The organism is Caenibacillus caldisaponilyticus (assembly GCF_002003465.1).
In the GTDB taxonomy this organism is placed as follows: Bacteria; Bacillota; Bacilli; order Bacillales; family Sporolactobacillaceae; genus Caenibacillus; species Caenibacillus caldisaponilyticus.
The window spans coordinates 57672-108274 of record NZ_BDDQ01000027.1 but is presented as its reverse complement, the minus strand read 5'-3'; the positions used below and the strand labels follow the sequence as shown (position 1 = coordinate 108274).

The following is a 50603-nucleotide window of genomic DNA, read 5'->3' as shown; positions in this document are numbered from 1 at the left end:
AATTGAGACCCCCTCTCCCTTGAAGCGCCTGGAAGAATGGATAAGAAGAAGGTTGAGACTGTGCCGTTGGCACCAATGGAAAAGGGTGAGAACTCGAATTCGTGAACTGAGAGCCCTTGGGCTCAAAGAACACGAAGTGTTCGAGATCGCTAACACTCGGAAAGGGGCTTGGCGTACGACAAGGACGCCTCAATTGCATAAAGCCCTTGGCAAAGCCTACTGGCTTAAGCAAGGGCTGAAGAGTTTAACGCAGAGATATTTTGAACTCCGTCAAGATTGGCGAACCGCCTAGTGCGGACCCGCATGCTAGGTGGTGTGAGGGGACGGGGGTTCGTCACCCCCTCCTACTCGATTGCGTTTCTGATTTCGCTTCATCGGTTTGGGTCTTCATGTCCGCTTTGGCGCCGTAGCTCGCCGCCGGCGACGGTTCGGATTCTTTTCCGGTGATGTCGATGGCCGTCACCCGATAAAAACCGTACAGATCGCCGAGCGTAAAGGAGGATTGATCCCCGCCGACGACGTCGGCGATTTTTTGAAACGGCGAAGATTCCATCGGCGCCCAATAAATGCGGTAGCCGATGACATCTTGAGACGGGCTTTTCGACCATTTCAGCGATTTTCCATTGACCATGAGGCGGCGGATGCCCGCGGGTGCCGCGTTGTCCGGTTTATAGGCGTCGACGGCGGCGAAGCCATCCAGGCCCGGCGTTTTTTGGACGGCGCTGAGATTAACATACGGAAAATGCGTTTGGATGAAATCCCGGTTCAACACCAACCCCGTCTGCGTAAATTCCGGGGGCGTCGACGGCAAGGCCCGCACTTTCCGCCCATTCAAGACCACGTAGCGGTCGCTGTTAAACGCGGCGGCTTCTCCGTGCGGCAAAAACTTTTCGTTAAAAAGATCGGTGACGACCAGCCCCGCCTTCTTGCACTCTTCCGTTGCCGGTCCGTTCGTTAATCCGCAGAACGTCCGCTTGACGATGCCCGCCGGCATGTTGAAGCGTTTGCCGGCCGCCGCGACCTTTGGATCGGCCGCGTAGGCCGCGTTGGCGAACGCCGCCCATAATCCGGCGGTTTGCTGATGGTATGTGGCGGGATTCAGTTTGAGCGAATACGTTTGCCCGTTGACCGTGATCGCTTGTTGGTCATACCCCGTCCAAATGCCGAGCGTGACGTTCGGATTGGCGGCAATGAACCAAGAATCGTGCCAGTCTTGCGACGTTCCCGTTTTGCCGAACCAATCGCTTTTAAAGGTCAACCGGCTCGGGATATCGGCGGCCGTCCCTCCGGCGTGATAGAGGACGTCCCGCAGCATGTCGATCACGAGATAAGAGGTTTGCGGCGAAAACACCTTCGTCTCGCTTTTCTTGTGCTGGTAGACGACTTTTCCGTCATTCGCGGTGATCTTCTCGATCATGTAGGCGTCGACAAACGTTCCGCCGTTGGCGAACGTCGCGTAAGCGTTGGTGTTTTCCTCGACGGTGACACCGATCGTCAAGCCGCCGATGCCGACGGGCAACGGCCCGTTGTCCGGGTAAACGAGCGAAGAGAATCCCATTTTTTCCAAATAGGACAACGGATTAAACTTTTGCCGATTCATCCAATAAACCTGAATCGCCGGCACGTTATGGGAGGCGTACAAAGCGGTCCGCGCCGTCTCGAGGCCGTGGAAACGGCCGTTGTTGTCCGTCGTTCCATAGTTGTGCGGCTCGTAGTTCCCTGGATATCGGCTCGGCAAATCGGCGAGGATCGTGCCGGGTTGAATGATGCCGTTTTCGATCGCCGGCCCGTAATCAAGAAGCGGCTTCATCGAAGAGCCGTTTTGCCGCCTCGTCTGGGTCGCGTGATTGACTTGGGATAACGCGTATTTGTCTTTGCGTCCGCCGACAAACGAAATGATTTTGCCCGTGTCGTTTTCGATCAGCATGGCGCCGACTTCCATCGGCAGCCGGATTTCTTCTTTTTTGCCGGTCTGGGGATTGATCCGCGTGTACACCCGATCCCGATCATACCCGGTGTAGCTGTCCGCAGCTTTCTGCATGCGGTCGTAGACGTTCTTGTCGATCGTCGTATAGATTTTGTAACCGTTCTGTTCCAGCTGTTTTTCGGCATTTTCCAAGAAGGCGTTAAAAAGGTCCCGGTGTTTTTTCAAAGTCTGGTAATCGTAGCCCGCTTTTTTGACCGTCGCTTCGATGCTGACCGGATGGCCCTGATTTTGCAGAAGCCGGTTGACGTACTCAAGGTTTGACAGCCTCGTGGCATCGGCGGCCAGCCGCTCGCCGTCATAGCCTTGTTTTTCGGCATCAAGCTTGGCTAGAATCTGTTTGGCGCGTTCGTGGACTTCGGTCATGAGATAAGGATAATCTTCCGCCGGGCGCTCCAATTTTTTGAGGAAATGCCGGCGGTAATCATAGGCCAGCGCCTTTTGGTATTCCGCTTTGTTGATGGCGCCGCATTCGAGCATGCGCCTTAAGACGAGATGGGCGCGGCGGATGCCGGCGCTGACGTCGTCCTTCAACCCGCCTTCGTTTTTATAGGGCGAGTAAACGAACGGATTTTGCGGCAACCCAGCGAGAAAGGCGGCTTGCGGCAAGTTCAGATCCTTCGCGTCGACGCCGAAAATGCCGCGCGCGGCGGCTTGGACGCCGGCGATGTTTTGTCCCGAGGCGTTTCGCCCAAAAGGCACGAGGTTGATGTATGCGTTCAAGATCGTTTTTTTGTCGAAAAAGTGCTCCAAACGAAGGGCGTACAAAATTTCTTGCGCTTTTCTTTTGAACGACACTTCATTCGTCAAGATCTGGTTTTTGACGAGTTGCTGCGTCAGCGTGCTGCCGCCCGTGACGACCGGCTGGTTCGTCAATTCTTGGTACATCGCGCGCATCACCGCTTTCGGGACGACGCCGTGATGCTCATAAAACCATTGGTCTTCCGTCGCCAGCAACGCGTCGATGAAGACGGGGGCGACGTCGTCGACATCGACTTCGGTCCGTATCAAATCGGTTTTCAAGCGCCCGAGCTCTTTTCCATCGGCAAAATAAATCGTGCTCGTCTCGGCGTAATTTTGAATGGACTTTTTCATTTGCTCGCGGCTTAAAATAGGTTGGTCTTTGACGAGGGATGCGAAGTAACCGGCGGCGACGCCGCCGACGAAAAAAAACGACGACGGTGGCGCCGGCGAGCAAAATGAGCAAAAGGCTCCAAAGCGTTTTATATCCGATGCGCAGCCCCTTTAAGATTTTTTTCTCGCGCAAACGGCCGATCGCTTTTGCAAGAAGCGCTCTCAGGCCGGAAGATGGCGAAGGCATGGCTTTTCCTCCCTATGCGAAAATGAATAAAAATAAACAATTATAAAAACCCAATCTATAATATATCATAAAGTTTGCGGTGGAAAGAGGCCGTCCCATTTATCGAGGGGAGGAAAGCGGCACCGGCGCGGGAAATCGGAAATAAAAAAAAGACCCGGAAAAATCCGGGTCTTTCGCATCAGCGCGAATAGAATTCGACGATGAGCGCTTCGGTGATTTCGGCCGGAAGTTCCGAGCGTTCGGGCAGACGCGTGAGGGTGCCTTCCAGTTTGTCGGCGTCGAAAGACAGATATTCCGGGATAAAGTTGGTCGCTTCGATCGCTTCTTTGATGATCGCGAGGTTGCGCGATTTTTCCCGTACGCCGATCACATCGCCGACGTTCACGCGGTAAGACGGAATGTCCACGCACTTGCCGTTCACCGTGATGTGGCCGTGGTTGACCAGCTGACGCGCTTGCCGGCGCGTACGGGCGAGTCCGAGGCGATAAACGATGTTGTCCAGGCGGGTTTCCAAGAGAATCATGAAGTTTTCGCCATGGACACCTTTCATTTTGGCGGCCGCTTCAAACGTGCGGCGGAATTGGCGTTCGTTCAATCCGTACATGAAACGAAGTTTTTGTTTTTCTTGCAGCTGCAGACCGTACTCGGAAAGCTTGCGGCGTTGGTTCGGGCCGTGTTGGCCGGGCGCGTACGGGCGTCTTTCGAGCTCTTTGCCCGTTCCGCTCAAAGAAATGCCGTAACGGCGGGATTTCTTCCAAGCCGGGCCAGTGTATCGAGCCATGCTGACTCCTCCTTTGGTTGTTTTGTTGTCAACCCGGCGACATGGCGCATATCGGCATGTCTTCCGCGTTGCGTGGATGCATAAAAGGACAGTCAACGGCGGCGCGCACGCGGGACCATTTTGTTTTCACGCACCCTCGCCCGACAGTGAGGTTACGCGATGCGCCTCTCCGCCCCGGATGAGAGGAACAAAATGGGAACTCCGCGCGGCTTTCCGCCACCCTGTCTGATTTTGCACAAAGTCCATTATATAAGCGCCCACTGATGGTGTCAAGGCTGCGCATCGCCTAAATTAATCTGGCCGCAAGGATTTTGGCGCGCTGACGTCAAAATATGAAAGGGCCGGTCGTTGTTCCTTAATAAAGTCTCGTTCCTATGGCACGGGGTTGAGATTTTCCACGTCTGACGTTTTCGTCAAGATTTTTTGAACAGAGTTGACACGGCTATGATAAAATGATTATTAAGAACTAGGACTTTAGGACGGTCTCTTGAAACCTGTGGCGTAAAAAGGGAGCCGGATGGCGGGGCACATCGGCCGATCGTTTGCGTGTACGCGGAGATGCGCAGGGGGGGTGCTCATGGGATTGAAAGATGCGTCCGAACATGAACTTGACGAATTGGATATTCGCGATGTTTTGGTTCACCTGTTTTACGAAACGCATTATGCCGGTCGGATCAACCGCGTCTGGAAGGCGTTTGCCGACTACTTTGCCGCACAGAGCGGCGGTTCCGCGACGGTTTTTCTTTATAATCCGTCGAGCGCATGCTACGGCTTTCATGTGTCGTCGAACCATGATTTGGCCCGTCGGCTTGAATCGGTGTCTTTTACAAAGGAGACGTTGCAAAACCTTTTGCAGGGTGAGGCGTTTGCCCGCCTGAAAAACGGTGACGGAGTCGTTCCCGATGGAGTGATCGGCGAAGCGCATGCCGGTTATCTATGGCCGCTTTCAGGAAGAGGCGGCAGCGCGCTCGGGGTTTTCATTCTCATCGCCCCCGCCGAGCGGTGGAGCAAAAAAGCGCTCGACCGGGTGACGCGCATCATCGATGAGTGCGGCAAAATGCTGTTCCAAGTTGAAAAACTCATCAATGCCGCCAACGCCGGCAAGCGCTATCGCCATCTGTTTGATGTGACGAGAAAAGTGCATTCCACCATGGATGAACAAGAAATATTGGACGAGGTGCTCCGTTCCCTCAACACCCTTTATCCCGACTTTCAAATCCGGCTTTTGTCCATGGAGGACGTCCTGGCTGCTTCCCTCGAAAGCCAGGCGGCGTCCGAAGCGTTTTTGAGCGGCAAAGTGCGCTTTGAGCGTTCCGAAACGCATGCGCGGATGTACGCGCCTCTTTCGGGCCGGCAAGGCGTCTATGGGGTCTTGGAAATGACTGCGCCGGACACCGGGCCGTTCCCGGACGATGAATCCGAGTTTATTGCCTTGCTTGCAAGCACCGCGGGCCATGCTTTTGAAAATGCCCGGCTTTATCAGCAGTCCCAGCAATCGATCTCCGATTTACGCTTGCTGAACCGGACGTCCCAACGCCTGAACGCGAACCTTCGCTTCGAAGATACGGTGGATTATTTAATCGGGCAGATGCTCAAGGATTTTAATGCGGACGAAGCCGGATTTTTATTGGTGAAAAACGACGGCGAGCCCGAGGTCTATCCGAAGAGCACGCCGTATTTCCACACGGAGGACGGCCGGACGTTGGTTCAATCCATCGCGCAACAGCTTAAAGCGAAGGATGAACCCGTGTTTTTGGGCGACATGCAGCGCGAAACGTGGGGGCGAAATTCGGCGTATCGTTCCTTTATCGCCATTCCGATGCATCTCGATGAAGCGTTGTTCGGAGCGGCCGTTGCTTTGGATAAGGAAGCGTACCATTTTTCCTATGATCAGTTCCGGCTGTTGCAATCGATCGTTCAGCATTCCGCGTTGGCGCTGGCCAACGCGCGCTTGCGCGAAGAATTGGAGCAGAAGGTGATCACCGATTATTTGACGGGGCTTTATACGCGCAGTTATTTCAACCGGGCGGTGGCCGCATCGCTGTCCCGAGATCGCTGCGGCGTGCTGCTTTTGATCGACATCGATGATTTTAAGCTGATCAACGACACATACGGCCATTCGACGGGCGACCGCACGCTCGTTGCGATCAGCGATATCATCAAAAGAAATATCCGCAAAGATGATGTCGCCTGCCGCTGGGGCGGAGAGGAGCTCGCCGTCTACATGCCCTCCTGCGAACTCCCGTCGGCGAAAGCGGTCGCGGATCGATTGGTGTCCGCCGTCAAAACGCTCACCTCGCCGTCCGTGACGATTTCCTGCGGGCTGGCGGGATGGAGGCGGGATGCGCCCTGCGGTGGGCTCAATGATCTTTTCGATCGCGCCGACAAAGCGCTGTATATGGCAAAAAAACGCGGCAAAAACCGCGTTTTCCTCAGTGAATGAACGGGCCGTCCCGTGTTACCGGGTACGGCGCTTTTTGTTGTTTACAAAAATTCGACAAGGGTTTTCACAAACATTTCCAGACCGCGGCGATCGACATCGTCAAATCGGCCTTTCACAGGGCTGTCGATGTCGAGGACGCCGAAAAGTTCGCCGTCGATTTCGATCGGCACGACGATTTCGGATTGCGACGCCGCGTCACAGGCGATGTGGCCTTCAAATTGATGAACGTCTTCTACGACGATTGTTCGCCGCTCTTTGGCCGCGGTGCCGCACACGCCTTTGCCGATCGGAATGCGGACGCATGCCGGAAGGCCTTGAAACGGCCCGAGGACGAGTTCCTTTCCGTCGAATACGTAAAAACCGACCCAATTGATGTTCTTTAAAAATTGGGCGAGAAGAGCCGAAGCGTTCGCCAAATTGGCGATCCGATCCGATTCGTCGGCGATCAACGCTTTCAACTGCTTGGCGACGAGCGCATATTGTTCTTCACGCGTCCCTTTATATTCCGTAACGGTAAACATTCGCACACCCTCCTATCCGTCGCTGATCACTTCATTCTAGCAGAATTCCGCCGTTTTTTCAGCTGTTTTGTCGAGAAATTTAGGAAGGAAACCACCTTCCCAAAAGAGAAGCAAACATTGTAAATCCGTTCGTTCCCGGGAGGTGGAACCATGCGGCCAGCGGCAAAAAAGCGGGAGACCAAACAGGCGGTCATGGACGCGGCCGCCCGCCTGTTTCATATGTACGGTTACCATGGCACTTCCGTGCGCGCGATCGCGGAAGAAGCCGGCGTCAACGTCGCCCTTATCTCTTATTATTTTGGCGGGAAAAAAGCGCTCTTGGAACATCTTATGGAAAATTTTTATGAAGGGTATTTGCGCGTTTTGGAAACCGCCATTCGTGACGGCGCATGTCTGGGCACGAGCGATTTGCTCTATCTTATGGCCGAGCGGCTCATTCAATACCAACACGACCGTTTTTATGTCGCGCTGTTCGTCCACCGCGAAGTGACCGTCGATTCCACGCTGGTCCGCGAACTGATGACCACTTATCTCATGAAAGAAAAATATTTGTTCGAAAATGTGTTTGCGGAAGGATTGCGCAAAAAGGACATCCGTCCGCTTCCCGTCGATTTTTTGATTCTGCAATTCCGCGAGATGATCATCATGCCGTTTTTGCAACCTCTTTATTTAAGGCGGGTCCATGCGTTGGAGCCGACCCGTCCGCCGTTTCTCGCCCGCTATTTGCGGTTTGTAAAAAGTTGGACCGCTTCGCTTTCCCCATCTCCTTCGCCGTCCGCCGACGGCTTCACGCCGTTGACCGCCATCGACAGCGCCGATCGGTGATGGCGATGGCGGAGCCGGGCGTTACAAACGCGTGTGTTCGCCAAAAACCGGCTTGAATGGGTGCATCCGCAGACGCGCGTCCCCTTTCCTGTTGAATGCCTGAAATGCACCGCAAAATAAATGAAAATAGCTGTCATAAAAAGTCATTCCGTGTTATCATAAAATATACATATCCTATGTCGTTTGATGTCCGGGAGCTAGGCTCGGGTGATTGGGGGAAGCTTCGGTCATGGTATACGTCATTGTTGCCATCCTTCTTATCGTCGTGGCGGTCGCCATATACGGAGCGGTGATGCGGCGAAAAATTTATCAAGAGATCGATCGCTATGAATCGTGGAAGATTGATGTGATGAACCGACCGATCGCCGAGCAGATCGCCAAGGTCAAAGAGTTGAAAATGGTCGGAGAAACCGAGAAAAAATTTGAATCGTGGCGCCGCGATTGGGATGAAATCGTGACCACGGATCTGCCGGCGGTCGAAGAAAAGCTCTTTGATGCGGAGGATTATGCCGACAAATTTCGCTTCGGCAAAGCGCAAGAGGTGGTCATCGACATCCAACGCAGCCTGGAAGCGGTCGAGGCGAAGCTCAAGCGCATGTTGGACGATCTCAACGAAGTGATCGAAAGCGAAGAGGAAAACCGCAAGGATATCGTGACCGTAAAGGAAAAATATCACGGCCTGAAAAAAGACTTGATCGCGAAACGACCTTTATATAAAAGGACGGCTCCATTCGTGGAAGCCGAGCTTTCCAACATTGAATCGGATCTCGCCCGTTTTGAAGAGGAGAGAGAGGCGGGCAACGTCCTCAAGGCCCGGGAAATCCTCGGCGGCGTCAAAGAACGGCTGGACGAACTGGCCGGCATCATGGGGAAAATACCGAAATTTTACCGCGATATCCACGACCGGCTGCCGAAGCAATTGGACGAACTGGAAAACGGCGTCGCCGAAATGGCGGCGGAAGGCTACGCGCTGAGCCATCTGAAGATCGATGAGCGGGTCAAAGACATGAGAAAACAACTGACCGCCTGCGAAGACGGTTTGGAAAAAGCGGCATTTGATGAAGTGGAACGGGTCATCGCCGATCTCAATGAACAGCTTGAATGGTTGTACAATCAATTGGAAAAAGAAGTGGAAAGCCGCAAACAATTGCGGGAAGAAGTTCCGATCGTCCGGCGCGATTTGGAAATCGTCGCTGAAAAAGTGAAGGAGATCGCCCGTGAAACCGAGCTTGTAAAAGAAAGCTATCGGATTGAGCCGGGCGATTTGCGGACCCAACAGGATATCGATGAGGCTTTTGAAAAGCTCCGGAAGGAATTTGACGAAGTCAGCGCCGTGCTCTCGGAAAATAAGCAGGCCTTCAGCATCATTTATGAAAAAATCGAAGACATGCGTCACCATATCGAACGGCTGCGCGATAATGCCGACGAATTTAAAGAGTTTTTGACGAATTTGCGGAAAGATGAACTGATCGCCAAGGAAACGCTGCAAAAATTAAAAGAACGCTTGTTTAAAGCCCGGCGAAAAGTTCAAAAGAGCAATTTGCCCGGCATACCTGCCTCCTACATAACCCTCGTGGATGACGCCGAAGAAGTGTTGAACGAAATCAGCATCAAGCTTGACGTGAAGCCCCTTGAAATGCACGCCATCCAGCAGCTGTTGGAAGACGCGCAACGAAAAGGTGCGGCTCGTCTACGAGAAAACCGATGAAATGGTCGAATCGGCGATTTTGACCGAACAGTTGATTCAGTACGGCAACCGTTACAGAAGCCGCGATCCCGAACTCCATCAAGCGCTCTTGCAAGCGGAAGATTATTTTAGAAGTTATAATTACGCTGAAGCGGTCGAGATTGCGGCCGCCGCGATTTACCGCATTGATCCGTCCGTCGTCAAACGCTTTAAAGTGGAAGTGGAGGACGTCGTCTAACCCCCGATCTGATCGGTCGGGGGTTTTTCACGGTCGGCCATGCTGCGCGGCCCCGTTCACTGCCAATGCTTCCGCGAGTTTTCGCGTGGACGGGGCTTCTGTTTTTTTATGGCCATGCTTCGCGGCGCCCGTCGCCGAAGCGTCCGGCACATGCGCCAAAACCGGTGTTTTCATCGCACCGCCTTTTGTGCGGGGGTCGCAAGTGATGGTTTTTGCCGGAATGTGTTATCCTTTCAATAGGACAAAACCGAGTAAGGAATTATAGAAGGAGTTTTGGTCATGATTTATCTTGATAACAGCGCGACGACCAAACCATATCCCGAGGTGCTCGATACGTACAAAACCGTGGCGGAAGAGTACTTTGCCAACCCGTCGTCCCTCCATAAACTCGGCGGGCGCGCCGAAGCGTTGTTGAACAAATGCCGCGCCCAGGCCGCTCGCCTCCTTAACGTGAAAGAGCAGGAAATCATCTTTACGTCCGGCGGGACGGAAGGGAATAACACGGCGATCAAAGGCGTGGCCTTCGGCTATCGCCAGCGCGGCAAGCATATGATCACCACCAAGGTGGAGCATCCCGCGAGCCGCGCCGCCTTTGAACAGTTGGAAGCGCTCGGCTACGACGTCACCTACCTCGATGTCGACCGGGAAGGTCGGATTTCCGTCGATGACGTGAAGCGGGCGCTGCGCGACGACACGATTCTGGTCAGCGTCATTCACGTGAATAATGAGCTGGGCACGATTCAGCCGGTCGAAGAAATCGGCAACCTTTTAAAAGAACGGCCGAAGACGCTGTTCCACGTCGATCACGTGCAAGGCTTTACCAAGGTGCCGCTCGATTTTTATGAAGCCGGGATCGATTTGTGCACCATCAGCGGCCATAAAATCCACGGTCCCCGCGGCACCGGCATCCTTTTCATTCGGGAAGGAGTGCAGCTTTCCCCGCTGCTTGCGGGCGGGGGGCAAGAACACGGCCTGCGCTCGGGCACGGAAAACTTGCCGGCCATCGCCGCTTTTGTCCGGGCGATGCGCATGACGACGGAACGCGCCCGTACCGGCATCGCTGCGCTCGACAAGCTGTCGAAGCGCATTCGGCAGGCTTTGGAAGAACTCCCCGGAGTGACGGTGAACACCCCGAAGCAAGGCGCCGCGCCGCACATCCTTAACGCCACCGTGCATGGCTTGCGCGCCGAAGTGTTCATCCATGCATTGGAAGAAGAAGGGATTTACATTTCGACAAAATCCGCCTGCTCCTCCAAGGAAAGCGAAGCGAGCGCCGTCCTTTTGGCTTGCGGCATTCCTGAAGAAGCGGCGCGCCAGGCGGTCCGCATCAGCCTGTCGTTTGAAAATACACCGGAAGAAATCGAGCGCTTTTTACAGACGTTTGCGCGTAAGCTGAGCGAATTGAAAAATGCGATGGAGTGATAACGATGCGCTATGATCAGTTGGTCTTGAGTTTTGGGGAAATTGCATTAAAAGGCAAAAACCGCCAGATGTTCAGCGATTTGTTGTTTCACCGTGTCCGCGAACGGCTGAGAGATCTCCCGAGCGTCAAAGTGCGGATGCCGTATGACCATATCGAAATCGATTTGAACGGCGCCAATGGCGACGAGGTGGCCGAACGGCTGCGCCACGTCTTCGGCATTCAGTCGATCCGGGCCGCGATCGAAACGAATCTGGATCTCCAAGAAATGCAAGCCGGGGCCTTGAAAGTTTTATTGGGCGAACAAGCGAATCGTCCGATCCGGACTTTTAAGATATCGACCAAGCGCAAAAATAAAAAGTATCCGACGCCTTCCAACGAATTAAATCACTTGATCGGCGCCCATGTGCTACGGAACACGGAAGGCATTAAAGTCGACGTTCATCATCCCGATTTGGAGATCAAGGTCGAGGTTTTAGAAAATCGCGCCCGCATCAGCGGCCGGACTTACGAAGCCGCCGGCGGACTTCCGGTTGGTTCCGCCGGCAAAGTGTTGCTCCTGTTATCCGGCGGCATCGACAGTCCCGTCGCGGGTTACCAACTCATGCGCCGGGGCGCGACGGTCGAAGCCATCCACTTCCACAGCCCGCCGTACACGAGCGACCGCGCGCGGCAAAAGGTCATCGATCTTGCGGAAAAACTGCACTTCTATGGCGGCGACGTGAAATTGCACATCGTGCCTTTTACCGAAGCGCAGCTCGCGATCCGGGACAGCTTGCCCGAGAGTTATCGAATGACGATCATGCGCCGCATGATGCTCCGGATCGCCGAACGCGTCGCGGAGCAAAGGGGGGCTTTGGCTTTGGCGACCGGCGAGAGCTTGGGCCAAGTCGCCAGCCAGACGCTCGAGAGCATGAACACGATCAACGAAGTGACGAACCTGCCCGTCCTCAGGCCGCTCATCGCCATGGATAAAGTCGACATCATGACGATTGCCAAAGAAATCGACACGTACGACATATCCATTCGTCCTTATGAAGACTGCTGCACACTATTTCTGCCGCGGGCGCCCAAGACGAAACCGAATCGCGAACACGCCAACCGTTTTGAAAAAAATCTTCCCATTGACGCGCTCGTTCAGGCAGCGGTTGACGGCATCGAAACGATTGACATCGGCCGTCACGAGGATTCGATGGACGCTCTGTTATAAAGCGCCGGAGGACTTGCAAACAATTACCAATTAAAAATGGAATGGGATCACCTCTCTTGACAGACCATAAAGGTACACAAGGAGGTGAATACCATGGCAAACAACAACAGCAACCAAATCCTTGTTCCCGGCGTCGAGCAAGCGTTGGAACAAATGAAGTACGAAATCGCTCAAGAATTCGGCGTTCAGCTCGGTGCTGACACGACTTCTCGCGCGAACGGTTCCGTCGGCGGGGAGATTACGAAGCGTCTTGTGGCGGCGGCGCAACAACAATTGGCCGGTCGTCAATTCTAACATTTGAATAATAAAATGGTTAAAGAGGACGGCTTTTCGGCCGTCCTTTTCTATTGAAAAAATCCGCAAATAAAGTTCAAAAAATTGATATTCTTTAGTACAATAAGGGAGGAAGGATATCGCCTGGAGGAGGAGAAAAATGGTGGAAAACTTAATCGCTCCCGAGTATTACAATTTTACGGAGGAAATCGAAAAGCACGATAAGGAGAAAGCGGCGCTGAAATTTCTCTCTCCGGACGGGGAAGTGACCGTCGTGACCTACGGCGAATTGATTGCGCGGGCCAACCGGTTGGCGGACGGTTTCACTTCTCTGGGCCTTAGAAAAGGCGAACGCGTGCTCATCATGGTGCCCCGTTCCATCGAGGCTTACGTCGCCTATATTGCCGCGCTCAAAGCCGGGCTCGTCATCATCCCCGCCTCGGAAATGCTGCGGCCGCAGGATCTCACCTACCGATTAAATCACGCGGAAGCCAAAGCGGTGTTCGTCCAAGCCGGATTGACCGATCGCATTGATGCCGCGGAAGCTCCGACCGTCCGCTTTAAAATCGTCTGCGGCGGGAAGGCTCCTTCTTCGGATTGGCTCGCTTACCACGAGCTTGTCAAAGGGAAGCCCGATCATTTCGAGGCGGTGCGGACAAAGCGGGACGACATGGCGTTTTTGGCCTATACCTCGGGGACAACGGGCCATCCGAAAGGGGTTGTCCACGTGCACGGCTGGGCATACGCCCATTTGCGGACAGCGGCGACACACTGGTTGGATATCCGGCCGGATGACACCGTCTGGGCGACCGCGGGTCCCGGCTGGGCGAAGTGGGTATGGAGCCCGTTCGTTTCGGTTTTAGGTTCGGGAGCGACCGGTTTCCTTTACGGCGGACCGTTCGACGCCGAACGTTATTTATCCATTCTCGATGAACAGTCGATCAACGTGCTTTGTTGCACACCAACGGAATACCGGCTGATGGCCAAAGTGGATCATCTCGGAGCGTATCGCCTCGCCGCCCTTCGGAGTGCGGTCTCTGCGGGAGAACCGCTCAACCGGGAAGTCATCGATACGTTCAAAAGGCATTTCGGCGTCGTCGTTCGCGACGGTTACGGGCAAACGGAGAACACGCTTCTCGTCGGCACGATGCGCGATGTGGAGCCGAAGCCCGGTTCGATGGGCAAACCGACGCCGGGAAACCGCGTGGACATCATCAAGGAAGACGGCCGGCCGGCAGAAGTTGGAGAAGTCGGCGACATCGCGGTTCACATAAGCAGTCCCGCACTGTTCAAACATTACTATAAAGACGAAGAGCGAACGGCCCAAGCGTTCAGAGGGGAGTACTACATCACGGGGGATTTAGGGAAAAAAGACGCGGACGGATATTTTTGGTTTGAAGGCCGGCGCGACGACATCATCATTAGTTCCGGTTACACGATCGGCCCGTTTGAGGTGGAAGATGCGCTCGTCAAGCATCCCAAGGTGAAGGAATGCGCGGTGGTCGCCAGCCCCGATGAGATCCGCGGCCACGTCGTGAAAGCTTTCGTCGTCTTGAAAAATCCGGAAGACCGCAACGACCCCGGTTTGATCCGCGCCTTGCAGGAACACGTGAAAGCGCTCACGGCGCCTTATAAATATCCGCGGCGCATCGAATTTGTCGACGGATTGCCTAAGACGACATCCGGAAAAATCCGCCGCGTCGAGTTGCGCGAACGGGAATTGAAAGCGGGAAGCCATCATTAAATCGTCGCGAACCGCGGCGGTGCCGGTTGCGGTCGCCGCCGCGGTTCTCAAATGACAGAGCCGATTGCCCGGCTCTTTTTTGTTTATTTTCAGCGGCGCTGCAAAACCTATGAGCGAGAGCACATTAAGGGCGGGTGGCTGCGATGTGGGCTGCGATCGGGCTTTTCATTCTTTTTGCCGCGGCTTTCCTCGTTGTACTGATCTATTTCAGCCGGGTTTCCGTCTGGATCGATGCGGGCTTCGGCAACGGGCGCGATTTCGCGCAAGTCCGCATCAAGTGGTTTGGCATCCGCTTGGCCGTTTTTCAATATCCCGACCCGTCCGGACGCTTTCCCTCGTTCGTGTCCATGTTTAAACAAAAAAACGGCGTCTGGCGAAAACAGGAGCGGGAACAAGCGCGGCGCGAACGGCAGGCCGCCGGTTGGCTGAAACGTTTGCGGAAAACATGGCGGGAAGGAGAAGCCGTTCGCCCGTTCATTGCCGCGCTTCGCGTCAAAAAATTGTACTGGGCGACGTCCATCGGACTGGAGGATGCGGCCGCAACGGCATTCACCGCAGGCGTCATTTGGACGCTGAAGGCGAACGTGCTCGCCTGTCTCGGCGGTCTGGGTTCCCGGATGGACCAGCCCCTGATAGACGTCCGGCCGATTTACGGGGCGCCGGCGTTTCGAACCCATCTCCGCTGCATGATATCCGTTCGCCTCGGGCAAGCTATCCTCACAGCTTGCCGAATCGCGAAACTAAGGAAAGGGAGGCATGGCGGGACATGTCGGAACATCCCATACAGGGCTTAATGAAAACGGCTTTGGAAAGCCTGCAAGAAATGACCGATGTGAACACGATCATCGGCGATCCGATCGAAACCCCCGACGGAAATGTCATTTTGACGGTGTCGAAAGTCGGATTCGGATTTGCGGCGGGCGGCAGCGAATTTCAAATGAGCGGCCAAGGACAAAGCGGCGGTTATGAGGATTCGGATGCCTCGGGTTCCGGTTCCGGGTCGAGCCTGCCCTTCGGCGGCGGATCCGGGGGCGGCGTTTCGATCACGCCGATCGCTTTTCTCATCGTCGGTCCCGGCGGCGTGAAAACGATTCATTTGGACAACAGCACCCATATATACGAAAGACTGCTTGATCTGGCGCCCCAGGTCGTCGAAAAGCTGCAAGCGATCGTCACCGGAACGGGCGGAAAAGACGGCCAACAGCCCAAAGGCGACTCCGGGGGAAAAGAGCAACGGGGCGTCATCCGTCACAGAGTGAATTATGAGCCGTATGACTCGGAAAGCTGACCGTCCCGCGGTCGGCTTTTTCATTTCCCGGGATCCGCCGCCGATGCCCTTTTCTTTTATGTGAAAAAGGACAGATGGGGATTGCATTTTTTTCACGTTTTCTGTATTTTATTTAATAAAAACAATAAAGAAATAAACATTATTTCTGAACTTGCCTATATGCAGCAAGAATCGCAATGCCCTGCCCGCGGGAGATAAGCCTGACGGGCATGATCAAAGTCAGCAGGGGGTAAACATGCTAGAAGCAAAGGATGGGCGCAACGCCGGTGAAGATCAAGGGAACAAACTATTGGTTTTGCAATCGGATTTCGGGCGAAGCGATGGAGCTGTCTGCGCCATGTACGGCGTCGCCAATTCGGTGGACCCTTCCGTTCGGATTTTCGATTTAACCCATGATATTCCGCAATATGACATTTGGGAAGCTTCTTACCGCCTCTATCAGACGATCTCTTATTGGCCGAAGGGCACCGTCTTTGTTTCCGTGGTGGATCCGGGGGTCGGCTCGGAACGCCGCAGCGTTGCTGTGCGAACGGCTGCCGGGCATTATGTGATCACGCCGGACAACGGGACGTTGACTCATTTGAAAAAATTCATAGGGATTGAAGCCGCACGCATGATCGACGAAAGGGCGAACCGCCGTCCCGATTCCGAATATTCTTATACGTTTCACGGCCGGGACATCTACGCCTATACGGGGGCACGGCTGGCCGCGCGGCAAATCGCTTTTGCGCAGCTCGGACCGGCGGTGGCCATCGACTCGTTGGTTGAACTGCCCGTAGCGGAAGCTTGTATAAAAGATGGGCGCATCGTCGGGAACATCGATGTCCTCGATATTCGCTTTGGCAATCTTTGGACAAATATTCATCGCCGCCTTCTCAAAGATGCGGGGATCCATTATGGCGACCGTTTGGAAGTCGCCATTTATCATCGCGTCCGTGAGGTGTATAAAGAGACGATGACGTTCGGCCGCACGTTCAGCGATACGCGTGTCGGTGAACCCATCGTTTATGTCAATTCATTAGACAATGTGGGTGTCGCCATCAACCAAGGCTCGTTCGCAGACGCAAACGGCATCGGCAATGGCAAGGATTGGCGCATATCCATTTGTAAAATATAGATTCAAGGATTGATAGGGGAGGAAACGCCATGCAGGGGGAAAAATTGTCCATCAAAACGATCGTCGCGATCGGGATCGGCGCCGCCGTGTTCGTCATTTTGGGAAGATTTGTTTCCCTACCGACGGGCGTCCCGAATACAACGATTGAGACGTCTTATGCTTTTCTTGCTTTAATGGCCGTGCTGTTCGGTCCCGTCGCCGGGGCCTTGATCGGACTCATCGGACATGCATTAAAAGATCTCATCATGTACGGCTCGCCGTGGTGGAGCTGGGTCATCGTTTCCGCGCTCGTCGGGCTTTTCATCGGCCTTTCATCCAATAAAATCAAGATCGATGAAGGCGAATTCGGCGTGAAAAAGATCGTCCTTTTTAATATTGTGCAAGTCGTCGCCCAAGCCGTCGGCTGGTTCCTGATCGCGCCGACGCTTGATATTCTCATTTATGCGGAACCGGCGAATAAAGTTTATCTGCAAGGCCTCGTCGCCGGCATCGCCAATATGATCACCGTCGGGGTCATCGGCACGCTGTTGTTGTTCGGCTATGCCAAAACCCGGAGCAAAAGCGGAAGCCTTGAAAAAGAATGATCGCCGTCCGTTTTTGAAAGGTTTTATGTGTGGCCGCTTTTCGCGTGCCCATTCAAAGAAGTCAAGCCGCGCATCCGTGCGGCTTTATCCATGCCTTTTTGTTGGGATTGAAAATCCGCTTCCGAATCATCTTTTTAAGACGAATCGGCTTTTGGTAGGAGAGAACGATGGCAAAACCCGTGATTGAATTCAACCACTTCGGATTTAAATATCGCAGCCAAGCGCAGCCGACGCTATACGACATCAATTTAACGATCTATGAAGGGGAAAAAGTGGTGATCGTCGGCCCTTCAGGGTCGGGGAAAAGCACGTTGGCCCATTGCCTGAACGGTTTGATCCCGTTTTCCTATAAGGGCGAGGTCACCGGGAGCTTGAAAATCCTCGGCCAAGAGGCGAAAGACAAGGGCATCTACGCGCTTTCCAAAATGGTTGGGACGGTTGTGCAAGATCCCGACGCCCAGTTCGTCGGAATCACCGTTGGAGAAGATATCGCCTTTGCCTTGGAAAACGACGGCCTGCCCCAAAGCGAAATGGTCGCCCGCGTCGAGGAAGCTTCCAGGGCGGTCGAGATGGAGCAGCATCTTTTGGCTTCCGTGCATCAGTTGTCCGGGGGCCAAAAGCAAAGGACGGCGCTCGCCGGGGTGATGGTGGATCACGTCCGCATTTTGCTTTTCGATGAGCCTTTGGCCAATCTGGATCCCGCCGCAGGGAAGCGGGCCATGGCCCTCATCGACCGCATACAAAAAGAGATGAAGGCGACCGTCGTGATCATCGAGCATCGCCTTGAAGATGTCTTGCACGCCCACGTCGACCGGATTGTTGTCATGAACGACGGGCGCATCGTCGCCGAAGGCGCTCCCGATCAAGTGTTGGCTTCTTCGGCATTAGAGGAAAACGGCATACGGGAGCCTCTTTATGTCAAAGCATTAAAATACGCCGGCTGCGAGGTGACTCCGGCGATGCGCCCGGCCCGTCTCGACGCGATGGAGATGAACCCGGTGAGAGAGCGGCTGTATCGCTGGTATGAAGCCATCGATTCGCCCGCCGAAAAGCCGAAAGCGCCGCCGGTCTTGGAACTAAAAGATATCCGCTTTGGCTATGCGCCCGGCCGTGAAGTCATCCACGGCGTTTCTTTTTCTATAGGAAAAGGCGAAATGGTCAGCCTCGTCGGGAAAAACGGCGCGGGCAAATCGACGCTCACCAAACTGATCTGCGGTTTTGAAAAGCCGGACTCCGGCGAAATCGTCGTGGACGGCCGAGACATGACCGCCGCGACGATCAAGGAACGCGCGCTGAAGATCGGACTGGTCATGCAAAATCCGAACCATATGATCTCAAAACAAATGCTTTTTGATGAAGTCGCTTTGGGACTTGTGGCCAGAGGATTTTCCGATCAAGAGATCGAAGAACGGGTTGAAAAAACGCTTAAAATTTGCGGTCTCTGGCCGTTTCGCCATTGGCCGATCGCCGCGCTCAGTTTTGGCCAAAAAAAGCGGGCGACGATCGCGTCGGTGCTGGCGCTTGAACCAGAGATCCTCATTCTGGACGAGCCGACGGCGGGACAAGATTTTCGGCATTATACGGAAATCATGGAGTTTTTGACGGAGTTGAACCGTCGCGGGATCACGATTCTCATGATCACGCACGACATGCACCTCATGCTGGAATATACGCCGCGTGCGATCGTGATGGCGGACGGGCGCGTCATCGCTGACGAGTCGGCCGTCCGCGTTCTCGCCGATCCGGATGTGATGCGGCGGGCGAACTTGCGGACCACTTCTCTTTTTGAGCTGGCAGTGCGGGCCGGCATCGGCGATCCTGTGGAGTTTGTCCGGCGATTTATCGCCTACGATAAGGAGGCGAGAGGGCATGACCGCAAAGATGTTGTCGTATATTGAGAGGGACTCCCCGATCCACCGCTTGACCGGGGCGACGAAGCTCCTATGTTTCTTCATGTGGTCGGGCGCCGCCATGCTGACGTATGATACGCGGGTGTTGGCCTTTTTCTTCTTGGCGAGCGTCGCCGTTTTTAAAATTTCAAAGGTGAGGGTGGCCGAAATTTCCTTCATCCTCATTTTCATTCTCGTGTTTTTAGCTTTGAACGACATCGCGATCTATCTTTTTTCGCCGCAAGAAGGCGTGAAAATTTACGGGACGAAGCACGTGCTGTTCCCTTTGCCCGGACACTATGACGTCACGCTTGAACAGCTCTTTTACCAGCTGAATATCACGATGAAATATTTGACCGTCTTGCCCGCCGCCCTTCTTTTTATCGTGACGACGCATCCGAGCGAATTTGCGGCGTCGCTCAACCGGATCGGCGTCAGTTACCGGATCGCTTTTTCCGTGGCGCTCGCCTTGCGCTACATTCCCGACATTCAGCGTGATTTCCGCACCATCGCCCATGCCCAACAGGCGCGCGGCATCGATTTGTCGAGAAAGGAAAAATTGCCGAAACGGGTCAAAAACGCGCTGGCGATCCTTTTTCCGCTCATCTTCACCAGCCTGGATCGGATAGAAACGATCACGAACGCGATGGCCTTGCGCGGTTTCGGAAAAAAGAAGCGGCGCACTTGGTACAGCGCCCGTCCGTTTGCGAGGCGGGATTATATCGCTTTGGGCGTCATGGGGCTCATCTTTGTTTTGTCCCTTCTCATCACTTTCCACGATAAGACGCGTTTTTACAACCCGTTTTCATGACCGGCGCCGCGGTGCGGATGTATGGCATAAGGTTAAATGCGATATGATCAATGATGCGGGTCCGTTGCTTTGTCACGGCCCGCCGTTTTTTGTATGATTTAGGGAGGATGACTGATACGGGAGGGAACTTGGATGAGCTCCTCAGATGTGACGACCCGCTGGTTCGAAGTGCTGGACGAATCAGCCTCGATGATTGCTGAAAAAGAATCCACGACCTATTTGGATGGTTTATATTTCACCGCGGAAAACATCGCTTCAATGGAGATTCAATACGGGCCGCGCGAAGAACTCGAGAAGCTTTACGCCCCTCTTTATAAATTAAAGACGACGCCCGAAGAGGTGCGGCGGGCGATGCAGCTTGCGCTTTTAAAAGGCATGAAAGGCGGCGTGCAAGCGCATCACCAGATGACGCCCGACGCCGTCGCCCTGTTTATGGCTTATTTGGTCAATCAATTGCGGCTGCCCGACGGGTATAGCGTTCTTGACCCTGCCGTCGGCACCGCCAACCTGCTGACGGCGCTCCTCAATCAAACGGAGCGCAAGATTGGTGCCGCTTTCGGCGTCGAAGTCGACGAGTTGCTCGTCAAATTGGCGGCGGCCAACGCCGATTTGCAACAGCATGAAATCGAACTGTACCACCAAGACAGCCTGCGCCCGCTCCTCATCGATCCGGTCGATCTCATCGTTGCCGATCTGCCCGTGGGTTATTATCCCGATGACGAAAACGCCAAAAACTTTCAACTCGGAACCCAAGAAGGGCGCCCGTTTGCCCATTTTCTGTTCATCGAAAAGGGCTTGAATCATGCCAAGCCCGGCGGCTACTTGTTGTTTTTGGTGCCGAACAACTTGTTTGAAAGCGATCGCGACAAACGCCTGCACAAGCTCATCAAGGATGAAGCGCATATCTTGGGGTTCCTGCAGCTGCCGCTGTCGATTTTTAAAAACAAAGAAGTGGCGAAAAGCATCATGCTGCTCCAAAAGAAGGGCGAGGGAATCCAACCGCCGAAACAAGCGTTGCTCGCGGAATTGCCGAGCTTTCAGGATCCGAAACGGATGGCGTCCGCCATCGCCCATATCAATCGATGGTTTGAAGAACGGCGCTCGGAAGGCGCCCGACCGGCAGGGAATTGAGGCTCCGATGGGCAGAAACGCTGCGCCTCCGCTTCAAAGCGACGGGCTTCCTCTTGCTGCGGATTCATATCATGCCGCTTGATGTGTGCATAATAAAAACGGACGAAAGTGGGTGAAAGGGTGCGTCACGCTCTCATAACCGCCGGCACAAAAGGGATCGGGCGAGCTGTAACGGATGCTTTTTTGCGCGAAGGCTTCGCCGTCACCGTGAATTATCGCAGCGACGCGGGTGCGGCGGAGCGCTTGAAAACCGATTGGAAAGAGGCGGCCGACCGTCTCCTCGTCGTCCAAGGCGACGTCACGCGGGCGGAAGACATTGAGCGTTTGTTTCGGCTTTCTATGGAGCGCTTCGGCCGCGTGGATTTTTTGATCAACAACGCGGGACCTTTTATCTTTGAACGCAAAAAATTGGTGGATCTCAGCGAGGCGGAATGGCTGGACGTTTTGCACGGCAATTTAACGGCGGTGTTCCGCCTGGCGAAGCGGGTGATTCCGGTCATGCGGCGGCAGCGTTTCGGCCGGATTGTGACGTTCGGATTTCAAAACGCCGACGATGCCCCGGGATGGATCGACCGCGGGGCGTTTGCGGCGGCGAAAGTCGGGCTCGTTTCATTGACGCGCACGATCGCGTTGGAAGAGGCCGAGCACGGCATTACAGCCAATATGATTTTGCCCGGCCTGATATTGCCGGACATGAAGGAAGCGACGGCGGAACAGGCGCGGCGGCTCGCCCGCAAGCGAACGCCGTTTGGCCGTTCCGTGACGGGAGAAGACATCGCCCGGGCCATCTTGTTTTTGTGCTCAGACGCCGCCGAGATGATCACGGGATCGGTGCTCGATCTGACGGGAGCGGTTGATGTCGTCAACCGCTTCCGCCCCCGCTTCGAAGACGATTCCGCCACGAGCTAAACGGCGGTTGAAGTTTGTCTTTCATCAATCTTGAAAATTATTTTTAAAAGGCGTACATTACATTTGTAAGGGGTTTCGCGCTTTTTCCCCAACTTGCGGCAGGGAAAGCGGACAAGCAGACAGTAGAGGTAGAGGAGGGGTAGCCCCATGCGTATTGGGATAGCCAAAGAAATCAAAAACAATGAAAACCGGGTCGCGCTGACGCCCGCGGGTGTCGTTCACTTGGTGGAAGCCGGCCACGAAGTCTTTGTCGAGAAAGATGCCGGCGCCGGTTCAGGATTTACGGATGACCAATATGAGAAGGCCGGAGCGAAGATCGTCGACAAGGCCGAAGATGTTTGGGCCCAAGAGATGGTCATGAAGGTCAAAGAACCGATTCCCGAGGAGTACAAATATTTTCACGAAGGCCTTATTTTGTTTACTTATTTGCATTTGGCTCCGGAACCCGAGCTCACCCGGGCGCTCCTCGACAAAAAAGTGGTCGCGATCGCCTACGAAACGGTACAGCTGGAAAATCGCACGCTTCCGCTTTTGACACCGATGAGTGAAGTGGCCGGCCGTATGGCGCCGCAAATCGGGGCCCAATTCCTGGAGAAGCCGTACGGGGGAAAAGGCGTTTTGCTCGGCGGGATACCGGGCGTCAGACCGGGGAAAGTGACGATCATCGGCGGCGGGACGGTCGGAACGAACGCCGCAAAAATCGCCATCGGACTCGGCGCGGATGTGACGATCATCGACTTGAATCCCGACCGGCTGCGCCAGCTCGACGACATATTCGGCAACGCTGTTCACACGTTGATTTCCAACCCCGTGAACATTGCGGAATCGGTGGCGGAATCCGATCTCGTCATCGGGGCGGTGCTCATTCCGGGGGCGAGAGCGCCGAAGCTCGTCACGGAAGACATGATCCGGTCCATGCGCGACGGTTCGGTCATCGTTGACGTGGCGATCGACCAAGGCGGCATTTTCGAAACGACCGACCGGATTACGACCCATGACGATCCGACGTATGTGAAGCACGGCGTCGTTCATTACGCGGTCGCGAACATGCCGGGCGCGGTGCCGAGAACTTCCACGATCGGGCTCACCAACGTGACGGTGCCTTATGCCGTCCGCATCGCTTCAAAAGGCTATGTGCGCGCCTGCCTGGAAGATCCCGCCTTGCTCCGGGGCGTGAACACGCTGGACGGCTATGTCACCTATAAGGCGGTCGCCGAAGCGCACGGTTTGGAATACAAAGATGCCGAAGACCTTTTGAAACAACATGTTTGACAAGGAAAACGGAGGGCGGGCTGAAGCGGCCCTCCATTTTTTATAGGAAAACCGAGGTTCCGTACGATGCCTTCGCTTGATCATGTTCATCGAGCGCAGAAAACGGAGCGAAAAAATTTCAGATCGGTTCTCGTTTTCATGAGCGAATTTTTGCCGGAACGGGCGGAACATAAGAAAAGGGGCTGGCTCAAAGGTCGCCATTCGGCGGCTTTCGGAGTCAGCCCTTCATTTCTTAATCGTGATGCCAAATGGGGCCGAACGCACCCTTTTTCGTGATTACGGGACAGCCCCATTTATGGTTAAGGAATAATTTCCAATTGTTTCGGGAAACTTGTCAGGCAGACGGGGCCGGCTTCGCCGACGTAAATATCGTCCTCGATGCGGACGCCGCCGATCTCCGGCACATAGATGCCGGGTTCGATCGTGAACACCATTCCCGTTTTGATGACATCGAGATTGTCGCCGCTCATGGACGGAGCTTCGTGGGCGCCGAGGCCAAGGCCGTGGCCGACGCGGTGGGTAAAGTATTCGCCGTAACCGGCATCGGTGATGATTCTTCGCGCGGTGCGGTCCACATCCGCGATGACGGTGCCGGCCGTGGCCGCCCGGATCGCCGCTTCTTCCGCTTTCAGCACCGTTTCGTAGATGGCGATTTGTTCGTCCGAGGCGTGTTTGTAGACGAACGTGCGCGTAATATCCGAACAGTAGCCGTCGGCGATGACGCCGAGATCGAACAGCACGAAGTCGCCTTCGCGGATTTGCCGGTCACCGGGGACCCCGTGCGGCAAGGCGCTGTTCTGGCCGACGAGCACCATGGTGGTGAACGCCATGCCTTCCACCCCGCGCTTTTTTAATTCATATTCGATTTCGGCGACGATCGCTTGCTCCGTTTTCCCTTTTTTTATCGCGTTTTTTCCGATTTGAACCGCATAGTCGGCGAGCTCGGCGGCCTTTTTCAGGCTGGCGAGTTCGGCTTCGTCTTTAATCAGCCGCTGGGCGTTGATCGCGCCTTCCGCGGAGACGAAGCGGACGGATTCCGCAAACCGTTTAATCGCTTCCGACCGTCCGTACGGCAACGTGTCGGTCTCGATGGCCACCGTCACATTTTGGCCAATCCCCCGGTCGGCAAGGGCGCGGCGGATTTTCTCCCACGGATTTTCGTCGTCGTTATATCCGATGACGTCATAAGGCCATCCCGACGCTTTGGCTTGCCGCACTTCCAGCGACGGGCAAAACAAAAAGGGCTCCGCCTCGGGAAAAGCGACGAGCGCCAAGACGCGTTCGTGCGGATGGCACATGAAGCCGGTATAATAAAATACATTCGTCGGATCGGTCACAAACGCGAAGTCGATATCTTCCTCTTTCAACCAGTCGGTGAAGCGTTTTAAGCGCGATGACACATGCCATCCCTCCTCGTAACTTTACCTCTTAAACATATCATATTTTATTTTAAATGGGGGATATATTTCTTTTGAAACGGCCGACCGCTTGCGCAAGGAACAAGACAACGCGTTGAAACCTTTAGATGTTCATGTACGTAAACCGTAGTAAAATGTGAGAATAGAGGTGATGACCGTGGGGTGGTTTTCCCGGCTATTCAAGAGAGACAATGAGCCGGAAATCGAAAAGCGGACGCTGATGAATTTACGCGTCGGCGACATGGTAACGTATGAACTGGCGGATTACCAAGTGGTCGGCAAGATCACCTTTAACGACCGAGGATTTATATGGCATGAATATCAACTGGAAGGCGGGGAGCGAACCCTTTGGCTTTCCGTGGAAATGGACGATGATTTGGAAATATCGGTGTTTGAAAAGATCCATTATGAAATTGAAGAACCGATTCCGAAAAAGCTGGAACTGGACGGCATCACGTTTTACTTGGATGAAAAGGGGACGGCCAACGTCACCGGACAGGGCCGGAACCTCCATCTCACCGGTCAAAAGGTTCGTTATTTCGATTTTTCCAATGAAGACGACGACGTGTATTTGGCCGTGGAAATATGGGGAGGCGATATCGAGGTCTCCAAAGGTTGGACGGCGGATGAATACGAATTTTCGATCATTGCCGGAAGCAAATAAAACCTGGGAACATTCTTTGAGGAGGAATGTTTATGTTTAAGCTTTTCAAAAGGGTCAAGACGATCATGGCCGCCGAATTGAACGCCTTGTTGGACAAAGCCGAAGATCCCGTCAAAATGCTCGACCAATTCATGCGCGACATGGCGGAGGATATCCGTGAAGCGGAAACCGCGGTCGCCAAGCAAATGGCCAATGAAAAGATGCTGCACAAAAAATATACGGAAGCCCAGAAACTCGTCGAAAAGCGCCAGTCCCAAGCGATTAAGGCGTTGGAAGCCGGCGATGAAGACTTGGCCCGCCGCGCTCTAGAAGATAAAAAACTTCATGAATCTCAAGCCGCCACTTTGAAAGAGTCATGGGAGCGGGCCAAAGCGGACGTCGAAGATTTGAAACATAAGTTGCGGGAAATGAAGGCCGAGTATCAAGAGATGGAATTGAAGCGAGACTCCTTGAAAGCCCGGGCCGAATCGGCAAAAACGAAGGTCAAAATCAACCGCAGCCTCTCCTCGATCGGTTCGGATGAGGCGAAGAGCGGTTTCGAGCGCATGGAAGAGAAAGTACTGCGGTTTGAGGCCGAGGCGGAAACGAGCGAAGATTTACGCGCCGCCAATCGCAGCCTGGATGAAGAATTTGAAAAACTGGAAAAAAACAGCGTGGATGAAGAATTGGAGCGCCTAAAGAAGCAGCTTGGAAAAGAATGACCGCCGGGGCGGCGCTGCGATGGGCGTCGTTGGAGCGGGCGGGCGCTTGATCCGGGGGGATGGGCCGCCCGGTTTGAGCGCCCGCGGCTTCATGTGGATATGAAGGGGGGAGACGGGCGTTGAAAGTGAAGCTGATTCTTTTGCTCTTTACCGCTTCATGGGTGCTTGCGGCCTGTTCTTTTTTCGGCCCCTCGATTTTGGAAATCATTGAAGACAAATACGAGATCGCCGATACGGTGAGAAGCAGCGCCGATCCGGAGGAGGTCGCCAAAATTTTTATCGCCGACAAACCGCTTTCTGAAGTGGCGAAAACGTTGGAAAAAGCGAAGCGGCCGGAGCGCGTCTCGAAGGTCGTCAACGATAAACAAGTGCTCGTGTATGACGATTATTTTGTCACCCTCATGCCGAACAAGGATGATCCGAACAAAACCGACATCGAAGTCGCTCCATATGATTTTGTGCGCGATAACTATCAACCTAGTTTTTTTGACGGGCTCTTGTCGTATTATCTGCTTGACCAACTTTTGGATACGCACGATTGGCGGCATCGGCAAGGCTGGCGCTGTCAGATGACGGGCGGCTGTTATCGCGGCTATAACCAGTCCGGCGGGCATTATAAGGGGCCCGGCTCCATTCCGCTCTTCCGTTCGACGCCGTTCCGGGGCGGCGGCCCCGAAGAGGGGAAATAACCCCGTTCGCTTGAAAAAGAAAACCGCCGTCATTCGATGTATAAAAACGATCATCCGCGAGGAGGGACATGTGTGGACGCTCTGTACCTCACTTTGTTGTATTTTCTTGTCTCCGCCGTCATCGTGTTCATCGGCGTCGTGCTGTTTGAACTCGTGACGACCAAGTATAAGGATTGGGACGAAATCGCCGGCGGCAATGCGGCGGTGGCCGTCTCGGTCGCCGGAAAAATCATCGGCATCAGCATCGTGCTTTTGTTTGCCATACTTGAAGGGGAAACCGTGACCGTCACGCTGCTCTGGGGCGGGCTTGGCGTCATTCTTGAAATCCTCGTCTATTTTCTCTTGGAATGGTTGACGCCGAAATTTTCCGTACAGGAAAAATTGAAAGAAGGGAACCTCGCCGTCGGCATCATTTCGTTTGCGGTATCGGTCGGCCTCGGCCTCGTCATCGGGGCATCGATCACCTAAGGAGGAGACCGCGGCGGAGGTTAACCAACGGCTGACGGCTTCCGAAAGTTCATCCGTTTTCGGCAAGGGGAAACCTTTATGGACCAACGGTTAAAGATGAAACAGACCAAATGTTTGTATTGGGCGTCGGGGATCGTCTCCATTTGCGGCATCGCCTTTGAAGTGTTGTTCGGTGCGCTCGGCTCATACATATTGGGGGACGGGGTCACGCAATACACGCTCACCATTTCTTTATTTCTGACCGGCATGGGCATCGGTGCTTTTCTGAGCGAAAAAGTGATGAAGCGGTTGATTCCCGCTTTTATCGCGGTGGAATACGCTGTCGCTTTAATCGGCGGCCTTTCGCCGTTTTTGCTCTTCGGCATCACCGCCTATTTGCCGGAGGGCTCCGATGCGCTCTTTTTGTATGCCGCGGTGACGGCGGTCGGCGCGCTGACGGGCTTGGAATTGCCGATTTTGATCCGCAAGGCCAACGAGATTGGGGAGGCGATCCATCGCAGCACGGCGCGCGTGCTTTTCTCCGATTACGCGGGTGGACTGATCGGCGGGGTGTTGTTCGCCTTTTGGCTGCGTCCCGCTTTCGGACTTGTGAAAACCGGTTTTCTTGTCGCCTGTGTCAATTTGGCCGTGGCGTTTTGGATCTTTTGGACGTTCCGAGCCGAAATGAAAAAAAGAGGCCGTTGGCTGGCGGCGGGGGCGGTTATCGGCGTCATCCTCGTCGCCGGGGTCTTTTTCGGAGATGAGACGGCCTTTAGTTTCGAACAAAAACTTTATCGCGATCCGATCGTTTTTAGCGAGACCTCAAAATATCAACGCATCGTGATCACGAAGGAGCAGGGCGATACGCGCCTGTTTCTCGACGGCAACCTGCAGTTCAGTTCGGCCGACGAATACCGCTATCACGAAGTGCTCGTCCATCCGGCGGTCGCCCTCGCCGCCCATCCCAAAAAGGCGTTGATCCTGGGGGGCGGGGATGGCCTCGCCGCCCGCGAACTCCTCAAATATAAAAGCATCCGTTCGATCACATTGGTCGATCTCGATCCGGCGATGACGAACCTGGCAAAGACGAATCCGCTGCTGACGTCCGTCAATCGCCATTCGTTGAGCAACCCGCGCGTCCGCGTGATCAATCAAGATGCCTTTCAATTTCTGAAAAAGGCGGACCGCATTTATGACGTCATCATCATCGACCTTCCCGATCCGAACAATACCAATCTGAATAAAGTGTACACCGAAGAATTCTATGCGCTGGCCCGAAACCATCTCGCCCGGGACGGCGCCCTCGTCGTTCAGGCGACCAGTCCGACGTTTGCAAGAAAGGTTTACTGGACGATCGACAAGACGGTGAAGGCGACGGGATTATACACGCAAAACCTGCACGTCGACGTGCCGAGTTTCGGCGATTGGGGATTTGTCCTGGCGGCTCGGCATCCATTCAAAATCGATGACATCCGGTTGAAAGACGTGCCGACGAAATATTTGACCACAGGCGTGCTGCACACCCTCGACAGCTTCGGGAAAGACATCGATCACAACATTTATGAGCACGGAAAAAAGGTCGTCTTAAAGCCGAACACCCTGCTTCACCCTGATTTGATTGAAATGTACGAGAAGGCTTGGTTATATTATTAATAACGGAAAATATCTGTAAGGGAGAGGATGCGCGATGAAGGTCACGTACCATGGCCACTCCGTCGTGCTTATTGAAGCGGCGAAGGCGAACCTCATCATCGATCCGTTCATCACCGGCAACGGCCAATGCACCATTCAACCCGACGACTTGCCGAAACTCGATTATATTTTGCTCACGCACGGCCATAACGACCACGTCGGTGACGCTTTTGATCTGGCGCAAAAGCATGATGCGACGATCGTCGCCGTTGCCGAACTGGCGGACTATGCGCAAAGCAAAGGACTGAAAGCCCACGGCATGTCGATCGGCGGCGGTTACAACTTCGATTTCGGCCGCGTTCAATACACGCTCGCTTTTCACGGCTCAAGTTACACCGACGAAAACGGCCAAATCATTTACACCGGCATGCCGGGCGGCCTTCTCTTGAAAATCGACGGCAAAACGATCTACCATGCCGGCGACACCGCTTTATTCTCCGACATGAAACTGCTCGGGGAGCGCTACGACATCGACCTCGCATTCCTGCCGATCGGCGACAACTATACGATGGGACCGGAAGACGCGCTCGTTGCCGCCGAATGGGTGAAGGCGAAAACCGTCGTGCCGATTCACTACAATACGTTCCCGGTCATCGAGCAAGACCCCATCGCTTTTGTCAGCAAGTTGAACGGGCGCGGCAAGGTGCTCGCCTCAGGGGAAAGCATCGAGCTGTAAAAGGGGAAGTCCAGCGGATCGACAGCTCCGATCCGCTTTTTCTTATGGGCGCCCGGGCGAAGACGGGGCCTTTGGCTTCTTTCGTTGGACAACCGATCGCCGTTATTGGCAACGGCGCCTTCATTCATGACCATTCCGAAAGGCGGTGAACGGGTTGCGGACCAAGCATGAACAAATTTTAGACTATATCAAACGCCTTGAGATCGGCGATCGCATCTCGGTCCGTCAAGTGGCGAAGGATCTCGGCGTCAGCGAAGGGACGGCCTACCGCGCGATCAAAGAGGCGGAAAACCAAGGCTATGTGAGCACGATCGAGCGGGTCGGGACGATCCGCATTGAAAAAAAGCACAAGGGAAACATCGAAAAACTGACGTTTGCCGAAGTCGTCAACATCGTCGACGGGCAGGTGCTCGGCGGACGGGACGGGTTGCATAAAACGCTGCACCGCTTTTTCATCGGCGCCATGAGATTGGAAGACATGATGCGTTACGTCGAAGCCGGAGGCCTTTTGATCGTCGGCAACCGCGATAAGGCGCATGAATATGCTTTGAAGGCGGGGGCGGCGGTGCTCATCACCGGCGGTTTTGACGCGAGCGATGAGGTGAAGCGGCTCGCCGATGAACTGCGCCTGCCGGTGATATCGACCTCTTACGACACCTTTACGACCGCCGCCATGATCAACCGCGCCATATATGACCGGCTCATTAAAAAAGAAATTATCCATGTGTCGGACATCTTGATTCCCTTCGAAGACACCTTTTACCTTTATAAGGACGACACCGTCCGGGAATGGCGCCGCCTGAATGAGGAAACCGGGCACAGCCGTTATCCGGTCATCGACCGGGACCGCCGCGTGCACGGCATCGTCACGGCAAAGGATATCATCGGACAGGAAGAAGAGGCGCCGATTGAAAAAGTCATGACGAGAGACCCGATCACCGTCGGCCTGTCGACGTCGGTGGCGGCCGCTGCGCATCGGATGATCTGGGAAGGGATCGAATGCCTGCCGGTCGTCGGGGAAGCGAAAAATCTGCTCGGCATCATCACCCGGCAGGACGTTTTGAAGGCGATGCAAATGATCCAAAAACAGCCGCAAGTCGGGGAGACGATCGACGATTTGATCACTGCCCAGTTGACGGAAGACGGCGATTTGTTTCGATTTACGGTCGCTCCGCAGATGACGAATCATCTCGGCACGTTGTCGCACGGAGCGGCGGCTACGGTCGTTGCGGCGGTGGCCGGGCGGCTGTTGCGAAAACAGAAAAAGGGCGATGTCGTCGTGGAAAACATCACCCTTTATTTCATCAAACCGGTCCAAATCGACAGCGTCATCGACATCCGTCCGAAAATTCTCGATGTGACGAGGCGCTACGGCAAGGTCGACATCGAAATGTACCACAATGACCAAACCGTCGGCAAAGCGTTTATCCTGGCCCAATTCATCGACCGTTATTGACCGATGTTTTGCGCGCTTCTTCAACGACTTTCGGCAAATAATACTTCAGCTCGCGAAAACTGTAAAGGATGACGAACAGGCCATACAGAATGAAGATGCCGCAGATGATTGCGGTGACGGCGGTCGGGCGGATGAACAAGCGGTTGGCGCCGAAGAAAAGCAAGAACGCGCCGAGTCCGACGCTCGCTTTGGCCGTCGTATATTTTTTGCGATACGGTTCGCGGATTTTCATGGCCCGCACCCGGTAGAAACAAAACATGACAAGCGATAAAATGATCAATATGATCAATGACGGCATGTCGGAACCTCCATGTTTTGATATGGCTTCATGGGTTGTTTACTTTTATTGTAACGGTTTTAGCCGGGAAATGCGAACGGCCGGTTTTTGAAAGAGGTGATAGGTATGAAAGATCAAATTTTTGCAGCCATTGAGAGATACGAGACGATCATCATCCACCGCCACGTCCGTCCCGATCCCGACGCCCTCGGATCGCAAGGCGGGCTCGCCTGTCTCATTAAGGACAATTATCCGAATAAACGGGTGTACGTCACCGGCGAAGAAACGGAATCCCTCATGTTTTTGAACCGGATGGACGATGTGCCCGACAGCGCCTATGAGGGGGCGCTCGTCATCGTTTGCGATACCGCGAACCGAGAGCGGGTGAGCGACGGGCGTTACATGAACGGCGATTTTTTGATCAAGATCGACCACCATCCGAACGAAGATCCGTACGGGGATGTCATGTGGGTCAAACCTGAGGCGAGTTCGGTGAGCGAGATGATCGCCGAGCTTTATGACTATAAACCCGACCTCGTGATGTCCCCCGAAGCGGCGCGGCTTCTGTATGCGGGCATCGTCGGCGACACCGGCCGCTTTCTTTTTAACAATACGACTCCGACGACGTTCAAAACGGCCGCGAAACTCGTCGAAAAGCCGTTCGACCGCCAAGCCTTGCACGATAAGCTCTACGAAGTGACCTTGCCGCTCATCCGGTTAAACGGTTACATTTTGGCGCACTTTGAAATGGTCGCGGGCGTCGTGGGCCACATGCGCCTTCCGCTCGATTTGACGTCGTCGTACGGCGTCAGCCCGGAGGAGGCGTCGCAGCTCATCAACAGCTTCTCCAACGTCGCCGGCATTAAGGCTTGGGTCTTTTTCATCGAAGAAAGCGATCAAATCCGCGTCCGGCTGCGCTCCAAAGGCCCGGTCGTCAATGCGATCGCGGCCAAGTTCGGAGGCGGCGGCCATCCGATGGCGGCCGGCGCGACGGTCTACTCTTGGGAGGAAGCGGATCGCGTGCTCGCCGAGCTCGTTCAAGCGGCGACCGGTGAGAACGCTTGACTGAAAATGGGCGCGGATAGCGCCTGCTTTATTGAATCTGCCGTCAGATGATCAAACGCGGGCTTGCGTCCGTCGGGCCGAGATCGGCTTCATTCGGCGCCTGCCCTTAAACAAAGCAGCCGACGCTAAACGTCGGCTTTTACTAAACGTTTTTTAATCCTTTGGGTAGAACCAGTAACCGATCGGTGTTTGATCTTCAATGGCTTCAATATTGCGTTTTTGCAGCTCTCTTTTAATCAAACGGGCGACTTCCTCGGTTTCCGCGTAGGCGGAATAGCCTTGTTCAAGGCGTCGGACTTTGTCGTGAGCAATTTGCCGGCGATTGATAATCATTTCGATCACCTCTCCCAGCTTTCTCACTCACATTATACTAGGAATCGGCCGTAAAATCTTATAATTCGGCAAAACGTCAATAAAATGTTAGAAACCGCGAAGCGCTCTTGAAGCGGACGGCCAAGGCGTTCGCCGTCTAATCGTAATCGGTCTCCACCTTCGTCAGCACCACGCCCACCTCCACGGCCGTGAACACGACCAAGGTTCTGACTTTAAAGTAATAGCGTTTATCCTCGACGACAAACGGGTGGCTTTCGATCGTTCGGAAGATCAACTCGTGGTTTTCGGCGACCGCCGCGATGTTTTTGGTGATCAACACTTGAAGTTGTTCGGCGATCGCTTGTTTTAGCTCAAGCTTGATCATTTGGTCGACCGGCTCTTTTTCCGTGCGAATGTCCACGCGGATTTCCTGCACCCGCAGTTGTTTTTCCAGCGCTTCGTTTTCCTTCTCCCGTTCTTCGATCAGCGTGCGGTAGTCGCGCGCCAAATCCTCGATTTGGTTTTGTTGCCGTTGGATTTTTTCGATTTGCCGCTCCTGCATGAGCCCGTAAATTAAAATGAAAAAACAGAAGCCGATGATGGCGCCGACGGCGATGCCGGCGAAAAAACGCTGCCAATCGGGATGGCGATAGTAAGGAGGGATTCGCATCTTACGGCTCCCGGGTGATCCAGTGGATGATGATCGTGGCGGCATGGGCGCCCAACATCGCCGAAGCGATCAAGAGCACGTGTTTGATGACTTCACCGAGAGCCCCCTCAAGGAACCCCTTTTGCAGTTCCGCCAGCGTATCGACCGAGCCTCCGATCGCCGCGACGACGCCCCAAATTTTGAGTTTGCCTGCGAGATCGTTCATCGCATAAAGCGGCGGTTTGCTGACGAGGAACGCCCCGATGCCGCCGACGAGCGAACCGCCGATGAGCACGCCGAACGCGATGAAAAAATTCATGATCGCCATCGTCGAAAAGGTTTTCAAATCCATCTCGCATCCTCCTCGGATCGGCCGCGGCTGCAGGGAGTCGCGAAGAAACGGAAACAGCCCGCCTCGACTATTAACATGCTATGGGACGTGCACGCCGTATATTCCGGTTTGAAGCATTCGCGCGTTGATTTATAATGGAGATTAACAGGAAGAAGGGCTGTACTGTCGGAGACGCAGGCTGCGGCCGGCGGGTCTCGATCGGATGGCATCGATTCAGCGAGGTGTCGATCATTGGGATTTGTCCATCTGCACGTACATAGTGAATACAGTCTTCTCGACAGCACGTGCCGCATCGACGCGCTTGTCCGCGCCGCCCGCGATCGGGGGTTCCGTTCGCTCGCGATCACCGATACCGGCGTGATGTACGGCGTCATTCCTTTCTATCAATCGTGCAAAGCGCACGGTCTGCACCCGGTCATCGGCATGGAAGTGCCGCTTGCGGACGACCGGCGTCCAAATGGCGGTTATTCGCTCGATGATGGCCCGTCCATCGTGCTTTTGGCGGAAAATGAAAAAGGCTATCAAAATCTCGTGAAAATCAGCACGGCGGTGCAACACACACGAATGCGCAGGGTGGCACGCGACTTGGTGTTTGATCACGCCGAGGGCCTCATCGCGTTATCCGGGGGGCCTGGCGGCGAAATCGAACGGCGGCTTGCAGCCGGCGACCGGAAAGAGGCCGAACGGCTGGCTCGCCTTTATTATGAAAGATTTTCCGGGCGTTTTTATTTGGAGCTGCAAGATCACGGCAAGGTCTCGGAAAGGGAGCTGCTTCTCGCCGTCGTCGGACTCGGAACGGCGTTGGGCATACCGCTCGTCGCGTCGAACGACGTCCATTACATCGATCAAGCGGACGCCTTGGCTCACGACTGCCTGGCCTGCATCCGCACGGGAGAAACGCTCGAAGAACGTAGCCGGAGGGCGCCCGGCGATCAGCATTATTTAAAGCCGGCCGCTGAGATGGAAGCGTTGTTCGGAGCCTATCCGGAAGCCGTCGAAAATACGGAGAGGATCGCGAATCGCTGCCGTGTCGATTTTTCTTTTGATCGCCCGCGCTTGCCGGCTTATCCGGTTCCCGACGGAATGGACGCCAAAAGCTATTTGCGAGCATTGTGCGCCGAAGGGGTCAAGCGCCGGTACGGGGAAGTGACGGAGGCGGTCAAAGAGCGGTTGGCGCATGAACTGGCCGTCATCGACAAGATGGGCTTTAACGATTATTTTTTGATCGTATGGGACGTCGTCCGCCACGCCAGGGAAAAAGGCATACGGCCGGGACCGGGCCGCGGTTCGGCGGCGGGCTCCTTGGTCGCTTATGCGCTCGGCATCACGGATGTGGATCCCATCGCCCACGGCCTTCTATTCGAACGCTTTTTAAACCCCGAGCGGGTTTCGATGCCGGATATCGACATCGATTTTCCCGATCATCGGCGCGATGAAGTCATCGCTTATGTTTACGAGAAATACGGACATGAGCACGTCGCGCAAATCGGCACGTTCGGAACGCTGGCGGCCCGCGCCGCGCTGCGCGATGTCGGGCGCGTGCTCGGCATGGAGCTTTCGCTCGTCGACCGCATCGCCAAGCTCGTCCCGTCCAAACCGGGCGTGACGCTGGAGGAGGCGTATCGGGAATCCCCCCGCCTTCGCGAAATGATTGCGGGTTCCAAGGAGGCGGCGCGCCTTTACCGGATGGCCCGGCTGATCGAAGGGGTGCCGCGCCATGCCTCGATTCATGCGGCGGGCGTCATCATCAGCGCCGAACCTTTGACCGAGCTCGTTCCGCTCGCCGAAGGGCCGGAAGGCAGCCATGTGACGCAATACCCGATGGAAGTGCTTGAAGATCTTGGCCTGTTGAAAATGGATTTCCTCGGCCTCCGCAATTTGACGATCATCGAAAACATTTTGGACCAGATCGAACGGCAAAAGGGCGTCCGGCCGGCTCTGGAAGACATTCCCCTCGACGATCCTTTGACGTACCAGCTGTTGCGGGAGGGGGACACGACCGGCGTCTTTCAGTTTGAAAGGGATGGTTTGCGCCGCGTGCTCGTCAAACTGTCGCCGACGCGCTTTGATGACATCGTCGCCGTCAACGCCTTGAACCGGCCCGGTCCGATGCAAAACATTCAAACCTTCATCGACGCCAAACACGGAAAAAAGCCGGTTCATTACCCTCATCCGGATTTGGAACCGGTCTTGAAGCCTACTTACGGGATTATCGTCTATCAAGAACAGATCATGCAGATCGCGGCGATAATGGCCGGCTTCACGCTCGGCGAAGCCGACATTTTGCGGCGGGCGGTCAGCAAAAAGAAACGGGAGGTGCTCGAACGGGAGCGCCGTCATTTTGTGGAAGGCTGTTTGAAAAACGGCTACGATCGGGAAGTCGCCGAAAACGTCTACGAGTGGATCGTCCGCTTTGCCGACTACGGCTTTAACCGGTCCCACGCCGTCGCTTATAGCATGATTTCGTATTGGCTTGCCTACCTGAAAGCGCATGAACCGGAAGCCTTCATGACGGCGTTGCTCACGAGCGTCGCCCATCATCAGGAAAAACTCATTGAGTACCGGTATGAAATGGAAAAAAAAGGCATACGACTGCTCCCGCCTTCGATCAATCAAAGCGAGGCGATGTTTAAAAATACCGGGGACGGCATACGTTATGGACTGAGCGCCATTAAGAACGTCGGCCGGCAAGCGGTTGAACACATCATCGAGCGGAGAAAGTCGGGTCCCTATAAAGGGCTTTTTGATTTTTGCCGACGGGTGTCTCCGCGCAAAGTGAACCGGCGGACGGTCGAAGCGCTCATTTTCGCGGGTGCTTTCGATGAATTTGGGGTGGACCGCGCCGTCTTGTTGGCTTCGTTGGACGAAGCGTTGTCAGAAGCGGAGCGTCGGGAAGGAAATGATGATCAAGCCACCCTCTTTGAGGACGGGGGCGGGGAAGAACGGTACGTCGAGGTCCCGCCCCTCACGCTGCGCGAAAAACTGCGGCTTGAAAAAGAGGCGCTCGGCTTTTACCTCACGGCCCATCCGCTCGACGCCTACCGCCATTTGCTCAATCGGCTTCGCCCCGTACCGGTGTTGCGCGCGGCGAAGCTCGCCGACAAGAGCCGGGCGCAGCTCGCCGTCATGGTCGAACAGCTGCGGCAGGTCAGGACGAAGGCGGGCCGGCAAATGGGCATCATGGATTTGAATGATCCGTCGGGCTTCATCCGCGCGGTCGCCTTTCCGGACGTCTTTGAGCGCAACATGGGGTTGTTTGAAAACGGCGCGCTGCTTTGGACGGTCGGGACGATCGAGCGCAATGGGGACGACGTTCAATTCATCATCCGTGAAGCGGAACGGCTGAAGGACGTGCGCCCCGCACCGCGCTTGTTTCTCCGCATCCCGTCGCGGTCCGATCCTTCCGGGCGGCTCGTCCGGTTGAAACGACTGCTTTTGGAACACCGCGGGAAAACGGAAGTTCTGCTTTATATCGCGGATGAAAAGCGGACGATCCGGTTATCGGAAAACTACTTTGTCAATCCGACGAAAACGTGCCTCGATCAATTGTACGGCCTTCTCGGCCGGGAAAACGTCGTCCTGCAATGACAGTTGATGGTCGGGACGCGTTTTCGCGGCCGTCATCGGGCAAAATGAATATTCATTTTATTCCCCGCCGTTGTTTGATATAATAAATTGGTCACGGGGAGTGGACTTCCTTAATTACGAGGAGCGTGGATACCTTGGCAACGACGCGTGAGGAAGCGTTACATATTCATAGAGTCCATCAGGGCAAACTGGAGACGACCCCGAAAGTGCCCGTCAGAAATGCTCATGACTTGAGCCTCGCGTATTCGCCGGGCGTCGCTGAACCTTGCAAGGAGATTTATAATTCGAAGGACGAAGTTTATAGGTACACGATGAAAGGCAACACCGTCGCCGTTGTTTCCAACGGGACGGCCGTGCTCGGCCTCGGCAACATCGGCCCGGAGGCCGCCATGCCCGTCATGGAGGGCAAGGCCGTGCTCTTCAAAAGCTTTGCCGGCGTCGACGCCTTTCCGATTTGCCTGAACACGACGGACATCGATGAAGTCGTGCGCACGGTGAAACTGCTCGAGCCGACGTTCGGCGGGATCAATCTTGAGGACATTGCGGCGCCGAGCTGTTTTATCATCGAGGAAAGGCTGAAGAAAGAAACGAACATTCCGGTTTTCCACGACGATCAACACGGCACGGCGATCGTCACCCTCGCCGGGCTTGTCAACGCGTTGAAAATCGTCGGCAAAGAGATGACGGAGATCAAGGTCGTCGTCAACGGCGCGGGCGCCGCCGGCATCGCCATCATCAAACTCTTGCTGCGCTTCGGCGTCCGGGATATCATCCTGTGCGATTCCCGCGGGGCAATCTATGAAGGCCGCGGTTACGGGATGAATGACGTCAAAAACGAGATCGCCAAACTGACGAACCGCGACCGGCTGCAAGGAAGCCTGGAAGACGTCATCAAAGGCATGGACGTTTTCATCGGCGTTTCCGTCGCCGGCGCCTTGAACAAAGACATGATTCGTTCGATGAACGATGATCCGATCATTTTTGCGATGGCCAATCCCGTGCCCGAGATCATGCCCGAAGAGGCGAAAGAAGCGGGCGCCAAGGTCATCGGCACCGGCCGATCGGATTATCCGAACCAGATCAACAACGTCCTCGCTTTTCCCGGCATTTTCCGCGGCGCGTTGGATGTCAACGCCACCCACATCAACGAGGAAATGAAGGTCGCCGCCGTGTATGCGATCGCCGGTTTGGTGTCGGATGAAGAATTGCGGGACGATTACGTCATCCCCGCACCGTTCGACCCGCGCGTCGCCCCATCGGTGGCCGCGAGCGTCGCCAAAGCGGCGATGGAAACCGGCGTGGCGCGCAAACAAGTCAATCCCGAAGACATTGCCGAAAAAACCCGTAAGCTGGCATACATCGGTAAGGATTGATCGGAGGAAGCATCCATGGACGAGCACGAGCGGGTGACAAAGAAGGTGAAAGCGATTGTTACTTTTTAACAAGAAGAAAAAATATGCGACCGTCCCTTCTCGTTCGATGAAGCAAGACGTTCCGGAAGGCATTATGAAGAAATGCCCAAAATGCAAAAAGATCATGTATACGAAAGAACTCAAAAAGCATTTATATATCTGTCAATCCTGTGGTTATCATTATCAAATGTCGGCCCCGGAACGCCTGGAAAGCTTGTTGGATGAAGGCACGTTTGTCGAATTCGACCGCGATTTGTCCTCGGAAAACCCGCTCGGATTTCCGGGCTATGAAGAGAAGCTGGCAAAAGACCGCGAAAAAACGTCGTTGAACGAAGCGGTCGTCACCGGTAAGGGCAAAATCGAAGGCTTTGAGACGGTCATCGCCGTCATGGACGCCCGCTTCAGAATGGGAAGCATGGGATCGGTCGTCGGAGAAAAAATAGCCCGGGCGATCGAATACGCCGACGCCCACCGCTTGCCGATCATTATCTTTACGGCTTCCGGCGGCGCGCGCATGCAGGAAGGCGCCCTAAGCCTCATGCAAATGGCGAAGACGAGCGCGGTTTTAAAACGGTTCAGCAACAACGGCGGACTGAGCATCATCGTGATGACCCATCCGACGACGGGCGGGGTGACGGCCAGTTTCGCTTCGCTCGGCGATTACATTTTTGCCGAACCGGGCGCGTTGATCGGCTTTGCCGGCCGCCGGATCATTGAGCAGACCATCCGTGAAAAACTCCCCGATGATTTTCAGACGGCCGAGTTTTTATTGGAACACGGCCAGATTGACCGCGTCGTCAGCCGCAACGAATTGAAGGAGACGCTTGTAAAAGTGCTTGCGCTCCATGCGACGGGAGGTGAAGAAGCGTGGTTCAAGGGTTAGAGTTTGAAAAACCGATCATCGAACTGAAGGAAAAAATTAAAGAACTCGAGCGTTTTATGGAAGAAAAGGACATCGATTTGTCCGAAGAGCTCGAGCGGCTCAAACAACGTCTGAAAGAGTTGGAGGCCGAAATATACGGCAACATGAACCCTTGGGAACGCGTTCAAGTCGCCCGTCACTTGGAACGCCCGACGACGCTTGATTATATCCCTTACCTTTTTACCGATTTCATCGAATGCCACGGCGACCGGTTATTTGGCGACGACGCCGCGATCGTCGGCGGGATCGCGAATTTTCACGGCCGGCCGGTCACCATCATTGGCGAACAGCGGGGCCGAGATACGAAGGAAAATCTTCGCCGCAATTTCGGCATGCCCCATCCCGAGGGCTACCGGAAAGCGCTTCGCCTGATGAAACAGGCGGAAAAATTCCGGCGACCGGTCATCACGTTTATCGATACGAAAGGGGCATTTCCCGGCAAGACCGCCGAGGAGCGCGGCATAGGGGAATCGATTGCGCGCAATCTTTTTGAAATGGCGGCCTTGCGCGTGCCGATCATCTGCGTGGTCATCGGTGAAGGCGCATCGGGCGGGGCGCTGGCCATCGGCGTCGGTGACCGGCTCTTGATGCTTGAGAATTCCTGGTATTCCGTCATTGCGCCGGAAAGCGCCGCGGCGTTGCTCTGGCGGGATGCCAGCCTTGCTGAACGGGCGGCGACGACGATGAAAATTACCGCCCCCGACTTAAAAGAGCTGGGCATTGTCGATGAAGTGATCCCCGAAATCACCGGCGGAGCCCATCATGACGTCAAAGCGCAAGCCGAGCGGATCGATGAAGCAATTTCCAGGAATTTGCAGGCACTCAGCGGCCTTACCGCCGACGAGCTCGTCGAACAAAGGCTGGAAAAGTATCGCAAGATCGGAAAATATAAGAGTGTAACCGATTCCATCGCTCAAATATAAAATGTGCTTCCTTTTACGGAGGCACATTTTTATCATAAAAAGTTGGAATCGTTCGGGGCAATGTAACGAATAATATCGGTGCATAGTGATGTTTTTCATACGCTCCGACGGTAAAAAAAACTATTATATTATAGACTCAAGAAGTCCTACATAGAAGGTGAGAAAGCATATGAAAAGAATTGGCGTATTAACGAGCGGCGGGGACGCCCCGGGAATGAACGCGGCGATCCGCGCGGTGGTTCGCAAAGGCATTTATCACGGTCTCGAAGTTTACGGCATTTACCAAGGGTATGCCGGTTTGATCGAAGGTAAAATGGAAAAATTGGAATTGGGTTCTGTCGGCGACATCATTCACCGCGGCGGAACGATGTTGTACAGCGCGCGCTGCGAAGCCTTCAAGACGGAAGAAGGCCGCAAGCAGGCGATTGAACAGCTCAAAAAGCATGAGATTGACGCCTTGGTCGTCATCGGCGGCGACGGCTCTTTCCGCGGCGCATTAAAATTGTGTGAAGAAGGGTTCCCGGCCGTCGGCGTGCCCGGTACGATCGACAACGACATCCCGGGGACCGATTTTACCATCGGGTTTGATACGGCGTTGAATACGATCATCGACGCCATCGACAAAATTCGCGACACGGCCACTTCTCACGAAAGAACATTTATCATCGAAGTGATGGGCCGGGATGCTGGCGACCTCGCGCTCTGGTCCGGGCTTGCTGGCGGCGCCGAATCGATTCTTATCCCGGAATCGCCGCAAGACATCGATCAGATCATCGAACGGATCGAGCAAGGCCGGGCGCGCGGCAAACGCCACAGCATCATCATCGTCGCCGAAGGGGTTTCCACGGCGGGCGACGTCGCTCGGCGGCTGAAAGAAAAGGCGAGCATTGAAACGCGCGTCACCGTTCTCGGCCACATTCAACGGGGCGGGCAGCCGACCGCGTTCGACCGCGTGCTCGCCAGCCGCCTCGGGGCCAAAGCGGTCGACTTGTTGTTGAACGGGGAATCCGGAAAAATGGTCGGGATTCGCAACAACCAAATCGTCGTCAATGACATCCGCGACGTTTTGACAGATCGCCATAACGTGGAGGAATCCCTCGTTCAGCTCGCCCGAGAACTCTCGATTTAACCGAAATCTTGCGGGCGCACTCATTCTTTTAGATTTATACAAAGCAAGCGGCGCGGATCCGGAGCTTTTCTTTCAGGCGCGCCGCCGTTTCCTCATAAACGTTCCCGACACAAAACGGTCAGCTTTTTAATTTATGGCAGCAAGAATGGAACAGGTCATGTATTTTCGGGAGGAATGATCATGAGAAAGACTAAAATCGTTTGTACGATCGGACCGGCGAGTGAAAGCGTCGAAACGCTTGTGGAGCTCATAAAAGCGGGCATGAATGTCGCCCGGTTGAACTTTTCCCACGGCAATCATGAAGAACACGGCCGCCGCATCGCCAACATCCGAAAAGCGGCGGAGATCACGGGGAAAACCGTCGGCCTTTTGCTCGACACGAAAGGGCCAGAAATCCGCACCGGTGACATGGCGACGGAAAAAGTGCTGTTGGAAAGCGGACAGCAACTCATCATCAGCATGGAAGATTGCCTCGGCACCAGCGAAAAGATTTCCGTCACCTATAAAGGGCTGGCGAAAGACGTTCATCCCGGCTCGAAAATCTTGCTCGACGACGGGCTGATTGAACTGGAAGTCGTCGACACAAAAGAACGGGAAATCGTCACGAAGGTGTTGAACAGCGGCGAATTGAAGAGCAAAAAAGGCGTCAACGTCCCGGGCGTCAGCATCAATTTGCCGGGCATCACCGAGAAGGACAAAAACGACATTCTCTTCGGCATTGAGCAAGGCATCGATTTCATCGCCGCTTCCTTCGTCCGAAGGGCTTCCGATGTCCTGGAGATTCGCGAACTGCTTGAAAACAACGGCGCCGAACATATCATGATCATTCCGAAAATCGAAAGCGCGGAAGGCGTCGAGAACATCGACGAAATCCTCAGCGTTTCAGACGGGCTGATGGTGGCGCGCGGCGATCTCGGCGTGGAAATCCCCGCGGAAGAAGTGCCGCTCGTCCAAAAAATGTTGATCAAGAAATGCAACGAAGCCGGAAAACCGGTCATCACCGCAACGCAAATGCTCGATTCGATGCAAAGAAATCCGCGTCCGACACGCGCCGAAGCGAGCGACGTCGCCAACGCCATTTTCGATGGCACGGACGCGATCATGCTTTCCGGTGAAACGGCGGCGGGCGATTATCCGATCGAAGCCGTGAAGACGATGGACCGGATTGCGGCCCGTACCGAGAAAGCCTTGAATTATCGCGATATGTTCGAGGCGAGAAGCCGGGCGAGCGAAACGACGATCACCGACGCGATCGGACAAGCGGTTGCCAACACGGCATTGAACTTGAACGTGTCGACCATCATTACATCGACCGTGAGCGGCCATACGGCGCGCGTCGTCTCCAAATACCGCCCGAAAGCGGACATCGTGGCGGTGACGAACAGCGAACGGTCGCTGCGCCGTTTGACGATCGTCTGGGGCGTGCAGCCGCTTCTCGGAAAACCGGCGAAAACGACCGATGAAATGTTGGAAGCCGCCGTTGATCGCGCGCTAGACAGCGGACTCGTCCGCCGCGGCGATCTCGTCGTCATCACTGCGGGTGTGCCGGTCGGCGAGGTCGGGACGACCAACTTGCTGAAAGTTCATGTGGTGGGGCGCGTGATGGCGAAAGGTCAAGGCATCGGCCGCAAATCGGCGACCGGTCCCGCTTTCGTCGCGACAAGCGCCGAAGAGGCCAATGCCCACATGCCCGACGGCGCCATTTTGGTGACAAAGGTGACCGACCGCGACATGATGCCCGCCATTCAACGAGCCGCCGCGATCATCACGGAAGAAGGCGGCCTCACGTCGCACGCGGCCGTCGTCGGCATCAATCTTGACATTCCCACGATCGTCGGCGTCGAAAAGGCGACAGAAGTTGTGCAAAGCGGCCAAGAAATTACGGTCGACGCGGAACGCGGAAATATTTATAACGGTCATGCCAAAGTGCTATAGTGAGGATCGGGAGGGGTTTCCCCTCCCTTTAAAAATAATTCGAGGACTTTTTTTGTGCGGCCATGGGGCGCATTTTTTACATTCGCCGTTGTTTTGGAGTATGCTTATGCTGGGAGCGAAAGGTGCGGAAGGAGGGAGAGAGATGAAATCGGTCACGACCCTGCGGGCGAGATATGCCGAAACCGATCAAATGGGCATTATCCATCACAGCGTGTACATAACGTGGTTTGAAGTCGGCCGCACCGACTTCATTCGGAAATTGGACAAATCGTACGCCGAAATTGAAAAAGAAGGGCTCTATTTGCCGGTGATCGGCGCTGACGTGTCTTATAAAACGCCGGCCAAATATGAGGACGTCATCGCGATCGAAACGTCGATTGCCGCTTACAACGGCGTGCGCCTCAAGTTCCATTACAAAGCGGTGCGCGAAGCCGACGGGGCGCTGATCGCCGAAGGACATACCGAACATTGCTGGACGAATACCGAGCTGCGGCCGGTCAAGTTGAAAAGCGTTTGGCCGGAGCTGCACGAACGCCTGTTGCAGTGCGTGGAGGAAGCGTAACATGAGAGTCTTTCCCTTTTTGGTTTTATGGGTCGCCGTTGAATTGTTACTGCTCATCGCCTCGGGCCGCTTTCTCGGCGTCTGGCCGACGTTTGCCGCCATCCTCTTGACGGGGGCGGTCGGCTTGCAGTTGGCCAAACATCAAGGCGTCGCCATATTCCGGCGGATCCGTGAGGAACTTCAGAGCGGGCGCATTCCGGGAGATGCCCTGTTGGAAGGCTTTTTGGTGTTCGTCGGGGGCGTTTTCCTCATCCTGCCGGGTTTTCTTTCCGATCTGGCCGGGATTGCCCTTCTCATTCCTCCTTTGCGCCGGAAGGCGGCCCGCCTGATCCGCGACCGTTTCTTGCGACGCCTTTTGAACCGGCCGTTCTTTTTTATGTACAGGCGGTAGCGAAGCGGCTGAATCCCCGTTGGCGCGCTTCAACGATTCTCTTTATCCGCTCCGAATAAAATATAAGCCCACAGCTGGTGAAACACGCGGGCGCGCAGCAAGGAATGAAGGATGACCATGGCGAACGGCCCGGCGATCATGCCGGCGAATCCCCCGAGCCGGAAACCGGCGAAGATCGCCACGAGCGTGGCGAGAGGGCTCAAACCGATGGAAGAAGATAAGAGCTTCGGCTCGATGAATTGTCGTTGGAGGATGGTCGCAAGATAAATGAGACCGAGGCCGGCTGCGAGAAACGCCAAGCCCGACAGCCACGCATAGATCGCCCATGGGATGAAGATGATGCCCGTCCCGATGTAGGGCATGAGATCGGCAGTCGCCGTGATGAGCGCAATGGTGAAGGCGTCGTTGACGCCCAGGAGCGAGAGACCGATGAATACCGTGAGACCGGTCAAAGCGACCATCACCGTTTGGGCGCGCGCGTAGCCGATCACCGCTTCCCGGAATTCGCGATATACCCTTCCGGCCGTGCGGTGAAACGGTTTTCCGGTTTTTGAGGACACATAGGCGGCCAAGGCCGGCCAGTCCTTGCTGATGAAATAGGTCGCGAGCGCGGAAAACGCGAGGGTGGAAAGCATGTTCGGAAAAGAGAGCACCCATTTCGTCAAGGCGCCGACGATTTTAATCCCCATGTCATTCAAGAGGCCGGCGGCCTCGCTGCCGATATCTTTTAAGCGGCCGTAAACCGCATCCTGTTGGGACTTGTCCATCGTTTGAACGATGTCGTTTAAGCGCTCCCATAGGGGGAACAAGTGACGGAAAAAATACGTTTGTCCGCTTTCGATGAGCGCCGTGACGTGGCCTGGAACGACGCGCAAAAGAGACGCGATGCCGTCGATCATTTCCAGGGCCAGCCAGACCATGAGGCCGACGGCGCCCCCGCCCAATCCGACCATCACCGTCAAGACGGCGATGCCGCGCGGCCAATGCCATTTGTCCACAAACCATTGCACGATCGGCTGCATGATCATGGAGAGAAAAAAGGCGATCACAAACGGCCGGGCGTATTGGAAAACAAGGTATGCGCTCAAACCTATAAGTCCGGCGGTTCCCGTCACATAAACGAAGCGAAAACATACGGAAATGCCGTGCGCGACACGATCGATCTCATCTGATTTCACGGCCAATCCCAACCTTTCAGACCGGAAAACTCAAGGCCTATCTTGTCCTTTTTTCCTCCGGCATTCGCTGCCGGGACGGTCATTTTAGAATGATTGTGGAATCGCGGGACGCCGCTTTGAGATTCTTTTTGTTCACAAAAAAGTTTAGGTTGTTTATAATTGTATGTGGATTTCGCCGTTGCATTAACAAATTTTTTGTTGTTACTAATGGCGCAAAATGAGAGAAATTCGAAGGAGGAGTTCATATGCCAGCCACTAGCGGTTTAGAAGGGGTCGTCGCCACCACTTCGGCGATCAGTTCCATCGTGAACAGCGTACTGAGATACAAGGGCTATAACATAGACGATCTCGCCGACCGGTCGACTTTTGAGGAAGTCGTTTATTTATTGTGGTACGATAAACTCCCGAACCGGGACGAGTTCGAAGCGTTTAAGAAAGAGTTGGCGGAAAATGCCGACGTTCCGGCTGAAATATTCGAACAAATGAAAGCCTATCCATTGAAGAACGCCCACCCGATGGCGGTGTTGCGCACGGCGGTTTCCGCGCTTGGGTTGTTCGACGACGAAGCCGATGATATGAGCGACGAGGCCAACAAGCGTAAAGCCATTCGCCTGCAAGCGAAACTGCCGACGATCGTCGCCGGTTTTACCCGCATTCGCGACGGTAAAGACCCCATCGCCCCGCGCAAAGATTTAAGCTTAGCCGCCAATTTCCTCTACATGCTCTTTGGACGAGAGCCGAACGACGTTGAAATTAAAGCGTTTGATAAAGCGCTTATTCTTCACGCCGATCATGAACTGAACGCGTCGACGTTTACCGCCCGCGTTGCGGTCGCGACCTTGTCCGATATTTATTCCGGCGTGACAGCGGCGATCTCCGCGTTGAAAGGGCCGCTGCACGGCGGCGCCAACGAACGCGTCATGAAGATGCTGAAGGAAATCGGTTCGATTGAAAACGTCGAATCGTATCTTGAAAAGGCGTTTGCGAACAAAGAAAAAATCATGGGCTTCGGCCACAGGGTATACAAAACGGGAGATCCTCGCGCCAAACATTTGAAAGAGATGTCGAGACAGCTGACCGAAATGAACGGGGAGAAAAAATGGTACGAGATGTCGGTGAAAATTGAAGAGATCATGAAGAAAGAAAAAGGGCTGTTGCCGAACGTCGATTTTTATTCGGCGACCGTCTACCACAGCCTCGGCATCCCGCACGACATTTTTACCCCGATTTTCGCGGTGAGCCGCGTCTCCGGGTGGCTGGCCCATATCCTTGAACAATATGCGAACAACCGCTTGATCCGTCCGCGCGCCGAATATGTCGGCCCGGAAGCCCGCGAATACGTGCCGATCGAAGACCGTAAGTAAACGCGGGAGTTCCGGACAGCCGGCTGATTGCGGAGGGGGAAATCCCCCCTCCTTTTCGCGCGGCATCCCATTTTCGAGAATCCATACATCTTAGGAGGTTTTACGACGTGGCAAACGGAGAACGCATTACGGTAGAAAACGGAAAACTGAACGTTCCGGATCACCCGATCATTCCCTTTATCGAAGGCGACGGCACCGGCCCCGACATTTGGGCGGCCGCATCCCGCGTGTTGGACGCCGCCGTTGAAAAAGCGTACAACGGCAAGCGGAAGATCGTTTGGAAAGAAGTGCTCGCCGGCGAAAAGGCATATAAACAAACGGGCGAGTGGCTGCCGGCGGAAACGCTGGAGACGATCCGCGAGTACATCATCGCGATTAAAGGCCCGCTGACGACGCCGGTTGGCGGCGGCATCCGGTCGCTGAACGTGGCATTGCGCCAAGAGCTCGATTTGTTTACGTGCTTGCGCCCGGTCCGCTATTTCAAAGGCGTGCCGTCTCCGGTGAAGCATCCGGAAAAAACCGATATGGTCATTTTCCGCGAGAACACGGAAGACATCTACGCCGGCATCGAATACGCGAAAGGCACCGAAGAAGTGAAAAAGCTCATTGACTTCTTGCAAAACGAAATGGGCGTCAAAAAAATCCGTTTCCCGGAAACGTCCGGCATCGGCATTAAACCGATTTCCGAAGAAGGCACGAAACGCCTCGTGCGCGCCGCCATCAACTACGCGATTAAAGAGGGAAGAAAAAGCGTCACCCTCGTCCATAAGGGCAACATCATGAAATTCACCGAGGGTGCCTTTAAAAACTGGGGTTACGAAGTCGCGGAAGAAGAATTCGGCGACAAAGTGTTCACCTGGGCCCAATACGACCGCATCGCCGAAAGCGAAGGGCGTGAAGCGGCCGACAAAGCTCAGGAAGAAGCGATCCAAGCCGGCAAGATCATCATCAAAGACCGCATCGCCGATATTTTCCTGCAACAAATCTTAACTCGTCCGGAAGATTTCGATGTCGTCGCGACGATGAACTTGAACGGCGACTATATCTCCGATGCGCTGGCGGCCCAAGTCGGCGGCATCGGCATCGCGCCGGGCGCGAATATCAATTACGAAACGGGACACGCGGTCTTCGAAGCGACCCACGGCACGGCCCCGAAATACGCCGGCCTGGACAAAGTCAATCCGTCGTCGGTCATTCTTTCCGGCGTGCTCATGCTCGAACACTTGAATTGGCGTGAAGCCGGCGAATTGATCATCAAAGCGATGGAAAAAACGATTGAAAGCAAAGTGGTGACCTATGACTTCGCCCGCCTGATGGAAGGCGCAAAAGAAGTCAAATGTTCCGAGTTCGCCGATGCTTTAATCCAAAACATGTAATCTTCCGCACCCGCAAAGGCCGGCCCGGCGCGCCGCTGGATGGCGATCCGGTGCGGCGATCGGGCCGGGCCCGACGCGGGGATCGGGAAGCCGCACATCCCTCTCGATATGTTGACAAAAGGGAAACGGCTTGGGAATGGTTTAAAATTCGATCAACCAAGATGTCCCACGGCCCCCGCGGGCCGGTTACCATAAGAAAACACGACCGGGATATCACCCGGCCGCGGGACGTCCAACACACTCGCAAAGGGGGAGCCATTATGACGCTCAAACGCAAAAAAGTATCGGTCATCGGCGCCGGTTTTACGGGAGCGACCACCGCTTTTCTCATCGCCCAAAAAGAACTCGCCGACGTCGTCTTGGTCGACATTCCGCAAATGGAAAACCCGACGAAAGGCAAAGCGCTCGACATGCTTGAATCAAGCCCCGTGCTCGGATTTGATGCCAATGTCGTCGGTACTTCCGATTACAAAGAGACGAAAGATTCCGATATCGTCGTCATCACGGCTGGCATTGCCCGCAAGCCCGGCATGAGCCGTGACGATCTCGTTTCGACCAACGCGAACATCATGCGGTCGGTGACCAAAGAAGTCGTCAAATATTCGCCGAACGCCATCATCGTCGTCTTGACGAACCCGGTCGACGCGATGACGTACACCGTTTTCAAGGAATCGGGATTCCCGAAACACCGCGTCATCGGCCAATCCGGCGTGCTCGATACGGCGCGCTTCCGCACGTTCGTCGCCCAAGAGCTCAATGTTTCCGTGGAGGATGTCAGCGGTTTCGTGCTCGGCGGCCACGGCGACGACATGGTGCCGCTCGTCCGTTATTCCTATGCAGGCGGCATTCCGCTTGAAAAATTGATTCCGAAAGATCGGCTCGACGCGATTGTGGAACGGACGAGAAAAGGCGGCGGCGAGATCGTTAACCTGCTCGGAAACGGCAGCGCTTACTATGCGCCGGCGGCTTCGCTCACGGAAATGGTCGAAGCGATCTTAAAAGATAAACGCCGCATTTTGCCGGCGATCGCCTATCTTGAAGGCGAATACGGCTACCATGATCTGTACCTCGGCGTTCCCGTCATCCTCGGCGGCAACGGTTTGGAAAAAGTCATCGAACTTGAACTGACGGAAGAAGAAAAAGCGGCGCTTGACAAATCCGCCGAATCCGTCAGAAAGGTCATGAAATTGCTTTAATCTTTACACCTCCCCGGCCCGCGCGGCCGGGTTTTTTTATGATTTCCGGCCGCATGGATCGCCCGATCGTCGGTTTGCCGTTCATCGCCTCCCTCTCCGCTTTTAGGCTTGATTCATCATCTCATCGCTTGCATCCATTCGCCCCGCTTTTTTCTCGATCGCAAAAACGGTATGATAGAAAAAGAATAAACGGTGGCCATATCCGAAATGCAAGGAGTTGTTTCCATGGACAAGCTCGTGCTGATCGACGGCAACAACATCGCCTACCGCGCGTTTTTCGCCCTCCCGCTCTTGAACACCGAAAAGGGCGTCTACACGAATGCCGTTTACGGCTTTACGAACATGCTGTTCCGCATCATCGAGGAAGAACAGCCGACCCACATGCTCGTCGCTTTTGACGCCGGGAAAACGACGTTTCGCCACGAGACGTATAAAGAATATAAAGGCGGACGGCAAAAGACGCCTCCGGAGCTGTCGGAGCAGCTTCCTTTCATCCGTGAAGTGCTCGACGCGATGGGCATCAAGCGTTACGAAAAAGAATTGTACGAAGCCGACGACATCATCGGGACGCTGGCGAAGCGGGCCCAGGACAGCGGGTTTTTGACCAAGGTCGTCACCGGGGATAAAGACATGCTGCAACTTGTCGACGATCGCATCCACGTCGTGTTGACCCGCAAAGGCATCGCGGACATCGTCGATTACGACGCCGCCGAAGTGTATAAACGATATGAGCTTTCGCCGAAGCAAATCATCGATCTCAAAGGCTTGATGGGCGATCCGT

The 50603-nt window shown here is 54.8% G+C and carries 46 protein-coding genes and 1 pseudogene (1 of these 47 only partly in view); 38 read left to right on the top strand and 9 right to left on the bottom strand.

Annotation, left to right across the window (positions count from 1 at the left end; translation table 11 throughout):
* Window positions 1–292 (top strand): annotated as a pseudogene (locus tag CCB157_RS18030) (group II intron reverse transcriptase/maturase); the annotation flags it as partial.
* Between the two features lie 42 nt (window positions 293–334).
* Here CCB157_RS18030 and CCB157_RS08900 read toward each other — a convergent pair.
* A complete protein-coding gene (locus CCB157_RS08900) occupies window positions 335–3079 on the bottom strand; it encodes a transglycosylase domain-containing protein (protein ID WP_077615561.1) in 2745 nt (914 codons plus the stop codon).
* 404 nt (window positions 3080–3483) lie between these two features.
* Window positions 3484–4086: a 30S ribosomal protein S4 gene (gene rpsD / locus CCB157_RS08890; protein ID WP_077615559.1), complete on the bottom strand. Its 603-nt coding sequence runs from the start codon at window positions 4084–4086 to the stop codon at window positions 3484–3486.
* A gap of 577 nt (window positions 4087–4663) precedes the next feature.
* Between rpsD and CCB157_RS08885 the strand changes: the two genes are divergently transcribed.
* Window positions 4664–6529 (top strand): sensor domain-containing diguanylate cyclase, encoded by a 1866-nt coding sequence (locus CCB157_RS08885; protein WP_158077255.1) that lies wholly within the window; start codon window positions 4664–4666, stop codon window positions 6527–6529.
* A gap of 41 nt (window positions 6530–6570) precedes the next feature.
* On the opposite strand, the gene msrC is transcribed toward CCB157_RS08885, so the two are convergent.
* Window positions 6571–7050: a free L-methionine (R)-S-oxide reductase MsrC gene (msrC, locus tag CCB157_RS08880; protein WP_077615557.1), complete on the bottom strand. Its 480-nt coding sequence runs from the start codon at window positions 7048–7050 to the stop codon at window positions 6571–6573.
* Window positions 7051–7200: 150 nt separating this feature from the next.
* On the opposite strand from msrC, the gene refZ reads away from it, so the two are divergent.
* From refZ to ald, 16 genes are all read left to right on the top strand, one after another.
* Window positions 7201–7875 (top strand): forespore capture DNA-binding protein RefZ, encoded by a 675-nt coding sequence (refZ, locus tag CCB157_RS08875; RefSeq protein WP_077615556.1) that lies wholly within the window; start codon window positions 7201–7203, stop codon window positions 7873–7875.
* Between the two features lie 229 nt (window positions 7876–8104).
* Window positions 8105–9583, top strand: coding sequence for a septation ring formation regulator EzrA (locus CCB157_RS08870; RefSeq protein ID WP_077615555.1), 1479 nt, complete (start codon window positions 8105–8107; stop codon window positions 9581–9583).
* Window positions 9555–9800: a septation ring formation regulator EzrA gene (locus CCB157_RS08865; protein ID WP_143286985.1), complete on the top strand. Its 246-nt coding sequence runs from the start codon at window positions 9555–9557 to the stop codon at window positions 9798–9800. Before CCB157_RS08870 ends, CCB157_RS08865 begins: the two co-directional genes overlap by 29 nt.
* Before the next feature lie 279 nt (window positions 9801–10079).
* Window positions 10080–11222, top strand: coding sequence for a cysteine desulfurase family protein (locus CCB157_RS08860; RefSeq protein ID WP_077615553.1), 1143 nt, complete (start codon window positions 10080–10082; stop codon window positions 11220–11222).
* A 5-nt stretch (window positions 11223–11227) separates the two neighbouring features.
* Window positions 11228–12430, top strand: a complete 1203-nt coding sequence (gene thiI, locus CCB157_RS08855; RefSeq protein ID WP_077615552.1) for a tRNA uracil 4-sulfurtransferase ThiI — start codon at window positions 11228–11230, stop codon at window positions 12428–12430.
* Between the two features lie 93 nt (window positions 12431–12523).
* Window positions 12524–12724 carry an alpha/beta-type small acid-soluble spore protein gene (locus CCB157_RS08850; RefSeq protein WP_077615551.1) on the top strand — a complete coding sequence of 67 codons (201 nt, stop codon included), beginning with the start codon at window positions 12524–12526 and terminating at the stop codon, window positions 12722–12724.
* A gap of 139 nt (window positions 12725–12863) precedes the next feature.
* Entirely contained in the window at window positions 12864–14447 is a 1584-nt protein-coding gene (mbcS, locus tag CCB157_RS08845) for an acyl-CoA synthetase MbcS (protein ID WP_077615550.1), read from the top strand.
* 143 nt (window positions 14448–14590) lie between these two features.
* On the top strand, window positions 14591–15241 hold the full coding sequence (locus CCB157_RS08840; protein ID WP_077615549.1) for a DUF2953 domain-containing protein: 651 nt from the start codon (window positions 14591–14593) through the stop codon (window positions 15239–15241).
* The gene (gene ytfJ / locus CCB157_RS08835; protein ID WP_077615548.1) at window positions 15214–15735 is read left to right on the top strand and encodes a GerW family sporulation protein; all 522 of its coding nucleotides are present in this window, start codon (window positions 15214–15216) and stop codon (window positions 15733–15735) included. The genes CCB157_RS08840 and ytfJ overlap by 28 nt, the downstream gene beginning before the upstream one ends.
* A 235-nt stretch (window positions 15736–15970) precedes the next feature.
* Entirely contained in the window at window positions 15971–16852 is an 882-nt protein-coding gene (locus CCB157_RS08830; RefSeq protein ID WP_077615547.1) for an SAM hydrolase/SAM-dependent halogenase family protein, read from the top strand.
* Between the two features lie 29 nt (window positions 16853–16881).
* Window positions 16882–17436, top strand: coding sequence for an ECF-type riboflavin transporter substrate-binding protein (locus CCB157_RS08825; protein WP_077615546.1), 555 nt, complete (start codon window positions 16882–16884; stop codon window positions 17434–17436).
* A gap of 167 nt (window positions 17437–17603) precedes the next feature.
* Window positions 17604–19334 carry an ABC transporter ATP-binding protein gene (locus CCB157_RS08820; protein ID WP_077615545.1) on the top strand — a complete coding sequence of 577 codons (1731 nt, stop codon included), beginning with the start codon at window positions 17604–17606 and terminating at the stop codon, window positions 19332–19334.
* Entirely contained in the window at window positions 19306–20136 is an 831-nt protein-coding gene (locus CCB157_RS08815; RefSeq protein WP_077615544.1) for an energy-coupling factor transporter transmembrane component T family protein, read from the top strand. Before CCB157_RS08820 ends, CCB157_RS08815 begins: the two co-directional genes overlap by 29 nt.
* Before the next feature lie 132 nt (window positions 20137–20268).
* Window positions 20269–21267 (top strand): class I SAM-dependent methyltransferase, encoded by a 999-nt coding sequence (locus tag CCB157_RS08810; protein ID WP_077615543.1) that lies wholly within the window; start codon window positions 20269–20271, stop codon window positions 21265–21267.
* A gap of 108 nt (window positions 21268–21375) precedes the next feature.
* Complete coding sequence (locus tag CCB157_RS08805) at window positions 21376–22176, top strand: SDR family oxidoreductase (RefSeq protein WP_439951315.1); 801 nt, start codon at window positions 21376–21378, stop codon at window positions 22174–22176.
* A 147-nt stretch (window positions 22177–22323) separates the two neighbouring features.
* The gene (gene ald / locus CCB157_RS08800; protein WP_077615541.1) at window positions 22324–23448 is read left to right on the top strand and encodes an alanine dehydrogenase; all 1125 of its coding nucleotides are present in this window, start codon (window positions 22324–22326) and stop codon (window positions 23446–23448) included.
* Between the two features lie 299 nt (window positions 23449–23747).
* Here the strand turns inward: ald and CCB157_RS08790 are convergent, their stop codons facing one another.
* On the bottom strand, window positions 23748–24848 hold the full coding sequence (locus CCB157_RS08790) for a M24 family metallopeptidase (protein WP_077615539.1): 1101 nt from the start codon (window positions 24846–24848) through the stop codon (window positions 23748–23750).
* 175 nt (window positions 24849–25023) lie between these two features.
* On the opposite strand from CCB157_RS08790, the gene CCB157_RS08785 reads away from it, so the two are divergent.
* The 7 genes from CCB157_RS08785 to CCB157_RS08755 all read left to right on the top strand — a co-directional run bounded on the left by CCB157_RS08785 (window position 25024) and on the right by CCB157_RS08755 (window position 31191).
* Window positions 25024–25530, top strand: coding sequence for a DUF4178 domain-containing protein (locus tag CCB157_RS08785; RefSeq protein ID WP_077615538.1), 507 nt, complete (start codon window positions 25024–25026; stop codon window positions 25528–25530).
* 32 nt (window positions 25531–25562) lie between these two features.
* Window positions 25563–26231 carry a PspA/IM30 family protein gene (locus tag CCB157_RS08780; RefSeq protein ID WP_077615537.1) on the top strand — a complete coding sequence of 223 codons (669 nt, stop codon included), beginning with the start codon at window positions 25563–25565 and terminating at the stop codon, window positions 26229–26231.
* 125 nt (window positions 26232–26356) lie between these two features.
* Entirely contained in the window at window positions 26357–26920 is a 564-nt protein-coding gene (locus tag CCB157_RS08775; protein ID WP_238594643.1) for a DUF4247 domain-containing protein, read from the top strand.
* A gap of 72 nt (window positions 26921–26992) precedes the next feature.
* On the top strand, window positions 26993–27388 hold the full coding sequence (locus CCB157_RS08770) for a DUF350 domain-containing protein (protein WP_077615535.1): 396 nt from the start codon (window positions 26993–26995) through the stop codon (window positions 27386–27388).
* A 78-nt stretch (window positions 27389–27466) separates the two neighbouring features.
* Complete coding sequence (locus CCB157_RS08765) at window positions 27467–29020, top strand: polyamine aminopropyltransferase (protein ID WP_077615534.1); 1554 nt, start codon at window positions 27467–27469, stop codon at window positions 29018–29020.
* A gap of 34 nt (window positions 29021–29054) precedes the next feature.
* Entirely contained in the window at window positions 29055–29735 is a 681-nt protein-coding gene (locus tag CCB157_RS08760) for a metal-dependent hydrolase (RefSeq protein WP_077615533.1), read from the top strand.
* A 154-nt stretch (window positions 29736–29889) separates the two neighbouring features.
* A complete protein-coding gene (locus CCB157_RS08755) occupies window positions 29890–31191 on the top strand; it encodes a DRTGG domain-containing protein (protein ID WP_077615532.1) in 1302 nt (433 codons plus the stop codon).
* Here CCB157_RS08755 and CCB157_RS08750 read toward each other — a convergent pair.
* Window positions 31175–31489, bottom strand: coding sequence for a YtpI family protein (locus tag CCB157_RS08750; protein WP_077615531.1), 315 nt, complete (start codon window positions 31487–31489; stop codon window positions 31175–31177). The two genes, CCB157_RS08755 and CCB157_RS08750, sit on opposite strands and share 17 nt — an antisense overlap.
* A 105-nt stretch (window positions 31490–31594) precedes the next feature.
* Here CCB157_RS08750 and CCB157_RS08745 point away from each other — a divergent pair, with 105 nt between their 5' ends.
* The gene (locus tag CCB157_RS08745) at window positions 31595–32533 is read left to right on the top strand and encodes a DHH family phosphoesterase (RefSeq protein ID WP_077615530.1); all 939 of its coding nucleotides are present in this window, start codon (window positions 31595–31597) and stop codon (window positions 32531–32533) included.
* A 153-nt stretch (window positions 32534–32686) separates the two neighbouring features.
* Here CCB157_RS08745 and CCB157_RS08740 read toward each other — a convergent pair whose 3' ends face one another.
* From CCB157_RS08740 to CCB157_RS08730, 3 genes are all read right to left on the bottom strand, one after another.
* Complete coding sequence (locus tag CCB157_RS08740) at window positions 32687–32866, bottom strand: YtzJ family protein (protein ID WP_077615529.1); 180 nt, start codon at window positions 32864–32866, stop codon at window positions 32687–32689.
* Window positions 32867–33002: 136 nt separating this feature from the next.
* Entirely contained in the window at window positions 33003–33515 is a 513-nt protein-coding gene (gene ytrI / locus CCB157_RS08735) for a sporulation membrane protein YtrI (RefSeq protein ID WP_077615528.1), read from the bottom strand.
* 1 nt (window position 33516) lies between these two features.
* On the bottom strand, window positions 33517–33846 hold the full coding sequence (locus CCB157_RS08730) for a YtrH family sporulation protein (protein ID WP_077615527.1): 330 nt from the start codon (window positions 33844–33846) through the stop codon (window positions 33517–33519).
* 231 nt (window positions 33847–34077) lie between these two features.
* Here CCB157_RS08730 and dnaE point away from each other — a divergent pair, with 231 nt between their 5' ends.
* The 8 genes from dnaE to CCB157_RS08690 all read left to right on the top strand — a co-directional run bounded on the left by dnaE (window position 34078) and on the right by CCB157_RS08690 (window position 44708).
* Window positions 34078–37434 (top strand): DNA polymerase III subunit alpha, encoded by a 3357-nt coding sequence (gene dnaE, locus CCB157_RS08725; RefSeq protein ID WP_077615526.1) that lies wholly within the window; start codon window positions 34078–34080, stop codon window positions 37432–37434.
* Between the two features lie 134 nt (window positions 37435–37568).
* Window positions 37569–38807, top strand: coding sequence for an NADP-dependent malic enzyme (ystJ, locus tag CCB157_RS08720; RefSeq protein WP_077615525.1), 1239 nt, complete (start codon window positions 37569–37571; stop codon window positions 38805–38807).
* 106 nt (window positions 38808–38913) lie between these two features.
* Window positions 38914–39729, top strand: a complete 816-nt coding sequence (gene accD, locus CCB157_RS08715) for an acetyl-CoA carboxylase, carboxyltransferase subunit beta (RefSeq protein WP_077615566.1) — start codon at window positions 38914–38916, stop codon at window positions 39727–39729.
* The gene (locus CCB157_RS08710; protein ID WP_077615524.1) at window positions 39714–40691 is read left to right on the top strand and encodes an acetyl-CoA carboxylase carboxyltransferase subunit alpha; all 978 of its coding nucleotides are present in this window, start codon (window positions 39714–39716) and stop codon (window positions 40689–40691) included. Before accD ends, CCB157_RS08710 begins: the two co-directional genes overlap by 16 nt.
* Window positions 40692–40860: 169 nt before the next feature.
* Window positions 40861–41820, top strand: coding sequence for a 6-phosphofructokinase (gene pfkA, locus CCB157_RS08705; RefSeq protein ID WP_077615523.1), 960 nt, complete (start codon window positions 40861–40863; stop codon window positions 41818–41820).
* Between the two features lie 180 nt (window positions 41821–42000).
* On the top strand, window positions 42001–43755 hold the full coding sequence (pyk, locus tag CCB157_RS08700; protein WP_077615522.1) for a pyruvate kinase: 1755 nt from the start codon (window positions 42001–42003) through the stop codon (window positions 43753–43755).
* 142 nt (window positions 43756–43897) lie between these two features.
* Window positions 43898–44317, top strand: a complete 420-nt coding sequence (locus tag CCB157_RS08695) for an acyl-CoA thioesterase (RefSeq protein ID WP_143286983.1) — start codon at window positions 43898–43900, stop codon at window positions 44315–44317.
* A gap of 1 nt (window position 44318) precedes the next feature.
* Window positions 44319–44708, top strand: coding sequence for an FxsA family protein (locus tag CCB157_RS08690; RefSeq protein WP_077615520.1), 390 nt, complete (start codon window positions 44319–44321; stop codon window positions 44706–44708).
* A 29-nt stretch (window positions 44709–44737) separates the two neighbouring features.
* Here the strand turns inward: CCB157_RS08690 and ytvI are convergent, their stop codons facing one another.
* Window positions 44738–45886, bottom strand: a complete 1149-nt coding sequence (gene ytvI, locus CCB157_RS08685) for a sporulation integral membrane protein YtvI (protein WP_158077254.1) — start codon at window positions 45884–45886, stop codon at window positions 44738–44740.
* Window positions 45887–46131: 245 nt separating this feature from the next.
* Here ytvI and citZ point away from each other — a divergent pair, with 245 nt between their 5' ends.
* The 4 genes from citZ to polA all read left to right on the top strand — a co-directional run.
* The gene (gene citZ / locus CCB157_RS08675; RefSeq protein ID WP_077615517.1) at window positions 46132–47250 is read left to right on the top strand and encodes a citrate synthase; all 1119 of its coding nucleotides are present in this window, start codon (window positions 46132–46134) and stop codon (window positions 47248–47250) included.
* Between the two features lie 107 nt (window positions 47251–47357).
* Window positions 47358–48626 carry an NADP-dependent isocitrate dehydrogenase gene (icd, locus tag CCB157_RS08670; protein WP_077615516.1) on the top strand — a complete coding sequence of 423 codons (1269 nt, stop codon included), beginning with the start codon at window positions 47358–47360 and terminating at the stop codon, window positions 48624–48626.
* Between the two features lie 260 nt (window positions 48627–48886).
* Window positions 48887–49822, top strand: a complete 936-nt coding sequence (gene mdh / locus CCB157_RS08665; RefSeq protein ID WP_077615515.1) for a malate dehydrogenase — start codon at window positions 48887–48889, stop codon at window positions 49820–49822.
* 207 nt (window positions 49823–50029) lie between these two features.
* On the top strand, window positions 50030–50603 hold the 5' portion of the coding sequence (polA, locus tag CCB157_RS08660) for a DNA polymerase I (protein ID WP_439951314.1). 2081 nt of this gene lie beyond the right edge of the window; the window shows 574 of its 2655 coding nt (coding positions 1–574); its start codon is at window positions 50030–50032; its stop codon lies off the right edge, out of view.

What these genes read in the sequence shown, in the direction of transcription:
- msrC (WP_077615557.1), bottom strand. Translation starts at nt 7,050, where the DNA reads ATGTTTACCGTTACGGAATATAAAGGGACGCGTGAAGAACAATATGCG.
- mdh (WP_077615515.1), top strand. Translation starts at nt 48,887, where the DNA reads ATGACGCTCAAACGCAAAAAAGTATCGGTCATCGGCGCCGGTTTTACG.
- accD (WP_077615566.1), top strand. Translation starts at nt 38,914, where the DNA reads ATGAAGCAAGACGTTCCGGAAGGCATTATGAAGAAATGCCCAAAATGC.
- CCB157_RS08860 (WP_077615553.1), top strand. Translation starts at nt 10,080, where the DNA reads ATGATTTATCTTGATAACAGCGCGACGACCAAACCATATCCCGAGGTG.
- CCB157_RS08885 (WP_158077255.1), top strand. Translation starts at nt 4,664, where the DNA reads ATGGGATTGAAAGATGCGTCCGAACATGAACTTGACGAATTGGATATT.
- CCB157_RS08825 (WP_077615546.1), top strand. Translation starts at nt 16,882, where the DNA reads ATGCAGGGGGAAAAATTGTCCATCAAAACGATCGTCGCGATCGGGATC.
- ald (WP_077615541.1), top strand. Translation starts at nt 22,324, where the DNA reads ATGCGTATTGGGATAGCCAAAGAAATCAAAAACAATGAAAACCGGGTC.
- rpsD (WP_077615559.1), bottom strand. Translation starts at nt 4,086, where the DNA reads ATGGCTCGATACACTGGCCCGGCTTGGAAGAAATCCCGCCGTTACGGC.
- CCB157_RS08840 (WP_077615549.1), top strand. Translation starts at nt 14,591, where the DNA reads ATGTGGGCTGCGATCGGGCTTTTCATTCTTTTTGCCGCGGCTTTCCTC.
- CCB157_RS08745 (WP_077615530.1), top strand. Translation starts at nt 31,595, where the DNA reads ATGAAAGATCAAATTTTTGCAGCCATTGAGAGATACGAGACGATCATC.
- thiI (WP_077615552.1), top strand. Translation starts at nt 11,228, where the DNA reads ATGCGCTATGATCAGTTGGTCTTGAGTTTTGGGGAAATTGCATTAAAA.
- pyk (WP_077615522.1), top strand. Translation starts at nt 42,001, where the DNA reads ATGAGAAAGACTAAAATCGTTTGTACGATCGGACCGGCGAGTGAAAGC.
- CCB157_RS08750 (WP_077615531.1), bottom strand. Translation starts at nt 31,489, where the DNA reads ATGCCGTCATTGATCATATTGATCATTTTATCGCTTGTCATGTTTTGT.
- CCB157_RS08830 (WP_077615547.1), top strand. Translation starts at nt 15,971, where the DNA reads ATGCTAGAAGCAAAGGATGGGCGCAACGCCGGTGAAGATCAAGGGAAC.
- ytfJ (WP_077615548.1), top strand. Translation starts at nt 15,214, where the DNA reads ATGTCGGAACATCCCATACAGGGCTTAATGAAAACGGCTTTGGAAAGC.
- CCB157_RS08810 (WP_077615543.1), top strand. Translation starts at nt 20,269, where the DNA reads ATGAGCTCCTCAGATGTGACGACCCGCTGGTTCGAAGTGCTGGACGAA.
- CCB157_RS08690 (WP_077615520.1), top strand. Translation starts at nt 44,319, where the DNA reads ATGAGAGTCTTTCCCTTTTTGGTTTTATGGGTCGCCGTTGAATTGTTA.
- CCB157_RS08850 (WP_077615551.1), top strand. Translation starts at nt 12,524, where the DNA reads ATGGCAAACAACAACAGCAACCAAATCCTTGTTCCCGGCGTCGAGCAA.
- CCB157_RS08730 (WP_077615527.1), bottom strand. Translation starts at nt 33,846, where the DNA reads ATGGATTTGAAAACCTTTTCGACGATGGCGATCATGAATTTTTTCATC.
- CCB157_RS08765 (WP_077615534.1), top strand. Translation starts at nt 27,467, where the DNA reads ATGGACCAACGGTTAAAGATGAAACAGACCAAATGTTTGTATTGGGCG.
- citZ (WP_077615517.1), top strand. Translation starts at nt 46,132, where the DNA reads ATGCCAGCCACTAGCGGTTTAGAAGGGGTCGTCGCCACCACTTCGGCG.
- CCB157_RS08740 (WP_077615529.1), bottom strand. Translation starts at nt 32,866, where the DNA reads ATGATTATCAATCGCCGGCAAATTGCTCACGACAAAGTCCGACGCCTT.
- ytrI (WP_077615528.1), bottom strand. Translation starts at nt 33,515, where the DNA reads ATGCGAATCCCTCCTTACTATCGCCATCCCGATTGGCAGCGTTTTTTC.
- CCB157_RS08870 (WP_077615555.1), top strand. Translation starts at nt 8,105, where the DNA reads ATGGTATACGTCATTGTTGCCATCCTTCTTATCGTCGTGGCGGTCGCC.
- mbcS (WP_077615550.1), top strand. Translation starts at nt 12,864, where the DNA reads ATGGTGGAAAACTTAATCGCTCCCGAGTATTACAATTTTACGGAGGAA.
- CCB157_RS08820 (WP_077615545.1), top strand. Translation starts at nt 17,604, where the DNA reads ATGGCAAAACCCGTGATTGAATTCAACCACTTCGGATTTAAATATCGC.
- CCB157_RS08760 (WP_077615533.1), top strand. Translation starts at nt 29,055, where the DNA reads ATGAAGGTCACGTACCATGGCCACTCCGTCGTGCTTATTGAAGCGGCG.
- CCB157_RS08695 (WP_143286983.1), top strand. Translation starts at nt 43,898, where the DNA reads ATGAAATCGGTCACGACCCTGCGGGCGAGATATGCCGAAACCGATCAA.
- CCB157_RS08900 (WP_077615561.1), bottom strand. Translation starts at nt 3,079, where the DNA reads ATGAAAAAGTCCATTCAAAATTACGCCGAGACGAGCACGATTTATTTT.
- refZ (WP_077615556.1), top strand. Translation starts at nt 7,201, where the DNA reads ATGCGGCCAGCGGCAAAAAAGCGGGAGACCAAACAGGCGGTCATGGAC.
- CCB157_RS08780 (WP_077615537.1), top strand. Translation starts at nt 25,563, where the DNA reads ATGTTTAAGCTTTTCAAAAGGGTCAAGACGATCATGGCCGCCGAATTG.
- CCB157_RS08815 (WP_077615544.1), top strand. Translation starts at nt 19,306, where the DNA reads ATGACCGCAAAGATGTTGTCGTATATTGAGAGGGACTCCCCGATCCAC.
- pfkA (WP_077615523.1), top strand. Translation starts at nt 40,861, where the DNA reads ATGAAAAGAATTGGCGTATTAACGAGCGGCGGGGACGCCCCGGGAATG.